At 42.5% G+C, this 57,356-nt stretch carries 60 protein-coding genes (1 of these 60 running past the window's edge); 46 read left to right on the top strand and 14 right to left on the bottom strand.

Features of this window, described 5'->3' with window-relative positions; genetic code table 11:
• From QNM18_RS18590 to QNM18_RS18560, 7 genes are all read left to right on the top strand, one after another.
• Positions 1–505: the 3' end of a serine hydrolase domain-containing protein gene (locus QNM18_RS18590; protein ID WP_284138099.1), read on the top strand. Its footprint begins 707 nt before the window's first position; the window shows 505 of its 1,212 coding nt (coding positions 708–1,212); the start codon falls outside the window, past its left edge; the stop codon is at positions 503–505.
• 191 nt (positions 506–696) lie between these two features.
• Positions 697–918, top strand: coding sequence for a hypothetical protein (locus QNM18_RS18585; RefSeq protein WP_284138098.1), 222 nt, complete (start codon positions 697–699; stop codon positions 916–918).
• Between the two features lie 593 nt (positions 919–1,511).
• Positions 1,512–1,715 carry a hypothetical protein gene (locus tag QNM18_RS18580; protein ID WP_211013027.1) on the top strand — a complete coding sequence of 68 codons (204 nt, stop codon included), beginning with the start codon at positions 1,512–1,514 and terminating at the stop codon, positions 1,713–1,715.
• Between the two features lie 339 nt (positions 1,716–2,054).
• Positions 2,055–3,200 (top strand): cytochrome c oxidase subunit II, encoded by a 1,146-nt coding sequence (gene coxB / locus QNM18_RS18575; RefSeq protein ID WP_211013028.1) that lies wholly within the window; start codon positions 2,055–2,057, stop codon positions 3,198–3,200.
• On the top strand, positions 3,200–4,789 hold the full coding sequence (gene ctaD, locus QNM18_RS18570; protein ID WP_023400691.1) for a cytochrome c oxidase subunit I: 1,590 nt from the start codon (positions 3,200–3,202) through the stop codon (positions 4,787–4,789). The genes coxB and ctaD overlap by 1 nt, the downstream gene beginning before the upstream one ends.
• Positions 4,790–5,389 carry a cytochrome c oxidase assembly protein gene (locus tag QNM18_RS18565; RefSeq protein WP_211013029.1) on the top strand — a complete coding sequence of 200 codons (600 nt, stop codon included), beginning with the start codon at positions 4,790–4,792 and terminating at the stop codon, positions 5,387–5,389.
• Positions 5,382–6,257: a cytochrome c oxidase subunit 3 gene (locus QNM18_RS18560; RefSeq protein ID WP_211013030.1), complete on the top strand. Its 876-nt coding sequence runs from the start codon at positions 5,382–5,384 to the stop codon at positions 6,255–6,257. The genes QNM18_RS18565 and QNM18_RS18560 overlap by 8 nt, the downstream gene beginning before the upstream one ends.
• Here the strand turns inward: QNM18_RS18560 and QNM18_RS18555 are convergent.
• Positions 6,163–6,465: a DUF2909 family protein gene (locus QNM18_RS18555; protein ID WP_284138097.1), complete on the bottom strand. Its 303-nt coding sequence runs from the start codon at positions 6,463–6,465 to the stop codon at positions 6,163–6,165. The two genes, QNM18_RS18560 and QNM18_RS18555, sit on opposite strands and share 95 nt — an antisense overlap.
• Here QNM18_RS18555 and QNM18_RS18550 point away from each other — a divergent pair.
• The 13 genes from QNM18_RS18550 to QNM18_RS18490 all read left to right on the top strand — a co-directional run bounded on the left by QNM18_RS18550 (position 6,458) and on the right by QNM18_RS18490 (position 18,984).
• The gene (locus QNM18_RS18550; RefSeq protein ID WP_284138096.1) at positions 6,458–7,204 is read left to right on the top strand and encodes an SURF1 family protein; all 747 of its coding nucleotides are present in this window, start codon (positions 6,458–6,460) and stop codon (positions 7,202–7,204) included. The genes QNM18_RS18555 and QNM18_RS18550 overlap by 8 nt on opposite strands.
• Positions 7,197–7,670 carry a transmembrane cytochrome oxidase associated protein gene (locus QNM18_RS18545; protein WP_284138095.1) on the top strand — a complete coding sequence of 158 codons (474 nt, stop codon included), beginning with the start codon at positions 7,197–7,199 and terminating at the stop codon, positions 7,668–7,670. Before QNM18_RS18550 ends, QNM18_RS18545 begins: the two co-directional genes overlap by 8 nt.
• A gap of 9 nt (positions 7,671–7,679) precedes the next feature.
• The gene (locus tag QNM18_RS18540) at positions 7,680–8,675 is read left to right on the top strand and encodes a COX15/CtaA family protein (RefSeq protein ID WP_211013034.1); all 996 of its coding nucleotides are present in this window, start codon (positions 7,680–7,682) and stop codon (positions 8,673–8,675) included.
• A complete protein-coding gene (gene cyoE / locus QNM18_RS18535; RefSeq protein ID WP_211013035.1) occupies positions 8,672–9,577 on the top strand; it encodes a heme o synthase in 906 nt (301 codons plus the stop codon). The genes QNM18_RS18540 and cyoE overlap by 4 nt, the downstream gene beginning before the upstream one ends.
• On the top strand, positions 9,577–10,176 hold the full coding sequence (locus tag QNM18_RS18530) for an SCO family protein (protein ID WP_284138094.1): 600 nt from the start codon (positions 9,577–9,579) through the stop codon (positions 10,174–10,176). The genes cyoE and QNM18_RS18530 overlap by 1 nt, the downstream gene beginning before the upstream one ends.
• Before the next feature lie 133 nt (positions 10,177–10,309).
• Complete coding sequence (locus QNM18_RS18525; protein ID WP_023400683.1) at positions 10,310–10,582, top strand: STAS domain-containing protein; 273 nt, start codon at positions 10,310–10,312, stop codon at positions 10,580–10,582.
• A gap of 9 nt (positions 10,583–10,591) precedes the next feature.
• Complete coding sequence (locus QNM18_RS18520) at positions 10,592–10,954, top strand: response regulator (protein ID WP_023400682.1); 363 nt, start codon at positions 10,592–10,594, stop codon at positions 10,952–10,954.
• Between the two features lie 18 nt (positions 10,955–10,972).
• Positions 10,973–13,144 carry a chemotaxis protein CheA gene (locus tag QNM18_RS18515; protein WP_211013037.1) on the top strand — a complete coding sequence of 724 codons (2,172 nt, stop codon included), beginning with the start codon at positions 10,973–10,975 and terminating at the stop codon, positions 13,142–13,144.
• Positions 13,141–13,647 (top strand): chemotaxis protein CheW, encoded by a 507-nt coding sequence (locus QNM18_RS18510; protein ID WP_023400680.1) that lies wholly within the window; start codon positions 13,141–13,143, stop codon positions 13,645–13,647. Before QNM18_RS18515 ends, QNM18_RS18510 begins: the two co-directional genes overlap by 4 nt.
• Positions 13,648–13,659: 12 nt before the next feature.
• Positions 13,660–16,395 (top strand): methyl-accepting chemotaxis protein, encoded by a 2,736-nt coding sequence (locus QNM18_RS18505; protein ID WP_211013038.1) that lies wholly within the window; start codon positions 13,660–13,662, stop codon positions 16,393–16,395.
• A 101-nt stretch (positions 16,396–16,496) separates the two neighbouring features.
• The gene (locus QNM18_RS18500) at positions 16,497–17,321 is read left to right on the top strand and encodes a CheR family methyltransferase (protein ID WP_211013039.1); all 825 of its coding nucleotides are present in this window, start codon (positions 16,497–16,499) and stop codon (positions 17,319–17,321) included.
• Positions 17,318–17,941, top strand: coding sequence for a chemoreceptor glutamine deamidase CheD (cheD, locus tag QNM18_RS18495; RefSeq protein WP_211013040.1), 624 nt, complete (start codon positions 17,318–17,320; stop codon positions 17,939–17,941). Before QNM18_RS18500 ends, cheD begins: the two co-directional genes overlap by 4 nt.
• Positions 17,942–17,952: 11 nt before the next feature.
• Positions 17,953–18,984, top strand: coding sequence for a protein-glutamate methylesterase/protein-glutamine glutaminase (locus tag QNM18_RS18490; RefSeq protein WP_284138093.1), 1,032 nt, complete (start codon positions 17,953–17,955; stop codon positions 18,982–18,984).
• A 4-nt stretch (positions 18,985–18,988) separates the two neighbouring features.
• On the opposite strand, the gene QNM18_RS18485 is transcribed toward QNM18_RS18490, so the two are convergent.
• Complete coding sequence (locus QNM18_RS18485) at positions 18,989–20,014, bottom strand: polysaccharide deacetylase family protein (RefSeq protein ID WP_417714837.1); 1,026 nt, start codon at positions 20,012–20,014, stop codon at positions 18,989–18,991.
• Between QNM18_RS18485 and dinF the strand changes: the two genes are divergently transcribed.
• Entirely contained in the window at positions 20,000–21,331 is a 1,332-nt protein-coding gene (dinF, locus tag QNM18_RS18480; protein ID WP_417714836.1) for an MATE family efflux transporter DinF, read from the top strand. The two genes, QNM18_RS18485 and dinF, sit on opposite strands and share 15 nt — an antisense overlap.
• Here dinF and QNM18_RS18475 read toward each other — a convergent pair.
• Positions 21,276–21,551, bottom strand: coding sequence for a hypothetical protein (locus QNM18_RS18475; RefSeq protein ID WP_211013073.1), 276 nt, complete (start codon positions 21,549–21,551; stop codon positions 21,276–21,278). The two genes, dinF and QNM18_RS18475, sit on opposite strands and share 56 nt — an antisense overlap.
• A 10-nt stretch (positions 21,552–21,561) precedes the next feature.
• Positions 21,562–22,137 carry a Fe-S biogenesis protein NfuA gene (nfuA, locus tag QNM18_RS18470; RefSeq protein WP_211013044.1) on the bottom strand — a complete coding sequence of 192 codons (576 nt, stop codon included), beginning with the start codon at positions 22,135–22,137 and terminating at the stop codon, positions 21,562–21,564.
• 144 nt (positions 22,138–22,281) lie between these two features.
• On the opposite strand from nfuA, the gene QNM18_RS18465 reads away from it, so the two are divergent.
• Positions 22,282–24,816, top strand: coding sequence for a M14 metallopeptidase family protein (locus QNM18_RS18465; RefSeq protein WP_284138091.1), 2,535 nt, complete (start codon positions 22,282–22,284; stop codon positions 24,814–24,816).
• Between the two features lie 4 nt (positions 24,817–24,820).
• Here the strand turns inward: QNM18_RS18465 and QNM18_RS18460 are convergent, their stop codons facing one another.
• Positions 24,821–25,498 (bottom strand): ComF family protein, encoded by a 678-nt coding sequence (locus tag QNM18_RS18460; protein WP_284138090.1) that lies wholly within the window; start codon positions 25,496–25,498, stop codon positions 24,821–24,823.
• Positions 25,499–25,555: 57 nt separating this feature from the next.
• Here QNM18_RS18460 and bioH point away from each other — a divergent pair, with 57 nt between their 5' ends.
• The 3 genes from bioH to QNM18_RS18445 all read left to right on the top strand — a co-directional run bounded on the left by bioH (position 25,556) and on the right by QNM18_RS18445 (position 27,616).
• Positions 25,556–26,293 (top strand): pimeloyl-ACP methyl ester esterase BioH, encoded by a 738-nt coding sequence (gene bioH / locus QNM18_RS18455; protein WP_211013047.1) that lies wholly within the window; start codon positions 25,556–25,558, stop codon positions 26,291–26,293.
• Positions 26,294–26,396: 103 nt separating this feature from the next.
• A complete protein-coding gene (locus QNM18_RS18450; RefSeq protein WP_023400668.1) occupies positions 26,397–26,705 on the top strand; it encodes a hypothetical protein in 309 nt (102 codons plus the stop codon).
• Positions 26,706–26,707: 2 nt separating this feature from the next.
• On the top strand, positions 26,708–27,616 hold the full coding sequence (locus QNM18_RS18445) for a putative metalloprotease CJM1_0395 family protein (RefSeq protein ID WP_211013048.1): 909 nt from the start codon (positions 26,708–26,710) through the stop codon (positions 27,614–27,616).
• A 62-nt stretch (positions 27,617–27,678) separates the two neighbouring features.
• On the opposite strand, the gene QNM18_RS18440 is transcribed toward QNM18_RS18445, so the two are convergent.
• Both QNM18_RS18440 and greB read right to left on the bottom strand, forming a co-directional pair.
• On the bottom strand, positions 27,679–30,012 hold the full coding sequence (locus QNM18_RS18440; RefSeq protein WP_211013049.1) for a Tex family protein: 2,334 nt from the start codon (positions 30,010–30,012) through the stop codon (positions 27,679–27,681).
• An 85-nt stretch (positions 30,013–30,097) separates the two neighbouring features.
• Positions 30,098–30,571: a transcription elongation factor GreB gene (gene greB / locus QNM18_RS18435; protein ID WP_023400665.1), complete on the bottom strand. Its 474-nt coding sequence runs from the start codon at positions 30,569–30,571 to the stop codon at positions 30,098–30,100.
• Between the two features lie 149 nt (positions 30,572–30,720).
• Here greB and ompR point away from each other — a divergent pair, with 149 nt between their 5' ends.
• Complete coding sequence (gene ompR, locus QNM18_RS18430; protein ID WP_023400664.1) at positions 30,721–31,440, top strand: osmolarity response regulator transcription factor OmpR; 720 nt, start codon at positions 30,721–30,723, stop codon at positions 31,438–31,440.
• A complete protein-coding gene (gene envZ / locus QNM18_RS18425; RefSeq protein ID WP_284138089.1) occupies positions 31,440–32,744 on the top strand; it encodes a two-component system sensor histidine kinase EnvZ in 1,305 nt (434 codons plus the stop codon). The genes ompR and envZ overlap by 1 nt, the downstream gene beginning before the upstream one ends.
• A 343-nt stretch (positions 32,745–33,087) precedes the next feature.
• Here envZ and QNM18_RS18420 read toward each other — a convergent pair whose 3' ends face one another.
• The 3 genes from QNM18_RS18420 to hslR form a co-directional block, all read right to left on the bottom strand.
• On the bottom strand, positions 33,088–34,626 hold the full coding sequence (locus QNM18_RS18420) for a phosphoenolpyruvate carboxykinase (RefSeq protein ID WP_284138088.1): 1,539 nt from the start codon (positions 34,624–34,626) through the stop codon (positions 33,088–33,090).
• Between the two features lie 261 nt (positions 34,627–34,887).
• The gene (hslO, locus tag QNM18_RS18415; protein WP_211013052.1) at positions 34,888–35,733 is read right to left on the bottom strand and encodes an Hsp33 family molecular chaperone HslO; all 846 of its coding nucleotides are present in this window, start codon (positions 35,731–35,733) and stop codon (positions 34,888–34,890) included.
• 10 nt (positions 35,734–35,743) lie between these two features.
• A complete protein-coding gene (gene hslR / locus QNM18_RS18410; RefSeq protein ID WP_211013053.1) occupies positions 35,744–36,154 on the bottom strand; it encodes a ribosome-associated heat shock protein Hsp15 in 411 nt (136 codons plus the stop codon).
• A gap of 263 nt (positions 36,155–36,417) precedes the next feature.
• Here hslR and gspC point away from each other — a divergent pair, with 263 nt between their 5' ends.
• The 13 genes from gspC (at position 36,418) to QNM18_RS18345 (ending at position 48,394) form a co-directional block, all read left to right on the top strand.
• Positions 36,418–37,311 (top strand): type II secretion system protein GspC, encoded by an 894-nt coding sequence (gspC, locus tag QNM18_RS18405; protein WP_284138087.1) that lies wholly within the window; start codon positions 36,418–36,420, stop codon positions 37,309–37,311.
• 28 nt (positions 37,312–37,339) lie between these two features.
• Entirely contained in the window at positions 37,340–39,403 is a 2,064-nt protein-coding gene (gene gspD, locus QNM18_RS18400; protein ID WP_211013055.1) for a type II secretion system secretin GspD, read from the top strand.
• Between the two features lie 43 nt (positions 39,404–39,446).
• Entirely contained in the window at positions 39,447–40,955 is a 1,509-nt protein-coding gene (gene gspE / locus QNM18_RS18395) for a type II secretion system ATPase GspE (RefSeq protein ID WP_211013074.1), read from the top strand.
• Positions 40,955–42,181 carry a type II secretion system inner membrane protein GspF gene (gspF, locus tag QNM18_RS18390; RefSeq protein ID WP_211013056.1) on the top strand — a complete coding sequence of 409 codons (1,227 nt, stop codon included), beginning with the start codon at positions 40,955–40,957 and terminating at the stop codon, positions 42,179–42,181. Before gspE ends, gspF begins: the two co-directional genes overlap by 1 nt.
• A 74-nt stretch (positions 42,182–42,255) precedes the next feature.
• Positions 42,256–42,681, top strand: a complete 426-nt coding sequence (gene gspG, locus QNM18_RS18385; protein ID WP_063359140.1) for a type II secretion system major pseudopilin GspG — start codon at positions 42,256–42,258, stop codon at positions 42,679–42,681.
• Entirely contained in the window at positions 42,681–43,283 is a 603-nt protein-coding gene (locus QNM18_RS18380) for a prepilin-type N-terminal cleavage/methylation domain-containing protein (RefSeq protein ID WP_247687551.1), read from the top strand. The genes gspG and QNM18_RS18380 overlap by 1 nt, the downstream gene beginning before the upstream one ends.
• The gene (gspI, locus tag QNM18_RS18375) at positions 43,276–43,662 is read left to right on the top strand and encodes a type II secretion system minor pseudopilin GspI (protein WP_284138086.1); all 387 of its coding nucleotides are present in this window, start codon (positions 43,276–43,278) and stop codon (positions 43,660–43,662) included. Before QNM18_RS18380 ends, gspI begins: the two co-directional genes overlap by 8 nt.
• The gene (gene gspJ, locus QNM18_RS18370) at positions 43,662–44,399 is read left to right on the top strand and encodes a type II secretion system minor pseudopilin GspJ (RefSeq protein WP_211013076.1); all 738 of its coding nucleotides are present in this window, start codon (positions 43,662–43,664) and stop codon (positions 44,397–44,399) included. Before gspI ends, gspJ begins: the two co-directional genes overlap by 1 nt.
• Positions 44,396–45,376, top strand: a complete 981-nt coding sequence (gene gspK / locus QNM18_RS18365; RefSeq protein WP_211013058.1) for a type II secretion system minor pseudopilin GspK — start codon at positions 44,396–44,398, stop codon at positions 45,374–45,376. The genes gspJ and gspK overlap by 4 nt, the downstream gene beginning before the upstream one ends.
• The gene (gspL, locus tag QNM18_RS18360) at positions 45,373–46,581 is read left to right on the top strand and encodes a type II secretion system protein GspL (RefSeq protein ID WP_211013059.1); all 1,209 of its coding nucleotides are present in this window, start codon (positions 45,373–45,375) and stop codon (positions 46,579–46,581) included. The genes gspK and gspL overlap by 4 nt, the downstream gene beginning before the upstream one ends.
• The gene (locus QNM18_RS18355) at positions 46,578–47,054 is read left to right on the top strand and encodes a type II secretion system protein M (RefSeq protein WP_284138085.1); all 477 of its coding nucleotides are present in this window, start codon (positions 46,578–46,580) and stop codon (positions 47,052–47,054) included. The genes gspL and QNM18_RS18355 overlap by 4 nt, the downstream gene beginning before the upstream one ends.
• A 2-nt stretch (positions 47,055–47,056) precedes the next feature.
• Positions 47,057–47,815, top strand: coding sequence for a type II secretion system protein N (locus QNM18_RS18350; RefSeq protein WP_284138084.1), 759 nt, complete (start codon positions 47,057–47,059; stop codon positions 47,813–47,815).
• A 3-nt stretch (positions 47,816–47,818) separates the two neighbouring features.
• Complete coding sequence (locus QNM18_RS18345; RefSeq protein WP_284138083.1) at positions 47,819–48,394, top strand: UPF0149 family protein; 576 nt, start codon at positions 47,819–47,821, stop codon at positions 48,392–48,394.
• A 31-nt stretch (positions 48,395–48,425) separates the two neighbouring features.
• Here the strand turns inward: QNM18_RS18345 and QNM18_RS18340 are convergent, their stop codons facing one another.
• Complete coding sequence (locus tag QNM18_RS18340; protein WP_247687552.1) at positions 48,426–48,632, bottom strand: hypothetical protein; 207 nt, start codon at positions 48,630–48,632, stop codon at positions 48,426–48,428.
• Positions 48,632–48,988: a hypothetical protein gene (locus tag QNM18_RS18335; protein ID WP_284138082.1), complete on the bottom strand. Its 357-nt coding sequence runs from the start codon at positions 48,986–48,988 to the stop codon at positions 48,632–48,634. Before QNM18_RS18335 ends, QNM18_RS18340 begins: the two co-directional genes overlap by 1 nt.
• Before the next feature lie 216 nt (positions 48,989–49,204).
• Between QNM18_RS18335 and ccoG the strand changes: the two genes are divergently transcribed.
• From ccoG to QNM18_RS18315, 4 genes are all read left to right on the top strand, one after another.
• The gene (ccoG, locus tag QNM18_RS18330; protein WP_284138081.1) at positions 49,205–50,626 is read left to right on the top strand and encodes a cytochrome c oxidase accessory protein CcoG; all 1,422 of its coding nucleotides are present in this window, start codon (positions 49,205–49,207) and stop codon (positions 50,624–50,626) included.
• Between the two features lie 151 nt (positions 50,627–50,777).
• Positions 50,778–51,752, top strand: coding sequence for a serine/threonine protein kinase (locus QNM18_RS18325; protein ID WP_284138080.1), 975 nt, complete (start codon positions 50,778–50,780; stop codon positions 51,750–51,752).
• Positions 51,753–51,771: 19 nt separating this feature from the next.
• Positions 51,772–52,395, top strand: coding sequence for a thiol:disulfide interchange protein DsbA/DsbL (locus tag QNM18_RS18320; RefSeq protein WP_211013066.1), 624 nt, complete (start codon positions 51,772–51,774; stop codon positions 52,393–52,395).
• A 15-nt stretch (positions 52,396–52,410) separates the two neighbouring features.
• Complete coding sequence (locus tag QNM18_RS18315; RefSeq protein ID WP_023400641.1) at positions 52,411–53,043, top strand: thiol:disulfide interchange protein DsbA/DsbL; 633 nt, start codon at positions 52,411–52,413, stop codon at positions 53,041–53,043.
• Between the two features lie 63 nt (positions 53,044–53,106).
• Here QNM18_RS18315 and trmA read toward each other — a convergent pair whose 3' ends face one another.
• Positions 53,107–54,204 carry a tRNA (uridine(54)-C5)-methyltransferase TrmA gene (trmA, locus tag QNM18_RS18310; protein ID WP_211013067.1) on the bottom strand — a complete coding sequence of 366 codons (1,098 nt, stop codon included), beginning with the start codon at positions 54,202–54,204 and terminating at the stop codon, positions 53,107–53,109.
• 161 nt (positions 54,205–54,365) lie between these two features.
• On the opposite strand from trmA, the gene QNM18_RS18305 reads away from it, so the two are divergent.
• Both QNM18_RS18305 and murI read left to right on the top strand, forming a co-directional pair.
• Entirely contained in the window at positions 54,366–55,469 is a 1,104-nt protein-coding gene (locus QNM18_RS18305) for a DUF5610 domain-containing protein (RefSeq protein WP_284138079.1), read from the top strand.
• Between the two features lie 76 nt (positions 55,470–55,545).
• Complete coding sequence (gene murI / locus QNM18_RS18300; protein WP_211013069.1) at positions 55,546–56,367, top strand: glutamate racemase; 822 nt, start codon at positions 55,546–55,548, stop codon at positions 56,365–56,367.
• Here the strand turns inward: murI and QNM18_RS18295 are convergent.
• Positions 56,351–56,824, bottom strand: coding sequence for an RNA recognition motif domain-containing protein (locus QNM18_RS18295; protein ID WP_211013070.1), 474 nt, complete (start codon positions 56,822–56,824; stop codon positions 56,351–56,353). The two genes, murI and QNM18_RS18295, sit on opposite strands and share 17 nt — an antisense overlap.
• Between the last annotated feature and the right edge of the window lie 532 nt (positions 56,825–57,356).

Here is a 57,356-nt window from a genome sequence, read left to right as displayed (position 1 = left end):
GCTGGTACTCAACGCGGTGGTGCCCAATGGCGCTAACGCTTTTATCGAAAAGGAGTTGTTTCATCGATTAGGGATCTTCAACTACCGGTGGCGTGAAGGTGACGATGGTTTACCGATAGGTGCATATGGGTCCGAGCTAACCTCAAGGGATATGGTTAAATTGGGGTTGCTAGCGAAGTCAGAGGGAGAGTGGCAAGGGGTGCAATTGATCCCAAAAGCGTATTTGTCTAAGTCATCAAACAAAATTGTGGCACTTAAAGAGAGCGATATATTTTTTACAGGAAAACACGTAAAGAACCCTAGCTATGGTTATTTTTGGTGGCAGGCAGATATGTTAGTTGCCAATATGCGCTATTTTACTCGGTCCGCTCAAGGAGGTGGTGGACAGTATATTGTTGTGATAGATGATTTAGATTTGATAATAGTTACAACAGGTCATGAGCGAAACGAACAAACAATGAAGATCATTGCTACACGGGTGTTGCCTATTTTTATAGCAAGTTAGTGATAGGACTCAATGATCTTTCTTTTTTTAAATGAACTATTTATTTTTAAATTGCCGCTTCCTAAGTGTCTAGATTTGACAGGTTATATTTTATTCAGAAAAAGTTGTGATTTTAATAAGGTATGATCGTTTGTATTTTGTTTTTAAAATAGGTACTTTGAGGTTGCTAATTATAAAAACAGGAATAAAAAATGAATATCAAATTAAAAACAACAAAGTTGAAATCGTTAACTAAAAACCATAACTCGCTTGGGAAAAATATAACACCTCATGTTGCTGGCGGTAGTAGTCGTCCAGGTGGCGGTGGCACGTATGTTCCTACCGCAGAGATCTCATGTGTAGAGTTTGAGTGCCATACATCGCCGGGCCCAGGTAGACCATGTGATATTACAGGCACTGTGGTAGATTACTAATCTAGTTCAGGTATGAGCTCTTAGTTGAGCTCATTTCTAAATCTCCTTGTTGTACCTCAATTTTCACTCCTCACCGGTTTTTATTTAACTTTGAACGCAGTTTAAAATGAAGTTGGTCTTCCACTTAAGTACCACATGATCACAGGTTGAGATTTTGTCAGGTATAAATCGCGTTTATTACCTCCCTGTAAGTCGTATTATTCTTTGAAGCTTAAATAAAAAATAGTGTACTGTTGCAGTAGTCATTACATGTCAGTAATAAAAGCTAAGTATTCTTAATCAATACCGCGTGAAAGGAGAGAGTGAGTTTTAGAATTTGGCTTAGAGTGTCTTTTATTCTATTTTTATGTCGGCGGTAATCAAAGAAATATTTCATTATTAATATTTGGTTCTCTTTTGGTGCTGTGATTAATTTTGGGGTGGATTAAGTTGTTGTTTTTTAGGGTTTGAAGTTTTTGTTGAGGTGCTGTATTACGATATTTATTTTTAATAAAAATATTTATTAATTATCTTTTTTTGATTGTTTTTTGTGGTTTTATTTTCTTTTTTTGATATTTTTAAAGTGTTTAAGTACAACGAAAAAAGGAATAAAAATGAATATTAAGCTCAAGAAAACAAAACTAAAATCACTAACAAAAAACAGCGATTCAATTTCACAGGATATGACACCACAGATCGCCGGCGGCATACAATATAGTCATCACTGCGACTCTTTTGGCTGCAATACGGCAAAACGACCTGCAGGAAGATGTGTAATCACTGGTACAGATCCTGAAACAGGTAGCCAGTTCTGCTAATACCATTAAAGTATTACATTTGTAGGGAGTGTACTTAAAGTACGCTCCCACTTTTCTACTTATAATTGTTATTTTTACCTTATCTATCTGTATTTAAATATAAAGTTATTTTCTTACTCCATTCTGTAGCGCTTTCATCAGCACCTTCTTTGCTGCAATTTAAAATAAAGTAATTACTCAAACGTAGTGGTATTTATCACAAAACAAAACTTGCAAGGTGGTTATTTTTTTACTAATCGTTAAAGAAGTCATGCAGTTTGGGCAATAAAAGGCCTATTGACAGTCATCCAATAATAAAAACCCTTCAAGACTAAAAATATAAGGGCTCGGAGACGTCACATGAATCTTGCTAAATTACAGCTGTTCAATTTTTTAAGCCTTATTCTGGTTAGCTTCAGTTCTGTAGCCAGTGATTACAATATGCGTCAGGGTGTGACTGATGTGAGTAATGAGGTGTATGAACTGCACATGACAATTTTTTTAATTTGTTGTGTGATTGGAGTGATTGTTTTTTCGGTGATGTTTTGGGCTCTAATACATCACCGTAAATCCAAAGGAGCGCAACCAGCTCAGTTTCACGAAAGCACCAAAGTAGAAATAATTTGGACGGCAATTCCGTTTGTCATACTGGTCGTGATGGCCATTCCAGCGACCAAAACGCTGATAGCCATGGAAGATACCAGTAAATCTGATCTAACAATCAAAGTAACGGGCTCTCAATGGAAGTGGCACTATGAATATATGGGGCATGACGTTGATTTTTTCTCAGTCCTCTCTACCCCCAAAGATCAAATTGCAAACCTACAAGCAAAAGATGAGCATTATTTACTGGAAGTTGATAAGCCCTTGGTGATCCCTACAGATCGCAAAGTAAGGTTTTTATTGACCTCTGATGATGTTATCCACTCATGGTGGGTGCCTGATTTTGCGGTGAAAAAAGATGCCAATCCAGGGTTTATAAATGAAGCTTGGACCCGTGTAAACGAGCAAGGTATTTATCGCGGTCAGTGTGCTGAGCTGTGCGGAAAAGATCATGGTTTTATGCCAGTTGTCGTGGAAGCTCGATCCCCGGAAGACTTCGATGTTTGGTTAGCGGATGCCAAGCAAGCAAAAGCTGATGCAATGCAAGCCGAAGCTGCGTCAGTAGGGGCAACCTTGTCTAAAGATGAGCTCATGGCCACCGGTGAAAAGGTTTATATGGCATATTGCGCTGCATGCCATCAACCAACGGGGCTTGGCTTACCCGGCGTGTTCCCTGCCATGAAAGGCAGTGCAGTGGTTAATGGGGAACTCAAAGCTCATATCGACATTTTAGTAAATGGTCGACCTGGTACTGCGATGCAAGCGTTTGGAAAGCAACTTACATTAACTGAGATTGCTGGAGTTATTACCTTTAAACGAAATAGTTGGGGTAATGATACCCAGGAGGTAGTTCAGCCTGGACAAATTCAGGCCTTCATTGATGGTACAAAGGAGAAAGAGTAATGTCGACTACCGCACAAGAACAAGCTGTACCGCATGAACACAATCACGGTGCTCCCTCTGGGCTGAAGCGTTGGATTTTTACAACTAATCATAAAGATATCGGATCTTTGTATTTGCTGTTTTCACTGTTGATGTTTTTAACTGGCGGAGCGATGGCTATGGTTATTCGCGCAGAGTTATTTCAACCAGGAATGCAGCTTGTTGACCCCCACTTTTTTAATCAAATGACCACGGTTCATGGTTTGATAATGGTGTTTGGTGCGGTTATGCCTGCATTTACCGGATTGGCAAACTGGATGATCCCTATGATGATAGGCGCACCAGATATGGCATTGCCCAGAATGAACAACTGGAGTTTTTGGATCCTGCCATTTGCCTTTGCTATTTTACTGGCTTCACTTTTTATGGAAGGCGGCGGCCCGGCATTTGGGTGGACGTTTTATGCTCCACTATCGACAACCTACAGTAATGACAACACTGCTTTATTCGTTTTTGCAGTCCACATTATGGGGATTAGTTCCATTATGGGGGCTATCAATGTCATAGTCACTATTGTTAACTTGCGTGCGCCAGGCATGACGTGGATGAAACTCCCGCTATTCGTATGGACCTGGTTGATAACGGCATTCCTACTTATTGCGGTGATGCCCGTGTTAGCAGGTGCTGTGACTATGGTATTGACCGACAAGTATTTTGGTACCAGCTTTTTTGATGCCGCTGGAGGTGGTGATCCGGTGATGTTTCAACATATTTTTTGGTTTTTTGGTCATCCAGAAGTGTACATCATGATCCTGCCTGCATTTGGTATCATTTCTACCATAGTGCCAACATTTTCTCGTAAAAAGCTCTTCGGCTATGCCTCTATGGTTTACGCGACTTCATCAATCGCATTGCTCTCATTTGTGGTGTGGGCACACCATATGTTTACCACAGGTATGCCCTTGGCAGGCGAGTTATTTTTTATGTATGCAACCATGCTGATCTCTGTGCCTACTGGCGTGAAGGTTTTTAACTGGGTAGCGACTATGTGGCGAGGGGCGATAAGTTTTGAGATCCCCATGATGTTTGCAATTGCTTTTATTGTGTTATTTACGCTGGGTGGCTTTTCAGGCCTGATGTTAGCCATAACGCCTGCTGACTTTCAGTATCACGATACATATTTTGTGGTGGCTCACTTCCACTATGTATTGGTCACAGGCGCGGTGTTCTCGATAATGGCTGCTGCCTATTATTGGTTGCCAAAATGGACTGGCAATATGTATAGCGAGACACTCGCTCAGTGGCACTTTTGGTTATCTCTAGTAAGTGTCAATGTGCTGTTTTTCCCTATGCATTTTGTCGGTTTAGCTGGAATGCCGAGAAGAATTCCCGATTATGCACTGCAGTTTGCTGATTTCAACGCCATCATCAGTATTGGTGGCTTTGCATTTGGACTATCTCAATTGTTGTTTGTGGCCGTCGTATTTAAGTGTATTGCTGGCGGTAAAGCTGTTGCCAACAAAGTGTGGGATGGTGCTGAGGGGCTCGAGTGGCAAGTTGCTTCGCCTGCGCCCTATCATACGTTTTCAACACCGCCGAAGGTAGATTAAATGCACACCGCTCTGTTACGAAAACTGATACTCGCGGTACTTGGGATGTTTGCGTTTGCATTTGCATTAGTGCCGTTATATGACGTTTTTTGTGACATAACTGGATTGAACGGCAAAGTAGATTTGGTTGTCGCTCAACAAAGTGAGACGGTAGATGATTCTCGGCAGGTCGAAGTCAGCTTTACAACTCACTCAAAAAGTAGTGCGCCATTTAGTGTCAAAGCTCAACAATATTCTGTGAGTGTACAGCCCGGCAAGCTGTCTGAAGTGCAATTTGTGGCACACAACCTTAGTGATAAAGCAAGGGTGATGCAGGCAATACCGTCGGTTTCGCCAGGTCAGGCTGCTAAGTACCTTCATAAGTTGGCATGTTTTTGTTTTGATCAGCAGCCACTGGCGGCGAATCAGTCAATGGAATTCACATTGCGATTTTACGTAGATACTGAATTACCAGCGGACGTACAAGAGCTTACCCTTTCTTACACGCTATATGATGTAACAGACACAACAGCGAGCAACTTAAATCAAGTGCCCGGTTTGAAGGTGGAACAGTATATTTCGACTAAGCATAGTATTATGCGAGGACCTCAAAATGGATAAAAGTTACCAAACTTATTATGTGCCAGAGCAAAGCCCATGGCCAATTATAGGTGCCGTTGCCATGTTTTTAATTGCCGTGGGTGCGGGGCTTACAGTGATGCAATTAGAGAAAGAGAGTAGTTCAGGCGCTTGGGTTTTATTTTCCGGAATTGTGGCTTTGATTGCCATGATAGTCGGTTGGTTTAGGCATGTTATTGATGAGTCTATGAGTGGTTTATATTCAGCGCAAATGGATAGATCGTTCCGCCAAGGTATGGGGTGGTTTATTTTTTCCGAAGTCATGTTTTTCGCTGCATTTTTTGGTGCTTTGTTTTATGTCAGAATGTTCGCTGTACCTTGGTTGGGAGGGAGTAGTAATAACCTGATGACCAACGAAGTATTATGGCCCCAATTTGAAGCTGTATGGCCGTTACTAGTAACGCCAAGTGGTGATGTAACACAAGCTATGCCGTGGCACGGGTTGCCGCTGACTAATACCATTATTCTTCTTACCTCATCTGTTACCTTGCATTTCGCACATACAGCAATCGAACGCGATGAACGTCAAAAGCTTAAAGCCTTTCTCGGACTAACCATATTACTCGGGTTAGTCTTTTTAGGCTTTCAAGTTGAAGAGTATGTGCATGCGTATATGGAGCTGGGATTAAAATTAGACTCAGGAATTTACGGAAATACTTTCTTTATGTTAACCGGGTTTCACGGCATGCATGTAACGCTTGGGGCACTCATGCTACTTGTTGTCTGGCTCAGGGTTATGAAAGGACATCTAGATTCTAATCAACATTTTGCGTTTCAGGCTGCTGCTTGGTATTGGCACTTTGTTGATGTTGTGTGGTTGTGTCTATTCGTATTTGTGTATGTGTTGTAGTTATAGGCTGAGGGTTAAAATTGATAAAGCCGATTTGACTCGAAAGTGTGATGCATAAAATTACGATGAGAGAATATAGCACACGTTTCCCAAGCAATTGGGACATGTTTTTAGATTTATCAGCGCCTTGAAGCATAACGATTAAGGCATGAAAAAGATGAAAAAGAACAACTAAAAGTAATGCTGTAATAATCCATTTTATGAGCATGAAGGAGTCTGCCATCAGTGTATTTAATAAAAAGACTAGTACAGTTCTGGTGATTTTGGCAGTGATTGTGGTGATGTTAGTATGCTTCAGGTTGTCATATTGGCAATGGCAAAGAGCCACAAACAAGCAAGCACTCTTAGCACAACTAACAGAGCGGTCTCAAAGCCAGAAGACCCTATTCAGTCAAGATCCCGATTCACTGCAAGGTGTTAAAGCGGTCTTGACGGGAAAGCTAGACCAAAAACACTGGTGGCTACTGGATAATCAAATTGTGAGCGGTCAAGTTGGTTATGACCTAATTGCAATATTTGATGCAGACGATAGTGCCGAACGTTTTGTCATTAACCTAGGGTTTGTACCAGCTGGAAAAAACCGTTCTCACCTGCCGGAAATTGCGCTTCCTAGCGGCAAACTACAGGTCAATGCACAGTTTAAAATCGGTAATTGGTCGGGCTTTACGCTGGCCGAATATCCCAACCAAAGTGCGCACCACAGCAATGTATTACAGTACTTGGAGCACACATTTTTTAGTCGAGAACTAGAGGTTAATATTTCACCACTGCTACTGATCGCGGATCAGGCCGTTATTGAAGGTATCACTCCTCATTACGAGGCGGTTGTGATGAGTCCAGAAAAACACCGAGCTTATGCTCTGCAATGGTTATTGATCGGATTATCTGCGGGAGTCATAGCGCTTTTTGCGTCCAAAAGAGAATCGGGGAAGCTAAAATATGAATAAAACACTGTGGTTATTTATTGGATGTTTTCTGTTGCCTGTAATTATGGCTTTTACAGTACTTAAACTCGATTTTAGGCCCTCTTCAACAACCAATAACGGCAATTTTCTTGAGCATGAAATTTGGTTGCCTATTCAGCAAGACGACAAGCTATGGACCATTGTATTAAATCTGCCAAGTGGTTGTGCATCAGCCTGTGAAGTCCAAAAAAGCAATGCGCAAAATCTGCACGTTGCGCTTGGAAAGAATCGCAGCAAAGTGTCTATTGTCATGGTGGGTACGGACGAACTTGCCATTGAACAAAGTGTGCAAGAGAAGCTAACTCCGGCGTCATTTTATCTTGTAAATAAGCAGGGTCTGGTTGTACTGGAATATCTTTACAAGCCCGATCCAGAAGCGAACAGGTTAGTCCTAAAAGGGCTATTAAAGGATATGAAAAAACTCTTAAATTACGCTCGTTCACAGTAAGGAGGCGGTATGTCTAATGTACTTCAACGTACTATTACATTTGCTTGTATGCTGGCGATTTGTGTGGTTGTGCTAGGCGCATACACTCGTTTGAGTAATGCTGGGTTAGGGTGTCCTGACTGGCCAGGGTGTTATGGCTTTTTAACTGTACCTAACGAGGTGCACGAAATTACAGCTGCCCAACAAAAATATCCTAGCAGTACAATTGAACCGCGCAAAGCTTGGATTGAGATGATACACAGATACTTTGCGGGTTGCCTTGCATTGGTTGTGCTACTGTTGTTCTTTGTAATTGTCCGCTCTAAGCAAAAACATGCACCTAAAATATTGGCGGGTGCATTATTAATGATGATCGCCATTCAAGCGCTGCTTGGTATGTGGACTGTGACAATGAACTTACAACCTTTCGTGGTTATGGGGCATTTGCTCGGTGGCTTTACTGTGTTGTCGCTGTTGACGTTATTATATTTAAGGTGGTCACCGCCAGTGGTTGAGTATGAAAATCACGCAGCACTGTGTTTTAAAGCTGGCATAATATGTACGTGTATCTTGGTGTTGCAAATAGCACTGGGCGGATGGTTGGCGGCAAATTATGCAGCTCCTCATTGCACCGGCCTACCGTTATGTTCAAATAGTGAATTGTTTTCTTGGCAAAGCCTATTGAGACTGCCAGAAAAATCAAGTACCTACGAATATGGAGTTTTGCCTTTTGACACGCGGTTGTCGATACATTTAATGCATCGAATTTGGGCAAGCGTTACTTTATTGTCAATTGTTGCGATGGCAGTACTGGTTCACATTAAAATATCTCAGCCGATAATTCGCAAAGGAGCTAATCAAGTGCTGGCTTTGGTTTTGCTTCAAGTTTTCATTGGTGGCGTGATTGTTTATTTTAAGTTTCCTATCCTTTTAACTCTGTTTCATAACTTTATGGCTGCTTTGTTACTTTTAGCTTTGCTTCGAACGTGCTTTTTGCTTTCTAGAGCCCGGCAGGTGTGGATATGAATATAGGGTTGAGTAAATATACATATGTTTTTGACAGCCTGTCGCGTGCCGGGATGGCTTACCTGAACATTTGTAAGCCAAAAGTGGTGTTAATGCTTGTACTGACTGCATGGGTTGGAATTGTATTGGCTCCAGACTCACAGCGAAGTAGTTGGTTTCAGCTAGGGAGCTTAATTGGTATCGGCTTGGTATCTGCCGCAGCGGCTGCCATAAATCATATTTTGGATCGTGCACGAGATAAAAAGATGGCACGAACTCGGCACCGACCTCTAGTACAAAATCAATTAAGTGTGCAGCAAGCCTATATTTTTGCGTTTACGATTGGCATATTTGGTGTATGCATGTTGCTTTTGTTTAGCAATTGGCTGTGCGCCTTATTAACGGTGATGGCGTTATTTGGGTATGCGGTAGTGTATACCGTGTTCCTCAAGCATTCGACACCACAAAATATCGTGATTGGTGGTTTAGCGGGAGCGATGCCGCCACTGTTGGGATGGGTGAGTGAAACTCAAGTATTAAGTGCCGAACCTTGGTTGTTAGTGATGATTATCTTTACTTGGACACCTCCACACTTTTGGGCTTTGGCGATAGCACGAAAAAACGACTACAAACGTGCAAACGTGCCTATGCTGCCTGTGACTCACGGCACTCAATTTTCCAAACTCTGTATGTGTGTATATGCGGTACTACTTGCATTAGTATGTATTTTACCTTATTTAATCGGTATGTCTGGTGTATTTTACTTGGCTGTAGCGTGTATTTTAAATATACGATTTTTACAAAAAGTGATGATTTTATATTTTGAATCAAACTCAGAGTCAGCAATGCAAGTTTTTCATTTTTCCATCAGTTATTTGTTGCTACTCTTTGGTTCATTATTTATTGATAAGTTAGTAACCTAATGCGCTTAATATTACTGTTTCTTATATCCATTGTATTATTGTCATGTAAACAGCCTGAGAATGTTTCAGATTTTACTGTGCGATACCCTGAACCCAAGCAGTTAAAGCCATTTGAATTAGTTGATCAGAATAATAATATAGTGACAAATGAGGCATTACTTGGACGATGGAACTTCCTGTTTCTTGGTTATACAAGTTGTCCAGATGTCTGTCCAATGACACTCGCAAAGTTGGCACAAATAAACAGTAAGATCAGCAGTATAGAGAAGGCGCAAATCTGGTTTGTTTCAGTTGATCCGCAACGAGATACCCAGCAAAAAAGAAAGGATTATATAGGGTATTTTGATGAGCGGTTTTTAGCAGTAACCAATAAACATAAGCAACTTTTTCCTTTTGTGAGAGACATAGGTTTAATTTATGCTATTAATGACGGAACAGATGAAGATTACTATGTTGACCATAGTGCTTCAATAGCACTCATTAATCCTTTCGGAGAATTAAGCGCTATCTTTAAACCTGAGTTCTTAAAAGGCGAGGTTCCAACCGTAAATACACAACATATCATTGAAGATTTTAAAATTATCTCACAATCCTACTAATAACCCTGCAAAGTGCTGTACCGACGTCTAAGTTAATAATATTTTTATTTCTTTTGCTCAGAATTTTGGCAATTTCATCATCAACGTCTAATCTAATCTTATCTACAATTTTTACAGGGAATGTGCCAAGCGCATGATTAAACTTCCTTCTGAGTTAGCCATCAATAAAGTTGAAGAACTCTATCAGATGTTTGTTCAAGAACTAGAAACAGGGCAACCAATCTGTATCGATATCAATGATGTTTGTAAAGTTGATACCGCTTCAATTCAAATGCTGTGCGCATTGCAAAAACGCTTAATGAATTTTGATCAGCAGATAACTTGGCATGGTGATAGCCCTATTTTGTTTGAGTCTGTAGAACAACTTGGTTTAACCGAAATTTTATCCTTTAGCAGTAAGATTTAAGAGGTCAATATGAAAAAGATTTTAGCTGTGGATGATTCTGCTTCAATGCGACAAATGGTTGGGTTCACTCTTAAAAAAGCAGGGTTTGACGTCACAGAAGCAAAGGACGGTAGCGAGGCATTAAGCTTGGCGAAACAGCAGGGGTTTGACGCTGTAATTTCTGATGTAAACATGCCCGTTATGGATGGGATAACCTTGATTAGGGAATTGCGTAGCTTACCCAACTATAAATTTACGCCGCTTTTAATGCTGACCACCGAATCAGGGCTTGATAAAAAAAGCGAAGGTAAGGCCGCAGGTGCAACAGGCTGGATTGTAAAGCCTTTTAATCCAGATCAATTGTTAGCTGTATTGAAGAAAGTCATCCGCTAGTACCAACGAGGTATAAGCATGAGCATAGATTTAAGCCAGTTTTTTGATGTGTTCTTTGAAGAAAGTTTTGAAGGTCTGGATGCGATGGAGGCTGAGCTTCTAAATCTTGAACCAGGAACTGAAGATTCAGAGACCATTAACACGATATTTAGAGCTGCCCACTCGATCAAAGGCGGCAGTGGCACATTTGGTTTTGTGTCTGTTTCAGACTTTACTCATGTACTGGAAACACTCCTTGACCAAATTCGAGACGGACAGCGTGTCCTTACCGCTGAGCATGTGAACTTACTTTTAAAGTCCGTCGATTGTGTAAGAGGGTTGCTCAGCGCATTGCAAGCGGAAGAAGAGCCAGATTTAAGTGAATCAAATGAGCTCAAGGCACGTTTTGAAGCAATACTGGGTGATGAGTCACCAGAGGTTGTCGAAGCTGAGCATAGCGAAACCGTCAGTGAGGCATTGCAAAGTACAACCTACCAAATTGATTTCAAGCCTGAATCTCATCTGTTTAAAACCGGGAATGAGCCGCTCTATATGTTCTCTGAACTTGCCGAATTAGGCGAGTTAGAGGTCAATGTATTTCACGATGGTCTTCCTGAGTTTTTAGAGTTTGACCCTGAAGATTGTTTTTTGCACTGGCGCTTTTTCCTGACGACAACCAGAGAAGAGCAAGCAATTTCTGAAATCTTCGAGTGGGTCGAAGATGATGCGGAAATAAAAATTGAAGCGTGCGGAGGGTTGTTTGAAGATGAAAGTCCGACTGTGCAACAGGCGTCAGTACCAGAGCCTTCGGTATCTTCTAATGCTGATAACCTAGAAACTGTTCAACAACCTCCTGCACAAAGTGAAAATGCGACCAACAATGAACAAAACCAGCAGGCGGAAGAGAGTCTTGCTGCGGTGCAGAAAAAAGTTGAGTCGGTGAAAAGCAATAAAGCTGAAAGCAGAAAATCCACAGATTCAGCCGCGACTTCTATTCGTGTTGGTATTGATAAAGTAGATTCTTTGATCAACATGGTTGGTGAGCTGGTGATAACGCAAGCGATGCTGAGCCAAATTGGCGATCAGGATATCACTGAATCCAGTATTGCTGCACTTCAGGAAGGACTCACTCAGTTGGCGCACAATACTCGTGACTTGCAAGAAAATGTGATGCGGATCAGGATGCTGCCAATTAGCTTTGTATTTAGTCGCTTCCCAAGACTAGTAAGAGATACGTCTCAAAAGCTAAAGAAACAAGTTGAGCTTAAACTGGTTGGTGAGCAAACAGAGCTCGATAAAACCGTGATGGAAAAACTCTCCGATCCTATGGTTCACCTAGTGAGAAACTCATTAGATCACGGTTTAGAAACACCGGAAGAGCGTATCGCCAATGGTAAAAACCCTGTGGGTACAGTGACGCTAAACGCTTTTCATCAAGGCGGTAATATCGTTATTGAAATAATGGATGATGGCAAAGGGCTGGATACTGAAAAAATCCGCAGTAAGGCAATTGCGAATGGTTTAATTAACGAGTCAGACGAATTAAGTGCTGAAGAAATCAATGAACTTATATTTATGCCAGGGTTTTCAACGGCGGATAGCGTAAGTGATATTTCCGGCCGAGGAGTTGGAATGGATGTTGTGCGACGCAATATTCAAGCGCTCAATGGTTCGGTAGAGGTCACGTCAAAACAAGGCGTTGGCTCGACTTTTACAATAAGGCTGCCACTTACACTCGCTATTCTAGACGGTCAGTTGGTACAAGTTGCAACGCACACTTATATCATTCCACTTATCTCAATAGTTGAATCGCTCCAAATTGACATTACGAAAGTCAGTAAGGTTGGCAAAGGTTTAGAAGTTCTGCGCTTAAGAGATGAATATATTCCGATACTGAGATTGTATGACATTTTTAGCCATCAGGGCGCGCGTGAAGAGCTGGACAAAACGCTATTGGTCGTAGTTGAGAGCGACAATTATAAAATAGGCTTACTGGTTGACGATCTACTTGCACAACAGCAAGTGGTTATCAAAAGCTTAGAGGCGAACTATCAGAAAGTTGACGGCATTTCTGGAGCGACGATATTAGGTGATGGGACAGTATCGCTCATCATTGATATCAGTGGACTCATCAAACTGAGTGGCTTGCGCAGGCCAGGTTCAACTGAGTTATTAGTTGATTTGAAAGGTGAGGAGGCTGAACCAGCATGATTGATCAAGTTGAAGTGAATCAGCAGCTTATGTTTGATGGAGAATCTGACGAAAAGCAGTTTTTAACTTTCATGATGCACGATGAAGAGTACGGTATGGATATTTTAGCCGTGCAAGAAATTCGTGGGTGGGAGCCTGTCACCACCATTCCAAACTCTCCTAATTTTGTCAGAGGCGCGATGAATCTACGCGGCACAATTGTACCAATTATCGACTTGCGGATGCGCTTTGGCATTAATGCAATTGAATATGGGCCGTTGACGGTTGTGATCGTGGTGTCAGTAAAGATTAAGGAACAGCAGAAAATTATGGGACTAGTCGTGGACGCGGTATCAGATGTCTATAGCATTGCAGAGGAAAAGGCCAAAGATGTGCCAGATTTCCAAGATTCAGATAATGCATATTTTGTTCACGGACTAGTGAATGTAGGTCAAAAAATGGTTGTGCTTTTAAATCTAGAAAAAGTTTTAGATTTGAGTGATAAAAGTGGTCTCAAAGGCTAATTGGGGGTCGAAATGAGCGAACAGAGTATCCAAAGCAGTATTAATAACAAGATCTTAGTAACTGGGGTGATTCTGGTTATTAGTGTCATTGTTGGTGCTCAGCTAGGGCAAGCTGAATCAGAGCAAATACGAATGATGTCATTTTTAGTTCCGCTTTTGGGTATTGCGGCTGCTTTAGTATTTTTAAAAAATGGTTTATCTCCCATTACTGGACAGCTGGTGGCTGTTTATGCCGCGATGCCATTGTTGAAGGTGGGTAATCGCGCACAGTTTGAGCAGTTGGACCTGTCAGGTTTCCCCCAATTGCATAGGGTGTTATCGAATGTAGATGTCGATGTGCGAGAAGAGGAGCATGAAGACGATCACACTGAAAGTTTGTTGCTGGCACTGAAAGGCTGTCAGGCAAACATTATGGTTGCAGACAGTGAGCTAAATATTGTCTATATGAATGACTCCGTAACCGTCATGCTGAGACAAAACGAACACCAATTGAGAAAAGAGTTACCTAACTTTAATGTTGCAACCACGATCGGCACAAATATAGACATGTTTCATGCCAATCCCAGTCATCAAAGAAACCTGTTAGCGAGTTTGAGAGATGTGTACAAAACACAAATCACAGTTGCCGGGCTGACATTTGATTTAATTGCAACACCTGTGTTTGATAAAAACAATGAACGTATTGCCACGTTAGTTGAGTGGAAAGACTTGACAGAGCAGCTAGCCATTGAACAGAAACAAAAAAATGAAGCTGCGAAAAATGCACGGATATCTAGTGCTTTAAATGTGTGCCAAGCGAATGTCATGTTAGCAGATGATGACTGCAATATCGTATATGGTAATGAGTCAGTCATGAGTATGTTGAGAAAAAACCAAGCGCAACTACAAACGGCATTGCCACGCTTTAATGTGGATACATTAATGGGGCAAAACATTGACATATTTCATGCCAACCCGAGTCATCAAAGGAATTTGCTGAGTAATTTGACGGACACCTACAAGACAGATATCGAAGTTGCCGGTTTTACCTTTGGCTTAATTGCGACACCAGTACAAGATGAAAATGGCAACCGTCTGGGCACGGTTGTTGAGTGGGAAGACAAGACTGAGAGGTTGGTACAAGAGCGTGAAGCGCAAAAAGCGGCAAACGAAAATCTACGTGTACGTCGCGCATTGGACAACGTTGCAACCAATACCATGATTGCGGATGGTCATTTCAATATTGTATATATGAACGAGTCAGTGACATCCATGATGAAAAATGCTGAGCGCGATATTCGACAAGATCTCCCCAACTTTGATAGTAATAAACTGATGGGCGCCAATATTGATGTCTTCCATAAGAACCCTGCGCATCAGCGCAATATGGTCAGTCACTTAACTGATACCTATAAAACAGAGATCCAAGTAGGCGGGCGTACATTTGGTTTAGTTGCTAACCCTATTTTGGCATCAGATGGTGAGCGTATTGGTACTGTGGTCGAATGGGAAGACCGGACAGATGAAGTGGCGATCGAATCGGAAGTCAATGAGCTAGTCGAATCAGCGCGTGAAGGTAATTTGGCCGTTCGCCTCAATGAAAATGATAAACAAGGGTTCTACCTTCGCTTAGCCCAAGGGCTAAACGGTTTGGTTTCTCTGGTAGATGATGCGGTATCAGACACCGTAAACATGTTAGATGCACTGGCTAACGGGGACTTAACTCAAAGGATCAATGCAGACTATAAAGGCGCGTTTGACAAACTTAAACAAGACGCGAATACGACGGCGGATAAATTAACAGAAGTGTTGAATCGAATCAGTTCTTCTGCCGCTATGGTGGCCAGTGGCGCTGAAGAGATCTCCCAAGGTAATGCGGACTTGAGTCAGCGTACAGAAGAACAAGCGTCATCTCTAGAAGAAACAGCGTCAAGTATGGAAGAAATGACCAGCACGGTAAGACAGAATGCGGATAACGCCAAAGTTGCCAATGAGCTTGCGGCAGAAACAAGTGAAAAAGCGGTAACAGGTGGTGAAGTGGTTAACAGAGCCGTCTCAAGTATGTCAGAGATCAATGAATCTAGTAAAAAGATCGCAGATATTATCAGCGTCATTGACGAAATTGCGTTTCAGACTAATCTACTTGCATTAAACGCCGCGGTGGAGGCTGCAAGAGCGGGGGAGCAAGGGCGAGGGTTTGCAGTTGTAGCAGGTGAAGTTAGGAATCTAGCACAACGTTCAGCAGGTGCTGCGAAGGAAATTAAGGACTTGATTAGAGACAGTGTTGGCAAAGTTGAAGATGGCACCTTATTAGTGAATGAATCAGGCGCAACGTTAAAAGAAATTGTTGCCGCAGTAAAACGTGTGACAGAAATGATATCTGATATTGCTGAAGCATCCGAAGAGCAAAGCTCTGGTATTGAGCAGGTCAATAAAGCCGTTGCCCAAATGGATGAGATGACGCAGCAAAATGCGGCGTTGGTGGAACAGGCTTCTGCAGCTGGGGAGTCAATGGCTGAGCAAGCTAATGATATGAGAAGGCTATTAAACTTCTTTAATGTTGGCGACTCAAATACAGATAGCCTGCCAGCGTCGGTCAGCAGCTTGCCAACCAAGCGGTTGAATACACCTCAACAGCCAGTGAGTAATGCAGGAAGCATGCAGTTGAATAATAGCACGCCTGCGAAAGTCACCTCTAACCTGTCGCAAAGATCTACAGAACCTGCAAACCGCTTTGCAGATGATTCCGAAGAGTGGGAAGAGTTTTAACCACAAGTTTGTAGAGGCCCTCTGAGCTGAGGGCCTCTTCTTACAAAAAGCACCAGCTAACTTTTTGGTTATTAATTGAACTATTTGAGCGTTGAGAGCGTATGAAAGAGTTTCAGTTTACAGACACTGATTTTCAGAAAGTCTCTGAAAAGGTATATAGCGCATGTGGCATTGTGCTCGGGCCACATAAACGAGAGATGGTGTATTCGCGTCTTGCTAGACGGATAAGAGCAAATGGGCTGAAAAATTTTGAGGACTATTTAACATTCTTAGACAACAGTAGTGATCAAGAGTTTAGCCACTTTATTAATGCAATTACGACGAATTTAACCTCGTTTTTTCGAGAATCGCATCATTTTGAATACTTAAAAAGCGACTTAATTCCACGTATTAAGCAGGACAATAGATTGTCTAAAAGAGCACGTTTTTGGTCTGCTGGATGTTCGACAGGTGAGGAGCCATACAGTATTGCAATGACTGTGAAAGATGAGTTTCCAAGTGACTGGGACGTGAAGGTCTTAGCGACTGATTTGGACTCCAATGTTCTCTCAAAAGCGGCGGAAGGCATTTATAGCAGCCAGTCAGTGACGGGCTTAGATGAAAATCACTTGAGAAAGTGGTTTTTGAAAAGCAGTGATGGTAGTCAATACCGTGTTAAAGAACAATTGAAGAGTCTCATTTATTTTAAGCGTCTGAACTTGCTCGAACCTTGGCCAATGAAAGGCCCGTTTGATTTGATATTTTGTCGAAATGTGTTGATTTATTTTGATAAAGAGACAAAAGACAGTCTATTTGATGGATACCATCGCATGTTAGAGCCGTCACATGGACATTTATTTATAGGCCACTCAGAAACAATGAGTAAAGAGCGCAGAGACTTTAAAAATTTGGGCAAAACTATGTATAAGAGGGTGGATGTAACATGAGCCACTTTAGGCCTGTAATAAATGGCTTTGAACATGTAAAACGGTTTTGGGATGCGGGGCGAAGTAAGGTTGTAGCTAAGGTCTTACCGGGCGAATTTTACGTGTCGAAAAATGATGAGTTAATCTCGACGGTATTGGGGTCTTGTATTGCAGCCTGTGTGTACGACGAAAAGCTGGGGATCGGTGGCATGAATCACTTTATGTTGCCGGGTGCTCAGAAGATGACAAATGTGACGAATGTTCATTCAGATGACTTTAATTGCCGCTATGGAAACTGGGCGATGGAGTTTTTGATAAACGAAGTTTTAAAAAATGGTGCCAGTCGTAACAACCTCAAAGTAAAGCTATTTGGTGGTGGAAAAATAATTAGTGCGATGACGGATATCGGAGTGGGCAACATCCGTTTTGCAAGAGCTTATGTTGAAGAAGAGCACTTAGAATTGGTATCACATGATGTGGGGGGGCCTTGGCCCAGAAAGGTGGTATTTCATCCTCAGTCGGGTTCTGCGAAGGTAAAAAAACTGCGGCAGGTACACAATGACACGATTGAAAAACGTGAGGTTAAATACTTACATGATATCGAGGCGCAAGATGCACAAACCGATATCGAGTTATTTTAGAGTAATTAGCAATGATAAAGGTTTTGATAGTAGACGACTCACCTTTGCTTAGAGCTGTTTTGAAAGCGGTATTAGAGGAAGCAGGAGATATTGAGGTTGTGGGGGCAGCTAAAGATCCCTATGAAGCGAGAGATATGATTAAGGCGCTACAGCCTGATGTGCTTACCCTTGATATTGAGATGCCAAAAATGAACGGGTTAAGTTTTTTAAAGAACTTAATGAGGTTGCGACCGATGCCCGTTGTTATGTTATCTACGTTGACCCAAAAAGGGTCGCCAGAGACCCTTGAAGCGTTAGAAGCGGGGGCTGTCGACTTTATTGCCAAACCTATGTCTAATGTCGCGGAGCAATTGGAAGCATATGCAGATGTACTGTACCAAAAAATTCGCACGGCAAGTCGAGCGAGAGTAAGGGCCTTTAAACCTGACAAGCAGCAAAACACAGCGCAAGCGATGCCCAGTGATGCACGTTTTCAAAGTTTGAGTGTTTTGGCAATAGGCGCCTCAACTGGCGGAACTGAAGCGCTGAGAGAAGTACTAACCAAGTTACCGTCAAATAGCCCTCCAGTTGTAATTACACAGCATATTCCACCTGTTTTTAGTACTTCATTTGCGCAACGTATGGACAGGTGCTGCACCGTGAATGTGAAAGAAGCAGAAGAAGGGGATGAGCTCGGTGCGGGCAAGGTATTTATTGCCCCGGGAGATAAACACCTACTGGTCGTACAAAAAGGGTCTAAATTGGTGTGTCAGCTGAGTGATAGCGATAAGGTCAATCGTCATAAACCTGCTGTAGATGTATTATTTGACTCCTTACTACCAGTCGCGAGTTATGTGCATGCAGCGTTGCTAACTGGGATGGGGTCTGACGGCGCACAGGGGCTACTGAGATTAAAAGAGGCTGGGGCAAACACATTTGCTCAAGACGAAGCCTCATGTGTTGTGTGGGGAATGCCTCGCGCAGCGGTTGAACTCAATGCCGCAAATAAAGTGGTGTCTTTAGATGCAATGGCCAAGGCTCTATTACACTCCGCGAGTCGCTAAACGATTAGTTTATCTGTATTACCCAAGGCTGTGAAAACCAGTGAAAGCGGCCTTTATGTGTTTTTGAAGGCGCTGTGCAATTGTATCTAGAACGACCTTTCGGTAAACGCTCTGGACTAGTTACAGCCACTTGGTTTTCTGAGTGCCAGTTTAATTCTGCGCGGCCAACTCCTGATACGAAACAAGCCAATTGATGTTTACTAAAGTCCATATTTTTGAATGTTATTGTAACTGAAGGACGGCGCTCTTTGGTCACTGAATTGTTATAGGCTAATTGGTCAATCTCGAATGGGAGAGAATCAATTTTAACTTTCAGCGTTTTTAAATTACTGTAAATGCCAGAGGCTGGAAAACGAGGAATTCGCGTAAAATCAGTTGTTGGACCAACTGCACCTGAATGCTGGCCAATACCTATTAAGCCAAGTTGTTGCACAAGTGATTGCAGTGCTGAGTCAAACTCGCCATAGGGGTATGCAATGTAGGGGTAATTGTGCCCGATTTCAGCATTAATACGTTGTTGTGACCAAGTTAAATCATGACTTATGCGCTTGGCCCATTGCTCCTCAGATTCACCAGGTTGACGTAAATGCAAATAGTCGTGTTGGGCACTGTGATTTGCTATCAGTGCGCCGCGTTTTGACAGAGTTCTTAATTCATCCCATGTCATGACATAACTTTTGCCTTCATCAATCAATTTAGGGTTGACGAAAATCGTGTAGGGAAAGTTAAATTTTTCGAGAAGCGGGGCAGCCGCTTCTATATTGTTGTCATATCCATCGTCAAAAGTAATTGCAACGGTACCTAGCGGGAGTTGCTTCCCCTGTTTAAGATGATTGAGGAATTCATCTAGCGCAATGACGTTATAATTGCCCTTTTTTAAATGCTCTAAATGAGATTTAAAGGTATCCTCACTGACGCTGGTAACAGGCGGCAGTTTCTCACTGACATGATGATATTGTAAGATAGTCGCACTGTGCGCTTGCACACTTGCTAAACCAACAAATAGAACTAAATTATGAAGCTTTTTCATTACCTGCGTACACCTTATCATATTCCACTACTTACTCTCGCAGCGCCGATGATTTTATCAAATATTTCGGTACCACTGTTAGGATTAGTTGATACTGCTGTGATTGGCCATTTAAGTCATGCTCACTACTTGGCGGGCATCGCGCTTGGCTCGGGCAGTATTGCGTTGTTATTTTGGCTTGCCAGCTTTTTGCGTATGAGTACAACAGGGGAAATAGCACAAGCTTATGGCGAGAAAAATCAAGCTCGTTCATACCAATCTTTGTTGGCAAGTATGGCTATCGCACTGCTATTTGCTATGTCGCTCATTGGATTATCGCCATTTTTACTTGAGGTGATTGAGCGGTTAGCCAACCCTAGCAGCGATGTTATGGAACAAGCCTCGCTCTATTTTTCGATCCGTATATACAGTGCGCCTGCGGCAATGATGAATTTGGTCTTGCTGGGTTTTATGTTGGGTTTGCAGTATGGCAAGGGGCCTTTCTATATTGTGCTGTTTACTAACCTTGTCAACATTGTTTTGGATTTATTGTTTGTTATTGGTTTTGAATGGGGAGTAGCAGGTGCTGCATGGGCGTCTGTTATCGCAGACTATAGCGCATTGGTGCTGGCTGTGTGGTTAACCAGCTCACTACTGAAAAAGAAAGGTTGGGTATTTTTGTGGTTAAGACCGAGCCGCCAACATCTTATTCATTTATTGACGCTGAATAAAGATATCTTTATTCGTTCATTGGTATTGCAATTGTGTTTTAGCTTTATGACATTTTATGGTGCGCGTTTAGGTGATAATACGCTTGCTGCAAACGCGGTATTGCTTAACTTTCTAATGCTGGTGAGCTTTGCAATGGATGGCATTGCATATGCGGTTGAGGCAAAAGTCGGGCAGGCTAAAGGTGAAAAAGATGCCGAAAAATTAAAAGCATGGGTTGCTGTGAGCACATTGTGGGGGAGTGTTTTTGCAGTACTTTATTGTCTTGTGTTTGCTGTTTTTGGACCAGCGATCATTGGCATGCTAACCAGTATTCCAAGTGTTGTAGAGACGGCATTAGTTTACTTACCTTGGCTTGTAGTATTACCTTTAATCGCGATGAGCTGCTTTTTATTCGATGGTGTGTTTGTTGGATTAACAAGGGCAAGAGAAATGCGTAACAGCATGATACTTTCTGCTTCGCTTGGCTTTTTCTTGCCCGTTTATTTGCTGCTGGATCATGGCAATCATGCGCTATGGTTTGCGATGACGTGCTTCATGGCTCTGCGAGGAATTACTTTGATTTACCGTTATCGAAAGCTTGACGTGCAGAACGCCTTGCTGAAATAACTTGTGAAAAGCGGTTTGCAAAAATTCCTAAATAGCCATACCCAGCGATCCCTAATGCTGGAAATAAAACGGCAAGCCCAGCATAGCGCCAACTTGGGTCATGGTAATAGCTCAATGCGAACAATCCCATTGCGAGCACAAATATACCAATACCAGTAAAAAAGAACTTGAGACTGCGCTTGGGGTTGGACCCCAAGCGGTAGATAAACTGCGTTAACATACTGAATAGGTTAGTAGTATGAGTGGTCGCCACGTGCGTGCTCTGTTATATCGCGCACACCTGTGATTTCGTCAAACTTTGCAACCATTTCTTTTTCAATGCCCTCTTTTAAAGTGACATCGATCATTGAGCAACCGTTACAACCGCCACCAAATTGCAATACGGCGATGCCTTCAGCTGTGATCTCTACGAGGCTCACTTGACCGCCGTGATTGGCAAGCTGTGGATTAACATCAGTGACTAACATGTGTTCAACACGCTCTGCCAAGCTTGCGTCATCTTTCAGCTTTTTCGCTTTAGCATTTGGTGCTTTTAATGTGAGTTGACTGCCCATTTTGTCGGTAACAAAATCGATTTCTGCTTCTTCTAGAAAAGGCGCACTTTCTTCATCGACGATGGCGTCAAATCCGTTGAAGTTAAAGCGTATATCGCTTTGCTCAACAGCATCTGCTGGACAGTAAGATACACCACATTCAGCTTGTGCTGTTCCTGGGTTTACAACAAATACGCGGATACTCGTGCCATCAGCTTGATCGCTGAGCAGTTTGGCAAAATGTGTTTGGGCTGATTCTGAAATTGTGATCATAATCTGGCTATACTTGACTAATTTACTCGGTTACTCCCTATGATACTCCCCTCGTCCGGTTGTAGCTAGTGTTGGACGTAAAAATTTGCGGTGAATTGGATCAACTTGTTAGCTTACTAGTGAGCGATTTAAGATGGAATTAGTATGAGAATATTTTTGTTACTGCTGGTTTTTTTTGTATTTGCAAGCCATGCGAAGCCAATCACCTTTTATTTTTCTCCCGATATAAAATTTGACCAAAGTATTACTAAACCTAATGAAGTTTTGGGTTATGAAGTGGGTGAATGGCATGTACGTCATGACCAGTTAGTCCACTATCTCACTTTACTTGCTAAGCAAAGTCCGAGGGTCAGCTTATCGACGATTGGCTACAGTCATGAACAGCGTCCTTTATTGCAACTGGCAATCACCAGCCCTGCACAACAAGAGAAGTTAGAGTCATTGCGCGAAGCGCATCTGGACAGTTTAAAAGAGGGCGTAGCATCATCTGATGCACCGAATATAATATGGATGGGATATAGCGTGCATGGCAATGAGCCGTCTGGTAGTAATGCCGCAATGCTGGTGGCCTACTATTTGGCAGCCGGACAGGGAGAGGAAGTTGAGCATATTTTGAAAAATAATATCATCTTGCTTGATCCTGCGATGAACCCAGATGGATTGGCACGCTTTGCCCATTGGGCGAACAGCCACAGAGGGAAAGCATTGTCGTCAGATCCCGCTCATCGGGAGCATGTTGAATCTTGGCCATCGGCGCGAACGAATCACTATTGGTTTGACTTAAATCGAGATTGGCTGTTGTTACAACACCCTGAATCTATTGCGCGAGTTACACAATTTCATCGTTGGAAGCCCACTGTACTCACCGATTTTCACGAGATGGGAACAAATAGCAGCTACTTTTTTCAGCCGGGGATCCCATCTAGAACCCATCCACTTACGCCAAAAAAGAACCAAACACTAACACACGCCCTAGCAAAGTATCATGCTCAAACATTAGATAAAGAGCGGCAACTATATTTTACTCAAGAGAGCTTTGATGACTTTTACATAGGTAAAGGTTCAACTTACCCAGACGTAAATGGCACGATTGGAATTTTATTTGAGCAAGCGAGTAGTAGGGGCCATTTACAAGAGTCTATTAACGGTGATTTATATTTTCATCGCACAATTAAGAATCAACTACTCACGTCATTGTCTACGTTTACTGGCGCTACAGCACATAAAGAAGCCTTAATGGCTTATCAAAGAAGTTTTTTTGCTGAAGCTGAGCGCCTAGCTAGTAAAGAAAAGTTCAAGGGGTATATTGTTGCAAAAGGAAAAGATACATATCGTTTTGAGCAATTTGCTGCTTTGCTTAAACGTCATCAAATCAATGCCTACCCTATAAATAAAGCCATCACGTTAGCCGACCATGAATATCAAGTTGGTGATTTATATATTCCTTTGCAGCAGCAACAATATCGTTTTATAAAGGCTGCTTTTTCTACGCAGACAGAGTTTGAAGACAACACCTTTTACGACGTGTCGGGGTGGACACTACCCTATGCATATGATTTGAATTTCACTACTGTTACGAGTAGTTGGGGGCTAAAGTATAGCCAATCTCCATGGGAGCCTGCACAGTCTAGTTTTTCCGAAGAGCAATTGTCCAATAGCTACGCTTTTGCCTTTGAGTGGCATCATTATTTAGCACCAAAACTACTCAATTTATTGTTGGCAGAAGGGTTTGAAGTTCGAGGAGCACTAAAATCTTTTACTGCGCAAACACAAACCGGGAAGCAATCTTTTTCCGCAGGCAGCATTGTGATCCCTGCTGGACTTCAAAAACTGTCCAATTGGCAGGCTAAGTTAGTTGATATCGCAAATAAAACACAGATTCAACTATTCGCAATTGACACAGGTTTAACAGCGAGTGGAATAGACTTAGGCTCAAGATTAATGGCTCCAATTAAACAACCAAAAGCTTTGTTGGTTGGCGGCGAGGGCACAAGTCAATATGAAGTTGGAGAGATATGGTATCACTTAGACAGACATGTAAGCTTAGCCCCTACAATTGTCGAACAGCATCGTCTAGGTAAAATAGACCTCTCTCGATATACACATATTATCTTGGCAGACGGCCGTTATGATCGACTCACTAAACAGGCCAAGGCAGCAATATACTCATGGGTAAAAAGTGGTGGCATAATTTGGGGCCAAAAACGCGGCGCAAAGTGGTTAATCGATCAGCAACTGCTGAGCGTTGAAACGGTTTCAAAAACTGAAATGAAAGCATTGTTTAAGACAGATAATTTACCTTATTCGGAACGTGATGCACTGGCGGCAAAGCAGCGTATTGCTGGCGCAATCTTTCAAGCTGAAGTAGATGTAACTCATCCATTGGCATTTGGCTATGAAGATGGCACGCTGCCGCTTTTTAAAAATAGTACTTGGGTTATGAAACATAGCAGTAAGCCCTTTAGTACCGTACTGAAATATAGCAATGCTCCTTTGCTATCGGGATATGCACATGAAAAGAATGTTGCACAAATAGCGAATAGCAGCGCATTGGTTGCAAGGAAATATGGTAAAGGATTGGTGATTGCAATGACCGATAACCCGGTATTTCGCGGCTATTGGTACGGCACAAGTCGACTATTAAACAACGCATTATTTTTTGCAAGCAGTGTTGAATAGGCTTTCATAACTCAGTGATGCAGGTAGCGCATGCCCAGACGGATTGTGCGCCTGCTGACTTGCATAACGAGGCTATGGCATTGACTGTGGCACCGCTGGTGATCACATCATCAATGATTAAAATCCGCTTGTACTCTAACGTTTGTTTTAGATAAAACGCATGTTTGGCATTATTTTGTCGCGCACGTTTAGAGAGCGACACATGCGATGGTCTACTTTTTTTGCCAATGGTACTGAGGATATTAACATTGTACTGTTTTAGCATTGGTGCCCACATTTGATAAACTTGATTGTAGCCACGATAGATTAAACGGCTACTAGGCAAGGGGACGAGAATAACTCCATCAGCACAGATAAGGTTTTGCAAATTGAGCCTGCGCCACTGCGCGTCGATAATTTGTCTGAGTACCATAGTCGCTTGGCGACTGTGCTGGTATTTAACTTGTTTTACCCAAGTTGCAAGCTGTCCATGATACCAACCACAGGCGCTCAAACCGTCACAGTCTGGTAAATTAAACATGCGGTTTATATCGGGGCGCACCAGCAAGTTTTGATCAGCTTGGTCAAACAAAGGGAGTGCTTGATAACAGCTAGTGCATAAGCCGGGGTTTTCTATATAGCGTTGGCAAGATGCGCATTTTGCAGGGAAAAAGCTTTTTGTTAAAGCCTGTAGTAGTGACATTGCATTCATTCCTTGAAACGATATCATAGCGGTAATTTTGGCTCGAGGCGTATTAAAATGCAAAGTGAAATTGTGCTACTGCACGGTTGGGGAATGAATAAAGAAGTGTGGCAGCTTATTGGTGCTGCACTAAGTGACGCATTGGGAAAGCCTGTAAAAGCCCTTAATTTACCCGGTTTTGGCGGAGAGCCGATGCCTGCAGACGCGTATTCATTAGATGTGATAGTAAAGTCATTGTCTAATCGAATTCAGTCAAACAGTATTGTGATTGGCTGGTCTTTGGGTGGTTTAGTGGCAACTAAATTAGCTACCTTATATCCAGAAAAAGTAGCCAGCCTCGTGCTAGTATCCTCAAATGCGCAGTTTTGCGAGAATGATGAATGGCCCGGTATTAAGGCGCAAGTTCTTGAACAGTTTAAAGTACAGCTAGCAAAAAATAGCCGAAAAACAATAGAACGTTTTTTGGCGATACAAGCTATGGGTAGCGAACACGCCAAGGCAGATATCAAGCAACTGAAAGAGTTGTTGTTTTTGGCTCCTGAGCCGAATGATGCTGCACTCAGTGCAGGTTTAGACATTTTGCAAAACGTTGATCTAAGATCTGACTTTGCCAATCTGAAATGCCCGGTTTACGGTATTTTTGGTCGCTTAGATTCGTTAGTTCCTCAAAATGTTGCGGCTGAGCTTTCACTGATAAACCCGCAATTTAGCTATGAGATCTTACCAAAAGCATCTCACGCACCGTTTATTTCTCATCGAGATGATTTTATTAGTTACCTAAAATCAGTCCTTTAAAATATATTCACCCACAAGGCGGCAAAAAATTGCCGCCTACACTTTATTTTGAACATAATATGAGCAATAATTAGGTTAGTGAAAAAGTAATTTGGAGTCTATTATGCCTATTGGAGACGTACTAAACGCAGGCGTTGAAGGTTTTAATCGTGCTCAACAAAATATTGAAAGAGCCTCTGCTGACATAAATCGTGCGACGATTGATCAGCAAAGTGATGAACAGTTGGCTCAGCAAAGGCAGCTTGAAGCAGCAAGACCTGAAGAGGCTGTTACGGCACCTGTTTCTCAACCACCGAGAATTGATGAATCATTAGTCAACTTAAAGGTGGAGGAGTTCAATGCTAAAGCAAATGCGCAGACGATTCAAACTGCTGATGAAGTGCTAGGAACTTTGATTGATATTAAAGTGTAAGTATGAACATCGTCACGCCTCAACCGGCGATTAACCTCAATACCGCAAACGTCTACACGGAAACGGCTAGACGAGATAATCAGCTGCGTGAAGTGATCCCAAAGCCCGCAGCAGTCCCCCCACCTGCGACGGAAAATAAAGCACTCCAAGACAATGACAAGTCTCGCACCGCAGAACATGACTCGCAAGACACATACGATGCAAACGGGCAACTTAAAGACAGCAAATCTATCAATGAACGTGGCGACGAAAAAGGCGATGGGCAGAAAGAGAGCCAAGCTTCAGAAGAGGAACTTTCTGAACGTGAGCAAGCTCAACAGGAGCAGGACGAGCAACAATTAAAAGAGCTCAAAGATAGAGATCGCGAAGTAAAACTTCATGAGCAGGCGCATGCAAGAGTTGGTGGTCAATATGCTGGTGCACCGAGTTACGAATATCAACGAGGTCCAGACGGTAACAATTATGCCGTAGGCGGACAAGTGATGATTGATGTGGCTCCTGTAGAAGGGGACCCACAGCAAACGATAGAAAAAATGCAAACTGTCAGAGCAGCCGCTTTGGCACCTGCTGAGCCTTCGGGAGCCGATAGAGCTATTGCCGCAGATGCAACCTCAAAAATAGCGACTGCACAGGCGGAGTTGGCAAAAAAATCTATCAGTGGCTCAGAAGAAGACAAAGCCTCGAGCGGGGTGCAAAAATTTCAAAATAGACGTTTGACCCAAGAAGGCGCAGCGCAGTCAGAACAGCCGGTATTGGAAAGAGCGAGATTGCAACAAGAAGCCGACCCATTTGCTGTTGCATTACCGATCGAAAGAGATCCTGAAATAGAGTCTAGAGCCCTGAGAATTGAAGGCTTTTATGGACAAATCACCAAACCCAATGAAGACGCACAGCTTTCAGTGACAGTATAAAGTGAGAATGTTTTTAATAGAAAAAGGAAGGGTTAACCCTTCCTTTTTTTGTTGGATAATAGTTACTTTTTCAATTTGGCGAACGCTTCAGCAAATGCATTACCCATAGCTGCATTGCCCTGATCGCGGCGGTTGCCTTTTGAGTTGTCGCGACGTTCAGGTTTACGGTTATGGTTTTGACCTGCTTTTTGCTGTGGCTTATTTTTATGCCCTTCAGCTTGTGACGGAGTGGCATCATTTAAGCGCATGGTAAAGCTAATGCGTTTTCTGTCTACATCTACTTCAATGACTTTTACTTTCACAATGTCGCCGGCTTTGACTACCTCACGAGGATCTGAAATAAACTTGTCGGTGATTGCTGAAATGTGAACAAGACCATCTTGGTGAACACCGACATCAACAAAGGCACCAAAGTTGGCAACGTTAGAGACTACGCCTTCAAGCACCATTCCAACTTTTAAATCAGATATTTTTTCCACACCTGCTTTAAATTGGGCGGTTTTAAACTCAGGTCGAGGATCTCGGCCAGGCTTATCTAGCTCAGCAATAATGTCAGTAACGGTAGGTAAGCCAAACTTTTCATCAACATAATCATTCGGAGTTAACTTTTTGAGTACGTCACTATTGCCTATTAAGCTCTGTAGCTCCAAACCGTTAGATTTAGATATTTGCTTAACCACTGGGTAAGCCTCTGGGTGAACCGCTGAAGCATCAAGTGGATCATCGCCATCTTGAATACGCAAGAAACCAGCTGCTTGTTCAAATGCTTTTGGACCTAAGCGCTCGACTTTTTTCAGCTGTTTTCGGTTGGCAAAAGATCCATTACTGTCTCGGTATTTGACGATATTGCTCGCCAAAGTTTTATTGAGTCCAGATACACGAGTGAGTAGAGGCACAGATGCTGTGTTAACATCAACGCCGACAGAGTTAACACAATCCTCTACTACAGCTGTAAGGGTTTGACCAAGCTGGCTTTGCGATACATCGTGCTGATATTGGCCGACACCGATTGATTTAGGTTCAATTTTAACGAGTTCGGCAAGTGGATCTTGTAATCGTCTAGCGATAGATACAGCACCGCGCAGTGAAACATCGAGCTCAGGGAATTCATTTGCAGCAAACTCTGATGCTGAATAGACAGATGCGCCAGCTTCACTGACCATGATTTTCGTTAAATTTAGATCCGAAGCTGCTTTTTGTACTTCGCCAGCAAGTTTATCGGTTTCTCGTGACGCAGTTCCATTACCAATGGCAATCAGTTGGACTTTGTGTTGGCGAGATAATTGCTCAATTGTGCGAATTGATTTTTCCCAATGGTTTTGGGGCGCATGTGGATAAATCGTGGTTGTAGAAAGTAATTTACCAGTCGAATCTACAATCGCGATCTTACAGCCAGTTCGCAAACCTGGATCAATACCCATGGTTACTTTCGGCCCAGCAGGCGCGGCCATTAACAGGTCTTGCAGGTTTTTAGCGAATACATCTATCGCACCACTTTCTGCTTTTTCTCTCAAAGAACCTAAGAACTCATTTTCAAGGTGTAGAGCTAATTTGATTTTCCAAGCCCATTGTACAACGACCATCAACCAATCACTGGCTTTGGCACCTTGTACTTTCAACCCATAATGATCTGCAATCATTTGAGCACAATATTGTTGATGATCTTGTGCCTCTGGTTCAGGGTTAATGGTTAATTGCAAAATACCTTCGTTTCGCGCTCTGAGCATGGCCAATGCGCGGTGCGAAGGTACTTTTGAAAGTGCTTCGTTATGCTCAAAATAGTCTCTGTATTTATTGCCCGCTTCTTCTTGCCCTTTAACCACGCGACTTTGCAATTGAGCATTGTCAGTGATGTGTTTTCTGAATTTAGCAAGTAACTTGGCATCTTCAGCAAAACGTTCCATTAAAATAAACTTAGCGCCTTCAAGTACGCTTTTTACATCGGTAAATCCGGCATCAGCATTGGTGAAGTCTTCTGCCATTTGCTCTGGCGATAAATTCGGATCCGCAAAAAGTTGATCGGCTAGCGGCTCTAAACCAGCTTCTATCGCAATTTGACCTTTGGTTCTGCGCTTCGGCTTATAGGGTAAATATAGGTCTTCAAGCTCAGTTTTACTGTTGGCTTGTGCAATATCACTGGCGAGTTGTGTTGACAGTTTGCCCTGCTCTTCGATTGTTTTGATGATAAATGAACGTCTTTCTTCTAATTCTCTTAAATATGAAAGGCGTTGCTCCAAAAGGCGCAGTTGAGAGTCATCTAAGCCACCAGTGGCTTCTTTACGATAACGGGCGATAAAGGGAACTGTTGCGCCCTCATCTAACAATGTGGTGGCTGCCAGCACTTGCTGTTCTGAGGCATTTAGCTCTTGGGCTAAACGAGCTGAGATGTTGCTCATGCAAAATCCTTATAAAGTTCAATTAGCTACGCTAAAAAATCTATTAAGCGTTGGGGGTTATCATACCATATTAGTGGTAAATTTATCAGGCCTGATATTCGATTCTATTGATATACCATTGTGCATCACCTTGAGGTGTTTTCACCATGAAATCATCATCGACTGATTTTCCGAGTAAAGCTCTGGCCATTGGCGAATCTATAGAAATATAGTCATTGCGCTCGTAAATTTCATCTGGCCCAACGATCCTGAAAAATTTAGTTTCCCCCTCGTCATTTTCTATTTCGACCCAAGCACCAAAATAGACTTTGCCAGCTTGTTGTGGGTCATATTCAATTACTTTTAAATCAGGTAAGCGTTTGCGTAAATATCTAACACGTCGATCTATCTGCCTAAGCAAGCGTTTGTTAAAGGTATAGTCGGCATTTTCGGAGCGATCTCCGAGACTGGCGGCCCAATTGACAATCTTTGTTATTTCAGGACGCTTTTCAAACCATAGGTGGTCGTGCTCTTGCTGCAGTTTTCGATACCCTTCGGGCGTAATTAAGTTTGTTTTCATAATGCAATATATCGGAAAAACCTATATAAGGTACGCGTGTTTAGATAACTGTAACGTTCAGTAACAATCTTATCAGTATGTTATGGTGTCTAAGGAGCTAAATTTCAATTATATTTAACCAATAGTTCAGTGATAACAAGAAGAATTCGATGGGAAATGAAACAACAAAAGTACTAGTCGTGGACGATGATATGAGATTACGCAGCTTATTGGAGCGTTATCTTGTTGAGCAAGGTTTTATTGTCCGAAGCGCTGCAAATGCCGAGCAGATGGACAGGTTACTGGAAAGAGAAAATTTTCACTTAATGGTTTTAGACCTCATGTTGCCAGGAGAAGATGGACTTTCTATTTGTCGCCGCCTCAGACAAAAAGAGAATGAAATTCCTATAGTCATGTTGACTGCCAAAGGGGATGAAGTAGACCGTATTATCGGCTTAGAGTTGGGCGCTGATGACTATCTACCAAAACCTTTCAACCCGAGAGAATTATTGGCCCGAATCAAGGCAGTTTTACGAAGAAAAACGAAAGAAGTACCCGGTGCACCTGCCGCGGAAGAAAACGAAGTTGAATTTGGCATATTTAAATTGAACTTGGCCACCCGTGAAATGCAAAAAGGGGACGAAACGATTGCGCTTACCAGTGGTGAGTTTGCTGTATTAAAAGCATTGGTCAGTCACCCGAGAGAACCTCTGAGCCGAGACAAGCTAATGAATTTAGCACGTGGTCGTGACTATAGTGCATTGGAGCGGAGTATCGATGTACAAGTCTCCCGACTGCGCAGAATGATAGAAGAAGATGCATCAAACCCAAGGTATATACAAACGGTTTGGGGACTTGGATATGTGTTTGTGCCTGATGGCGAAAAGTAATGAGCATTTTTCCTCGTAGTGCGTTTGGTCAGACTGTATTTTTTGTCGCGGGATTGTTATTAATCAATCAGGTTGTCTCTTATATTACGGTGACACTGTATGTGTTTAAGCCGACTTTTGAGCAAGTGAATTTGATGCTCGCTAAACAGGTCAAAACGGTCTTTATTGACTGGGAGGAAGGCGTTGAAGTCGACACTGCGTTATCGAATAAATTTTTTGAGATAACGGGGATCGATGTCATGACGCAAAAAGAGGCTTATCGAAATGGTTTGGGGCAAGCGCGTGAGTACAGCTTGCTCTCTCGTAGCATGTCAGAACAACTAAATGGTTCAGCACGCGTACGGATCAGTCAAGGAGATCCTATCGTCTATTGGGTTGAAGCTCCTCAGGCTCCTGGGTATTGGGTTCGAGTCCCGTTGACAGGGTTTTCTGAGACCAAGCTAGAGTTTTTGGTGTTCTACTTATCTAGCATTGGTTTTTTAAGTGTTTTAGGTGGGTGGCTTTTTGCTCGGCATTTAAATAGACCCCTGCGAGCACTGCAAACCGCAGCAAGTAGAGTTGGGGTTGGTGATTTTTCGACCCGGCTTGTTGAGCAAGGATCTACTGAGGTTATTGAGGTCACAAAGGCGTTTAACCAAATGTCAAAGGGGATAGCTGAATTAGAAAGTGATAGACGGCTTCTAATGGCGGGTGTCTCTCATGATTTGCGCACACCTTTAACTCGGATCAGATTAGCAACGGAAATGATGTCTGATGAGGATGAATATCTCAAAGAGGGCATTATTGACGATATTGAAGATATGAACGCGATTATTGATCAGTTTATTGAATATCTTCGACACCATAGCAGTGGTGAAATGCACTTAGAAAACGTCAATACTTTGGTGGAAGAGGTGGTCCATGCGGAGCAGCAACATAAGCGGGTGATCAACTTGTGCTTAGCAGAGGGTACTCCTTGGGTTGTGGCTAATCACGTCGCTTTAAAGCGTGTATTAACGAATATGATTGAAAACGCCATCAAGTATTCAGAAGGTGAAATTGACGTCCACACTGAGTTAGACCCCAAAAATAAAGTGATGGTTATCCAAGTGAAAGATAGGGGACCGGGGATCCCTGAGTCTGAGCTAGAATCCGTATTTGAACCGTTTAAGCAGGGCGATCAAGCTAGAGGCTCAGATGGTAGCGGATTAGGTTTGGCAATTATCAAACGAATTGTTGCAACACATGGCGGCAAAGTTTCTTTGAGAAACCGGGCCGAAGGAGGGTTGTCTGCAGAAGTTGCCCTACCACTCGCGAAAAAGTAATTTAATTTTTCTATCATATAGCTTGGTATTTTGCCAAGCTTACCCCCCTTGAATCACACGTATATCAAACAACACAGTCATGCTGAGTGTAAAACTAAGCGCTTTGTAGAGCAGTTCTTCACTGATAGCAATACCGAATGTCAATTTTAACTGCCCCCAAAGGTTTGCAGTAGCGTGGAGTGCTCAACGTCAAAGCATTTAATTACTGAGAGAGGAGAGATGAACGCGACAGTTTCATTACTTAATTCGCTTCTTAATGGTGCAATGCCTTAGCCAATTACCAAGCTGCGGACATAAAAAAACGCCCAACGAGGGGCGCCTTTGATAAAGGAAAAGGTAATGCTTAACCGCGAGGACCAGCTGACTTGATTGCGTCAGATACGTCGTATTTCTCGAAGTTAGCTTTAAAGTCTGCCGCTAGTTTAGCCGCGTACTCTGCATACTTGTCTTTATCTTCCCATGTATTGACAGGGTTAAGTAGTTTTTCATCTACACCTTCAACAGCAACAGGAATATCTAAGTTAAGTGCTTCGATGTGTTGTGTTTCAACACCTTCTAGCGTGTCATTAACGATTGCGTCGATAACTGCACGTGTCGTAGGGATATCAAAACGCTTACCTACACCGTAAGGACCACCAGTCCAGCCAGTATTTACAAGGTATACTTTTGCTCCAAACTCACGAACACGCTTCATCAGAAGCTCGGCATAAACACCTGCTGGACGTGGGAAGAATGGCGCACCAAAACACGTAGAGAATGTAGATTCGATATCAGATGTTGAACCAATTTCTGTTGAACCAACTTTTGCAGTGTAACCACTTAGGAAATGGTAAGCTGCTGCTTCTTCTGACAGGATAGATACTGGAGGCAGTACACCACTTACGTCACAAGTTAGGAAAACAACTGCGCGAGGCTCGCCTGCACGGTTTTCAACTTTACGCTTCTCAACGTGCTCTAATGGGTAAGCTGCACGTGTGTTCTGTGTAAGGCTTGTATCGGCAAAATCAGGTACACGATTTTCATCAAGTACAACGTTTTCCAAAATTGTACCAAACTTAATGGCGTTCCAGATTACAGGTTCATTCTTTTGAGATAGGTCGATACATTTTGCATAACAACCGCCTTCAATATTGAAAACGCTGCCAGGTGCCCAGCCATGCTCATCATCACCGATAAGGAAACGTTTAGGGTCTGCAGAAAGTGTAGTTTTACCAGTACCTGATAAACCAAAGAACAATGTCGTGTCGCCTTGCTCACCAACGTTTGCACTACAGTGCATAGGTAAAACACCTTTTGCTGGTAACAAGAAGTTCTGAACAGAGAACATCGACTTTTTCATTTCACCGGCGTAATGCATACCTGCGATTAGCACTTTGCGCTCTGCAAAGTTGATAATAACTGTACCGTCACTGTTTGTGCCATCACGCTCAGGGTCACATACAAATGAAGGAACATTCATTACCTGCCATTGGGGTAAATCAGCTGCATTGTATTTGCTAGGTTCGATAAACATGTTTTTAGCAAAAATATGATGCCAAGCAGTTTCAGTCGTAACGACTACTGGTAAATAGTGCTCAGGATCTGAACCAACTTCTAAGTGAGAGACAAAGTGGTCGTTGCTGTGTACGTGTGCTTCTACACGAGCCCAAAGAGCATCAAATTTTTCGGCATCGAATGGACGGTTTACGTTACCCCATTGGATGTCATTTTGAGTGCTTGGCTCTTGAACGATAAAGCGATCGTTAGGAGAGCGACCTGTACGGCGGCCTGTTTTTGCTACAAAAGCTCCATTCGCTGCTAAAGTCCCTTCACCACGCGAGATAGCGTGTTCGACAAGTTCAGCTGCAGTTAAATCGACAAAACGAGTAGCGCTTGAAGTCATGTTTATACCTAAATGTGAGAATTGAACGGGATAGCTCTGGTTATTAAGTACCTAAAGCTTGAATTCATACTAACAGAAGCATTTGAGATATTCGAGCCCTAAAGGGGCCAGAAATTGCAATTTTTTGACAAAAAAACTGAATAATTTCAATGATACCGGTGTCATAAAATTTGCCATCTTGATGACACCGGTATCATTTTTTTGCAAACAAAAAGCCGCCAAAATGGCGGCTTTAATTCGAATGCGTAGGATGTACCTTATTTAATTAAAAATAGATTTGATGTCCTGTTCGCTAAAGCGGTAATCAGTTAAGCAATAGTGACAGCTAAGTTTTACTTCACCATGTTGCTCCACATCTTCCAAAAGTGCTTGTTGCCCAACATTAACTAGTGCACTAATGGTCTTTTCTCGGCTACAGCCACAGACAAAATTGACTTCTTGTGGCTCGAATAATTGAGGGTTGTCTTCATGATATAAGCGTGTCAACACAGTTTGTGCGTCTAACGTTAATAATTCATCTTCTTTAATTGTGTCACTTAACGCCTCGAGGTGCTCGAAATCACTTTGAGACTTTTCTTTGTTGACTGGCAAAACTTGCAAAAAGAGACCTGCTGCTTTTACTGAGTCTTGGCTAATTTGTGTTGCAAACCACAGTCGCGTCTTTAATTGCTCAGATTGGACAAAATAATCTTCAAGACATTTTGCTAAGGAATCTGAAGTAAGAGGAACCACGCCTTGGTATCTTTCGCCTTTTTCGGGGGATATCGTAATGATCATGTGACCCTTGCCGATTAGGTCACTAATACCCGAACCGGTGATTTCACCTTCAACGCGTGCGATTCCACGCATATTTTGTTGGTGGTTACCATTGATAACAGCATACTTCACAGGGCCGTCCCCTTGAAGTTGCACTGCAATATCCCCTTCAAACTTAAGTGTTGCAGTCAGTAAACTTGAGGCGACTAATAGCTCACCTAACAAAGTTTGCACTTCTACTGGGTAGTTGTGACCAGCAACAATATCCTTCAGTGTATGCTCGACTTGGACTAATTCACCTCGTACGTCGAGATCATCAAAAATATAGCGATGAAGTAAATCTTGTTTCATCTATGAGACCCTAATTTGATTTTAACTTAAGCAGCTCACGGCGCTGCTTTTTATCTGGCTTGTGCTCCGGGCGCGGTGCGAAGAAACTATTGTTTTTTCTAGCTATGGCATTTTGAGCCCGCTTTTCAATGCTTTCAGCCGACTCTTCGTATAGAGTTTGGGCTATTGGAGCGGCTTGGCGTTTGTCCATTAACTTTAAAACGGTGATGTGTTTTTCATCGTGACCCTGAGCGAGTTCTATGGTGGCACCGACATCGACATGACGGCTTGGTTTGCATCTTTGTCCATTATATCTGACTTTGCCACCTTGGATCATTTCACGGGCTATTGTGCGCGTTTTATAAAAGCGCGCAGCCCAAAGCCATTTGTCCAATCTGACTTTTGAATCATCTTGGTTGTTTTCTGGATTGACTTTTGTCACAATTCTTTAACTACGTTGGCGTCTTGCTCGATGGTGAAATTTATCATATTTTAACCGTCAAAAAAAGCATACCGCCCGATAGGTCAAGGAATGGCATATGAAGAGGAGTTGAACAAATGGTTAATACTGTGTTCATGTTACTCATGTCATATCTTGTACCGATTTAATTTAAAGTTTCACATTTGGGCGCTTGTTGAATCGAAATCTAAACGGTACACTGAGGCGCTTAATAGAATAAGAACAGTCTCATTAAAGAATTTTATATGGAATTACAAATACAACAGTTACAGAAAATATTACAAGGCTTGCCCCACGCTAAGCTTAGTCGTGCAGTGGTGTTCTTAGCTGTTGTATATATTGCATTTTTACTCTCTCAACTATTCTGGTTACTTTTCCCCAAACCTGACAGTGCGCCGTTAGATATTGCGCCTCATCAAGCCCAAAGCAGTGCGCAAACTGTCAGTAGTGCAACCATTCTTGCACAAAACATTTTTGGCAAAGCCAATGAGAAGCCGAAAGAAGCTGAAAAGCCTAAACCCGTTATCTCAAATGCACCTGAAACTCGCTTAAATGTGAAGTTAACGGGGATTGTTGCGATTAGTAAAAATGACAGTGCAGGACTTGCAATTATTGAATCCCAAAGTCGCCAGGAAACTTATTTAGTGCAAGATGTGGTGAAAGGCACTCGAGCTAAGCTCGCTCAGGTGTTACCTGATCGCGTCATTTTAGACGTCAACGGCCGATTTGAAACCTTGATGTTGGACGGGCTGGAGTTCACGCAAAAAGTGGCGATGCCAACAACGACTAAACGCAAGGCAGAACCAAAGAGCCGTATCAGTGATGAAACGCGTTCAGAGCTTGCTCAACGTCGCCAAGAGCTGCTAAATGAGCCTGGTAAGCTATTTGATTACATAAGAATTTCGCCAGAACGTCGCAATGGTCAACTTGTTGGTTATCGTTTGCGTCCTGGTAAAGATCCTCAGCTTTTCGCGAAGATGGGTCTAAAAAATAACGATCTGGCCATTGCGATAAATGGTTATCAACTCACGGATATGAAACAGGCTATGTCGGCAATGAACGAACTCAGAGAGAGTACGGATGCCAACATAACTATCGAACGCGATGGCCGCACTTTAGATGTGCAATTCAGCCTGTAAAAGACACTAATTTTGGAGTTAAAGAATAATGGGTAGAAAGCTACACCTCACAAGAATCAGAAAAGGGTTAGCTAAATATGCAGCTCTGTTGTTTGCGGCTGGATTGTCATTGTCAGTGTCTGCGGTTGAGTATGCGGCCAACTTTAAAGGGACTGATATCAATGAGTTTATTCTCATTGTTGGTAAAACGCTTAATAAAACCATCATCATAGATCCAAACGTGCGCGGTAATATCAATGTGCGTAGCTTTGAATTGATGGATGAAGAGTTGTATTACCAGTTCTTCTTAAGTGTACTAGAAGTATATGGCTATTCAGTGGTAGAAATGCCAAACGGTATTATGAAGGTTGTGCGAAGCTCTGATGCTAAAAAGTCCAACGTACCACTGGTAAATGATAGCAGTGAAGGCGACGGTGATGTGATGATCACGCGTGTCGTTGAAGTGAAAAACGTATCGGTACAGGAACTTGGTCCGCTTATTCGCCAATTTAGTGACCAAAAAGACGGTGGTCATGTTACTAACTTTAACTCAGCAAACGTAATGATGTTGACCGGTCATGCTGCATCGGTAAATCGATTGGTTAACATTATCAAATCGGTCGACCAAGCGGGTGATCAGCGCGTAGACATTGTTAGATTGAAACACGCCACGGCCGATGATGTGGTTCAAGTTGTAGAGAAAATCTATAAGGACACGGGTAAAGGTCGTGTTCCTGAATTTCTAATCCCGAAAATTGTTGCTGATGGACGAACCAATAGCGTCGTTGTCAGTGGTGAAAGTCAAGCACGTACTAAAGCCATTGAGTTGATCAAGCGTCTTGATGATGAGCTAGAGAATCATGGTAACACACAAGTATTTTATCTTGACTACGCCAAAGCTGAAGACCTAGTTAAAGTGCTGCAAGGTGTTAGTAAAACACTACAAGAAGAAGCGCAAGGTGGCGGTAAATCCAATCGTTCTCGTAGCAGTAATCGAAATGAAACCAGTATTGAAGCGCATGATGACTCAAACTCGCTAGTTATTACCGCACAGCCGGATACCATGCGTTCTCTGGCAAACGTTATCGAAAAACTAGATGTACGCCGTGCACAAGTTTTGGTTGAAGCAATTGTCGTTGAAGTACTTGAAGGCGATGGTATCAACTTTGGCTTACAGTGGATCACTGAGCAAGGTGGTATGCTGCAATTTAATAATGGCACAACAGTACCTGTTGGCGCATTGGCTGTAGCAGCAGAACAGGCCCGTGACAAGACAATTAAACGTACAGTACAGGCTGATCAAACCGCAGAGCTTCGTGATTATGAAGAAACCGTTGAAGGTGATTTAAATGCACTGGGCCAGTTGTTAGGTGGCGTAAACGGTCTAGCAGCAGGTGTGGTTAAAAACGACTGGGGTGCGATTATTCAAGCGGTGTCGACAGATACCAACTCTAATATTCTTGCAACGCCTTCTGTAACCACCATGGATAATGAAGAAGCATCTATGATTGTGGGTCAAGAAGTTCCAATTATTACTGGTTCAGCAGCAGGTGATAATAACTCTAACCCATTCCAAACAGTTGACCGTCAAGAAGTTGGTATCAAGTTAAAAGTCACACCGCAAATCAATGATGGTACAGCGGTACAATTAACGATTGAGCAAGAAGTATCAAGTGTCAGTGGCGCAACGTCGGTCGATATTTCAGTGAACAAGCGTGCGATTAATACCACGGTTATTGCTGATGATGGCGGCATGGTTATTCTTGGCGGCCTAATAGATGAAGATGTTCAAGAAAGTGTGTCTAAAGTACCACTACTTGGTGATATTCCTATCTTAGGTCACTTGTTCAAATCGACCAATACAAGCAAGCGTAAACGTAACCTACTGGTATTTATTCGCCCAACTATTGTTCGTGATAGCCGCAGTATGAACGAGTTAAGTCATGCTAAATATAAGTTTATTCGCAACGAGCAGATCAAAAAACAAGATGATGGCATTCAATTGATGCCACTTGAAGATGCACCAGTTCTGCCTGAGTGGAATGATGCGATGGTGTTGCCACCAACATATGAACAATACTTAGATCAGCAAAACGAGAAGAACGATGACTGAAGCAAGTATGAGTGTTGTTGAGGCTCCTATTGAAACAGAGTCTATGGCGGTGACTGATGAGGCGACGTTAGAAGAGCAACAAGTTCAACTGCGTCTACCTTTCTCTTTTGCTCGCCGAGAGGGTGTGTTACTCAGTGACGACCCCAAAGGCTTGAAGGTATTTCACAAAGGTGATGTTTCACTTGAAGCGTTGTTGGAAGTACGTCGCGTAGCCGGTGGTGGTTTTACCATTGAAGTCATCGACGAAGAAAAGTTTGAGCTATTGCTCGAAGCGTCTTACCAGCGAGACAGCTCTGAAACTCAGCAAATGATGGAAGACATCGGTAATGAAGTCGATTTATTCTCACTTGCTGAGGAGATGCCACAAACAGAAGATCTGTTAGCGGCAGACGATGATGCGCCGATCATTAAGTTGATCAACGCCATGCTAAGTGAAGCAATCAAAGAAGGGGCGTCGGATATTCACATTGAAACCTTTGAAGCAGATCTGGTTATCCGCTTCAGGGTTGACGGTGTACTTAAAGAAGTACTCAAGCCAAACCGTAAATTATCCTCGCTGTTAGTGTCTCGTATTAAGGTTATGGCGAAACTAGATATAGCTGAAAAACGCGTACCGCAAGATGGCCGGATCAGCTTAAGAATTGCTGGGCGTGCTGTAGATGTGCGTGTATCGACTATGCCATCTAGTTTTGGCGAGCGTGTTGTATTACGTCTACTCGATAAAAATAACGCACGACTTAACCTAGAAGATTTGGGGATGACTGAGCGCAATCGTGAATTGTTCTCTGAAATCATTGCTAAGCCACACGGTATTATCTTGGTAACAGGTCCAACGGGTTCTGGTAAAAGTACCACTTTGTATGCGGGCATGACGCAAATAAATTCAAAAGATCGAAATATTTTGACCGTTGAAGACCCTATTGAATATGAAATACCTGGGATCGGACAAACGCAAGTTAACCCGAAAGTGGACATGACGTTTGCACGTGGATTACGAGCGATTCTGCGTCAGGATCCTGATGTGGTTATGGTTGGTGAGATCCGAGATCTCGAAACAGGTCAAATCGCTGTGCAAGCATCATTAACGGGTCACTTAGTGATGTCGACGCTGCACACCAACACGGCATCAGGCGCGATCACACGGATGGAAGATATGGGGGTTGAACCATTCCTATTATCTTCATCATTACTGGGTGTATTGTCACAGCGACTAGTACGTACGCTTTGCCCAAGCTGTAAAGAGCCACACCTTGCCGATGAGAGAGAGTGTGAGTTGCTTGGCCTAGAGAAAGATTCGCAAACCACCATCTATCGTGCTGTTGGCTGTGAAGAGTGTAACTTTAATGGTTATAAAGGGCGAACAGGTATTCATGAACTATTGGTTGTTGATGAGCATATCCGCGAGCTTATTCACAACGGTAAAGGTGAACAGGCCGTTGAAAAGTATATCCGTAAAAATAGCCCAAGCATTCGTCAAGATGGTTGTTCACGAGTTCTGGCAGGACAAACCACGCTAGAAGAAGTAATGCGAGTGACGCGTGAGGAAGGATAATGGCGGCGTTTGAATATCGTGCCTTGGATGCAAAAGGCAAGGAAAAGAAAGGCATTTTAGAAGCCGATACAGCCAAGCAGGTCAGGCAAATGCTGCGCGAAAAGGCAATGATGCCTTTAGAAGTCGAGCCCGCAGCTGAAAAAGAAAAGTCGCAAGCTCAAGGTGGCTTTACGCTATCGCGGGGGTACAAGCCTTCGGTGAGCGACATTGCACTTATTACGCGACAACTTGCCACCTTGATCCAATCTTCTTTGCCTGTTGAAGCCGCTGTAATGGCAGTTGCCGAGCAGTGTGAAAAGCCGCGTTTAAAGCGTATGTTAATGGCTGTACGTTCAAAAGTAGTAGAGGGTTATACGCTAGCTGACGGCATGTCTGATTTTCCACACGTATTTGATAACTTGTACCGGTCAATGGTTGCTGCGGGTGAAAAGTCTGGTCACCTTGATGAAGTACTAAATCGCCTAGCTGATTATACTGAGCAGCGACAGCATATGCGTAGCCAAATTACTCAAGCAATGGTATATCCAACAATTTTGGTTATTTTTGCTATAGCCATTGTCTCTGTGCTACTGGGAACAGTTGTACCTGAAATTCTAAAAACATTTGAAAAGTCTAATCAAGTGCTGCCTTGGACGACTGAATGGGTACTCGCTGCCAGCCACTTTGTACAAGACTTTTGGATGCAGGCTACTGTGGCATTGGGTGGATTGATCGTTGCTGTTCAGCAAACGTTAAAGCGCCCTAAAGCACGCTTTTGGTATGATACTAAGTTGTTGCAATTACCGGGCATTGGCAAGATTAGTCGAGGTATCAACACCGCGCGTTTTGCAAGAACATTAAGTATTTTGTCATCGAGTGCCGTGCCTTTGCTTGAAGGGATGAAAATATCCGGGCAGGTACTTGAAAATGAAAAAATAAAAGCAGCGGTTGCTGAAGCTGCAACCCACGTAAGTGAAGGTGCAAGCCTCAAAGCGGCACTGCATCAAACGAAACTATTTCCGCCAATGATGCTACATATGATTGCCAGTGGTGAAAAGTCTGGAGAATTGGAGCAAATGCTAGAACGTGCTGCCAATAACCAAGACAGGGAGTTTGAAAGTATGGTGAGTGTTTCACTCAAATTACTTGAGCCGGCGATGATTGCCAGTATGGCATTAATTGTACTCTTTATCGTCATGGCAATACTCCAACCTATTATGGCAATGAACAAAGCAATTGGTTTGTAGTCAACATATTTAAAGATAAACACACTGGACTACACACATCGTGTAGCCAATGCAACAGCATAGAGGTATAAATTGTGAAGAAACAGTCAGGTTTTTCATTACTAGAAGTAATGGTCGTACTGGTTATCATCGGTATGATCATGTCAATCGTGGCACCAAATATCATGGGTAACCAAGAACAAGCTGCAATTGACAAAGCGAATCTTGATATCACGCAAATTGAAAGTGCGATGAAAATCTACAAGTTACAAAATAAGCGCTACCCAACTACTGAACAGGGCTTAGAAGCATTAGTTGAGAAAACGACCATAGATCCAGTACCAAAGCGTTTTCCTGACGGTGGTTTTTTAAATGAGCTTCCGTTAGATCCATGGGATAACCCTTATCAACTAGTGAGCCCAGGTGAAATCGGTAAAATCGATATTTTCTCAATGGGCCCGGATGGTGAAGTGGGTACCGAAGATGATATCGGTAACTGGAGAGATGAAGAAGACCGCTAATGTCTCAACCTATGAATTACTCAACTCAAATGCCAACAAGGTCTCGTGGATTTAGTCTACTTGAGATCTTGGTGGTTATCTTGATAATTGGCTTCTCTATTCAGCTCGTGACTTTCACTGTGGGAGAAAGTGACGAAGACCTGCTGGAGAAAGAAGCCTTAAAACTGCATGGCATAGTCAATATGGCTTCGGAGTTTGCCGTTTTGAATCAGGTTGAGTTGGGTCTTCATTTGGACAAGCGGACACTAGAGTTCTTGGTCTTCGACGGTGAGCAGTGGACTACTTTCGAAGCCGAAGAGCTTTATAAGCCTATCGAATATGGTGAAGAGTATAAGGTTGAATTGGTGTTAGAGGATTTATCTTGGGCGCAGGATAATTTACTAGAGCAATCCAATTGGCAGGAGATCATGGGGACCGGCGAAGATGATAATTTGTTGGAACTTCAAAAGAAAAAAATCCCGCAAGTACTGATTTTATCATCTGGAGAAGTGAGTGCGTTTCAAGTCACGCTTGAGTTGGCGCAGGAGCCTGAACCTGTTTATTACATTGAAGGTGAGTTTATGGCACCGGTAAAACTGCGACGGGAGCCTGAATATGATTAAGTCAAAGCAATCGGGGTTCACCTTACTGGAAGTGATGGTCGCGATGGGGATCTGCGCAGTTGCTGGTATTGCAGCATTGCAAGCGACAGGTGCCCACATTAATCATATGAGCACTATTGAGCAGCAAACCTATGCGGCTTGGGTTGCTGAAAACCAGATGGTAATGGCGCGAGCAAAAGCCAGTGGTGGCAAATGGAATGGCAAAAATTCAGACAATGGCGACGAAGAGTTTGCAGGACATACGTGGTATTGGAGCCAAAAAGTCGAAAAAACCGCGGATGCTGAGTTTGTTAAATTGACAATAGAAGTGTTTGAAGATGAGAGGCGAGAAAACTCTGTCTATGACTTAACCACTTTTATGCATAAGGGCAAAAAGTGATGTTGTCAATTAAGCGCACACAATCTGGTTTCACCCTCATTGAAGTCATGGTTGCACTGGTAATCTTGGCGTTTATCGTGACAGCTTCTCACCAGATTTTGGATACTTCTATCATGGCCAAAGAAGCATCGGATGAAACGATTGCTGAGCTTGAAGGGTTGCAAACCACCTTTCGCTTGATGGACCAAGACTTCAATCAAATGACCAAACGGGAAGTACGTAACGAAGCGGGGGACTTTAGCCCTACTTACGTTGTTCACGGCCGTTACTCATTGGAAAGCCAATATGATGGGATTGCGTTTGTACGCGATGGCTGGACGAACCCGGTGAGTTTATTACCACGCTCTGAACTGCAAGCTGTGGGCTACCGCGTAAAAGATGATAACCTTGAACGAATTTATCGCGTATATATTGACGAGTTAGATGGAGCTGAGCCACGCGCTCAGGTGCTATTAGAAAACGTTGAAGAACTTAAATTTGAGTTTTTAGACGACAAACATAAATGGCAGGATAATTGGCAGTTAAAAGCGCTGCCACTAGCAGTCGCCGTTACCATTCAAAGACAAGATTCAGAGCCCTTGCGACGTATATTTCTAACCCCAGGAGATGGCAAAGTTACACAAGCAAAAGCGGCTAGGGGCGACGGTAGCAATATCTCCAATGGGCTCGATGATAACCAAAATCGAGATAATAATGCTGGCGGCAATAATAATAACCAGCGAGGAGGCAGGCCATGAGAAAACAGCAAGGCGCTGCACTGATCATCGTATTGTTTATTGTTGCACTGGCCGCGAGCCTTGCAGCTGAGATGTCGTCTTCTTTGATGGTGCAAGTGCAAAAGGCCGCGAATATTCAAACTCATCAGCAAGCTAAATGGTATAGCTACGGCACAGAAGAATTGGTAAAAAAAGTGCTTTTAGAAAGCCGCAAAGATGATCCAGATAAAGTACATTTAGGTCAGCCGTGGGCAATTGACGAAGTTCCATACCCGGTAGATCACGGCACATTAAGCGGAAAAATAACTGATTTACAGGCGTGTTTAAACTTAAATGCGCTGAGAGCACCAAAAGAGCAAAATGCCAAGAGCAATGATACAAACCCAGCGCACAAAGCACTTTTAGAGCTTTTGAAAAACATTGAAGATCTGCCAGCTCAAGAAAGTGAAGAGGCAATGGCAGACAGTGTCTATGACTGGTTAGACGAAGACAGTATTACGTACCGTTCAGGTGCTGAAGAAGATGAGTATATGTCTCGCCAGATGCCCTACATGACTGCCAATAATTTAATGGCGTCAGAAAGCGAATTAAGAGTAATTAAAGGCTTCAACCCATTGGTAATGGAAAAGTTGTTGCCTTATGTGTGTGTTATCCCAGGCAGTACAGATTTAGCCATCAATGTAAACACGGTACTGCCTGAGCAAGCTTTATTATTAAGTGCATTACTTGATGGGTTGAGCTTATCAGGGGCTGAGGCTGTGATTGCCGCGCGCCCGGAAGAAGGATTTGATAACTTGCAAGATTTCTTTACCGAAGCAAAAAATCAAGGTGCTCAGGATACTAAAAAAGCTGAGAAAATTTTCACAATAACAAGCAATTATTTTAAGTTGCGTGCCAAGGCATCATTTGATGAGCGGTTGTTTAAAATGACCTCAATACTCGAAATAAAAGATGGTCGAGCAACTGTATTAGCACGCAAGTTTGGAGGCGTTCAGTGACAGAAAAATTATTGGTCCGTGTCGGCCAGTCACAACAGGAACCTGTCAGTTGGTTAATATGGTCTGATTCAGATTCACAGATCATTGCCAGTGGTGAGTTGGAGCACAGTGGGTTACTTGGAGAGTTAACGGAAAAAGCGTCGGGTCGCAGTGTTGCATTGCTGCTACCAGCATCAAGTGTGCAACTTAAACAAGTTGCCTTACCAACAAAGTGGAATCGCAAGTTGGAAAGGGCGCTACCCTTTATGCTAGAAGAACAGGTCGCCAGTGATATCGATGAGGTGTTCATCGCACTCGGTGAGCCGGCTACAATTGAAGAGCAGCACTATATCAACATCGCTTTGTGTGATTTAGGGTGGCTGCAAAGCTGGATGTCTGTATTTGGTGATTTTGATATTGAACCAACGGTGATAGTCCCAGATGCGTTATTGTTACCAACACCTGAAGAGGGTGCGCTGAGCGCGATTCAATTGCAGCAGCAATGGTTGTTTAAAGGTGCCCATTGGCATATCGGTGCGGTAGAACTTGATTGGGTGAATGATTACTTAATGCTCTCACCCGAGTCAGAAGTTGTACACTATAGCCCCGCTGATAGTTTAGCGACGACCAAGAGTTTAAGCGCCAAAGAAGCTGAATATGATTTACCTTTAGCGATTTGTGCACAGGGCTTAAACGCGCTACCAATAAACTTACGTCAGGGCCCATTTGCCGCGAAGAAAAAACAGCCTCAATGGTGGCGTGATTGGAAGTCTGGTGTGATTGCGGCAAGTGTTGCTTTGTTGGCATTTGTGTCAGTTAAATCTGCACAATTGTTTATGCTGCAAAGCGAAGCGGACATGTATAAAACCCAAGCTATGAGCGTATACAAACAAGCATTTCCAAATAAAGTGGTTAGGCCTCATCTGTTACGAAAACAAATTCAAGGTGAACTTGATGCGCTCAGTGGTGGCGAGCAAGGCGGCTTTTTAGAGTTGACTAACCACTTTGTATCGATTTATTCGCAAGTGGATGATTTTAGCCCAGAGACTTTCCGTTACGACCGTAAACGCAATGAGCTTAGGATCCGAGCAAAAGCGAAAGGATTTCAGATATTCAGCCAAGTGAAGTCTATTCTCGAGCAGAGAGGCATTGAAGTACAACAAGGTGCTCTGAACAATGACGGCGATTATGTCATTGGTGAAATAAGAATTAGAGGTGCAGCATGAAGCAGCAAGTGATTAATTATTGGCAATCGCTTAAAGAGCAGGAGCAAAAGTTACTCATTGTAGCGGGTGTGGTGTTTGTTGTTTTTGTGCTGGTGATGGGCGTGATAAAGCCTCTCAATGCCGGAGTCGAAAAAGCGCAAGCCGATCTGCAAAAGCAGGAAAACTTTCATGCATGGGTTTCAAAAAGTGTTGCACAATTAAAAGCCAGTGGCGCGAACCGTGCCACATCAAGTAATCAGAATTTAACTCAGTTAGTGAACCGTACTCGAGGCAGACATGGCATTCAGATAAGTAAAATGCAGCCTAGAGACAATACGCTAAGAATTAATATCGACAACGTCGAGTTTAACAAATTGGTCAGCTGGCTGGATGTACTTACGAACCAACACGGTGTAAAAGTTGCCAATCTTGATTTAGGTGAGGAGCCACAACAAGGCTATGTGCGTGTTAGTCGATTGGTGTTAGAGAATTAAATATGAAAAATGCAGTTAGTGTAGTATTGGCTTTCTTATTAGCGTTTATTGTTTTTACGGTCGTAAGCATTCCGGCACCTGTTGCTTTACAATTAGTGCAATCACATATCCCAAATAATGTGCGTTTAGGGGCGGTGACAGGCACGCTATGGCAAGGCCAAATTAGTGGTGTTAGATATCAGAATTTACAGTTTAACGATGTGAAGTGGCAGCTCAATGGCTGGGGTATATTGACGGGTCAGCTTCAGGGGAAGTTGAACTTTGGCAACCCGCGCCAAGCATCTGAAATATCTGGTCGCAGTACATTTGGAGTATCATTGTTTGGCAATGATATTGAGTTGAGTCAAACAACCTTAAGGTTTAGCGTAGAGCAAGCAATGCATCAAGTTAATCTACCCCTTCCTGTTGATGCTAAAGGTCGCATCATATTAGAGCTTGAAGAGTTTAACAGTGGTCAGCCTTATTGCGAAAACCTCAAAGGCGATATCAGCAGTCCTGAAATTCAAGTCAAAGGTATGTCAGGTTGGTTTAGCATTGGAGATTTAAGCGGTTTATTAAGCTGTAAATCAGGCGACATCGCTATTGTTGTAGAGCCTGAAAACCTACTTGGGCTTCGCGCAGATGCGACACTTGCAGAGAATATGCAATTTAAAGTTGCAGGAAACGTAAAACCTGACGCTTCACTACCTAAAGAAATTCATGAGGCGGTTAAGTATTTAGGTCGTCCGGATGCTGAAGGTCGATATCCGGTGAGTATGTAATTGATGATGGATTTTAATTACCAGCCTGCACATGAAGCGTTGCTCTCTCAATATTTGGAGCAGCGCCCAGAGGCGCTTAACTTACGTGCGCTTGAAGGTTTTTTGTTTGCCATTATTTGTAGCCCTGATGGTGTTGAACCAGAATTGTGGTTAAGTGAAGTAACCGCTGCGGATGAGCATATTTCCGAAGACGTGGTGTTTGCATTATTGGCCCTGCACCATCAAATTAGTGAACAGGTCTTTACACAGGGCTTTTCACTGCCATTCAACTTGTCATCGTCGTGGCAGGATAAACAACAATGGAGCGTTGGCTTTTTGCATGGCTGCCAAGGGTATTTGAATAAATTGAGTCACTGTGAGCAGCTCTCAGAGGAGTTGCAACAGGCGTTGGTAACCAGTACTGAGTTGTTAGGCTTTTTTAGTCTAGGAAATGAGCAAGTAGAAGCTTACTGTCAATCGATAGAAGCTGACATCAACGTATTTGTGGAGCAACAATACCAACTCGCTGCTGAAATAGCCCCCGCTTACGCTGAGCTAATAGAGCAAGTTGCTGTAAATAGTGGCTTATACGACGAGTAAAATGAAGTGTTAGTAGCTTAAGCAGGAATGCTTAAGCTACATCTAGCTCGATATGTGTGCACCCTTTGGCACATTGTGCGACAGCTTTCTCACCCTCTTTAACTGCAATATTTAAACTAATGGTGTCACCACATGTTTGGCACAATACAGTTTGCCCTTTTGATAATTTTTTGAGCAAGGCTCGCTGTTCATTAAAAGAGCGTGCTCTTAGCTTATTAAATTGTGCTATATCTATCATTAGAATTCCGCTTTATTTATAGCCTTTTTAGCTGCGTCACATATCGTTTTTAATTTAGGTCCGTAAAAGTACAAGTTCAGTTCATGCTCTTGACAATAACGCACATGAAAGACTTTTACTTTTTCGTTTGTAGCGAGTGCTGTCAGCAGGTATGCTGCTTCAGATTCAGTTAATTCAATCTCGCTGGCAATATGCTGCCTAGCTTGCTTCGCTGCAAGACTATATTGTGTTTCGCTGGTCTCTCCAAGGGTATCTACACCTTGCTTTAGCAATTTATCTCTGGGCTCTTTGATCAAAGGGTGATCAATGGTGAATAGTGCTAATACAATCAGTACAAGTAACAGATATTTTTTCATAAAGCTCGCTAATTTGATCTATTCGACTCAATCAAAGTCACAGTGTAATAAAATGCAAGAATCAAAAGCAAGCGAATTACTCAGGAATTATTCGTAGTTTTTGTCACCGTCGTGCGATTTATGGCTACGCGAAAAGCGAGCTGTTGCATATAATATCCTTAGTAAAAGTAAGGTCACTGTAGCAAGTAACCTGTCCAAGGCGCTTAAGGAGCTTGTATGGACAATAAGATCAAAATTAAAAATATTCCCGTTGAGGTCCACACGCCAGAAAACCTTCAACCTGATCGATTTAACCCTCGAAATCGAATTTATGTCCGAGCTGTTAAAGGCATGCATCAACTATTACGCCAGAAAATTGGCTTTTTAGGGATGCTAGCCTTTATGCTTCTTCCTTGGATCAATTTTAATGGACAGCAAGCCGTGTTGTTTGACCTATTTGAACAGAAGTTCAATATTTTTGGTTTGACGTTATGGCCACAAGATTTGACTATTTTGGCATTCATTTTGATGATTGCTGCATTTGCCCTATTTTTAGTAACGACCTTTTATGGTCGAGTGTGGTGTGGTTACACTTGCCCGCAAACAGTTTGGACCTTTATTTTTATCTGGTTCGAAGAAAAATGTGAGGGTTCCGCAAACCAGCGTAAAAAGTTAGATCAACGGCCAATGGATTTTGATAAGTTTCTTAGGAAAGGTGCTAAACATTTTTTCTGGGGCGCTTTTTCACTGTATACGGCTGTCACGTTTGTTGGCTATTTTACGCCGATCAGAACCTTATTACCGGACTTAATGATGCTTTCTGCAAGTGGCTATGCCACTTTGAGTGTGGTCGTATTTGCCGTTTGTACATATGGTAATGCGGGTTGGATGAGGGAGATCATGTGTTTACATATTTGCCCTTATTCGCGTTTTCAATCGGCGATGTTTGATAAAGACACCTTTACGGTCAGTTATGACAACAAGCGTGGCGAAGTGCGAGGACCGAGAGGTCGGAAACAAGATCCGAAAGAGCTTGGTCTAGGTGACTGTATAGATTGCAAGCTCTGTGTTCAGGTCTGCCCCACAGGCATAGATATACGAAATGGTCTGCAGTATGAGTGTATTAACTGTGGTGCCTGTATCGATGCTTGTGATGGTGTAATGGACAAGATGAATTACGCCAAAGGTCTCATCTCATATACCACTGAGCGCAACTTGGAACATGCAAAAAAAGTGACTAAGCCAGTGCGCACAAAACTCATTGGCTATGTACTTATTTTACTGGTGTTGACAGGTGCGCTTGCAATGAATATCGCGATGCGAAAAACTTTTGAATTGGATATTATTCGGGATAGAAATCAGCTATACCGGGTTAACTTTGACGGCATGGTTGAAAACACCTATACACTTAAATTGATCAACAAAGCACAAACTTCGCAAACGTTTTCGATCTCTGTAAGTGGATTGTCTCATTTCGAATTATTAGGAAAGCAAGCGGTTACAGTTGCAGCTGGCTCTACTTTAGATGTGCCTGTATCTGTTGTCATGGACCCCTTCGACTTAAATAAGCCAGTCACAGAGTTCCATTTTGTGCTGTCAAGCGATGGACTCTCTCAGTCACAAATATCCCAACCAACAAACTTTTTTAAAGGCCGTTGAGCCGGTGGCTTCAGGGCTTCACACTTAGTGTGTCCCTGAGGCCATAATATATTTTGCTTCCTATCATACTTCGCTTTATCCTAGTGCGCTGTGACCCACAGGCTTTATTTGCCAATACCAGAACTTTTTACTTTATAAATGGACAGCAGCAATGAGTGACTTTAGTTATCAAAACCTCACGCCAGATTTAATTTTGGATGCAATAGAGAGTATTGGTATTTATCCTGAGTCGGGGCTACTCCCTCTGAACAGTTACGAAAATCGTGTTTATCAGTTTCGCAGCGACGATGCTAAGCGTTATGTGGCTAAATTTTATAGGCCAAACCGTTGGTCTGATGAGCAAATAAAAGAAGAGCATGCGTTTTCATTTGAGTTGGCTGATTCAGAAGTGCCGGTGGTTAGCCCTATCACACGAGATGGTGAAAGTTTGTTTGAACATCAAGGCTATCGATTTGCTTTATTTCCTAGTGTGGGGGGGCGACAATTTGAAATGGATAGTTTGGATCAGCTCGAAGTACTTGGCCGTTACATTGGACGCTTGCACAGTGTCGCAAAACAATACGATTTCACCCATCGTCCAAGTATAAATACCGATAGTTATTTGACACAGGCAAGCCAAGACATTTTAAACAGTGAATGTCTGCCGCATTCGCTGCAATTGGCTTTTTCGACCGTGCTAGAGCAAGTTGTTAAAAAAACGGAAGAAAAATTTGTAGTTAATGATACGATCAGATTGCATGGAGACTGCCATGCTGGCAATATTCTGTGGTCTCAAGAACAATTGATGATCGTAGATTTAGATGACTGCCGTCAGGGACCCGCTATTCAAGATCTCTGGATGATGTTAAATGGCGATCGCCAAAATCAAGTATTGCAACTAGACACTTTGCTAGGTGGTTATGAAGAGTTTAGTGATTTAGATATGGCTCAGTTACAGCTGATTGAACCGTTAAGAGCAATGCGTATGATCCATTATATGGGGTGGTTGGCAAAACGTTGGCAAGATCCTGCCTTTCCAAGGAACTTTTCTTGGTTTGCGACAGACAAATATTGGGAACAGCAGATCTTGGCACTAAAAGAACAATTGGCCGCGCTAGATGAGCCGGCACTAACAGTTTATCCATAAAATTTAAGAGAGAAAGTACATGTTAAAATCTATTAAAGTGGCATTATTGGCGCTATGCATGCCACTTGCTGCATTCGCTGCTGAATTCAAAGAAAGTGTGCACTATGAAACACTGACTTTAGAAAAGAGCAAAACGCCCAGAGTAATTGAGTTCTTTTCTTTTTATTGTCCTCATTGTTATAAATTTGAGGGACCAGCGCGCGCTTTACAAGCGAGCTTGCCCATAACTGTGCCATTCGAAAAAATCCACGTGAACTTTATGGGGGGTATTCCGCCTGAAGCACAGTCATTTTTAAGCTATGGCTACATCATTGCGAAGCAGTTTGGTGTTGATTCTCAGGTAGTTGAACAAATCTTTAAGACCATACATGAGCAAAATGGTCGTTTTGCAAGCATGAAAGACGTTCAGAAATTATTAGAAGCGCACGGCGTATCAGCTGAGAAGTTCGACTCTGCATTGGCAAGTATGCCTGTTATCTCTGCAGAGAAAGCAATGCAAGATGAGCAAAAGAGATTCAGCGAAGCTGGTGCATTGAAAGGCGTACCTACTTTTATTGTTAACGATAAATATCGTGTTATAACGCATTCATTAAGAAGCCAAGCCGAGTTCAACGAATTAGTTAAACACTTACTAGAAAAATAATTGTCGGAGAATATCATGTTGAAATCAATTAAAGCTGCCTTGTTGGCACTTATGTTGCCATTGGCGGCCAACGCAATGACTTTTGAAGCAGGTAAACACTATGAAGTGATTGCTGAGCGTGGCACTAAAAAGCCAGAAGTGACGGAGTACTTTTCATTTTATTGCCCAGCATGTAATAACTTTGAAGGCCTAATAGATCAATTTAAGCCTAAGTTAGACTCTGGTGTTAAGTTCAAAAAAAGCCACGTTGACTTTGTTGGTGTCCGTGATCCTGAACATCAAAAAATGATTGCTACAGCATTGGCGACAGCAGAGGTATTACCTCAGAAAAAACAAATTGTATCGGCAATTTTTAGTCACATTCATACTAAGCGTGGAAAGTTTAATGAGCTTGCAGACATTAAAGATGTGTTTGTTGCTCAAGGTGTAGATGGCGCGAAATTTGACAAGATGTACAAGAGTTTTTCTGTACGTACTAAAGCCTCAAAAATGGCGAGACAGCAAAAACAACTTCAAGATAAAGGTGCTTTATCAAGTGTACCTACATTTATCGTTAATGGTAAATATAAACTGGTATTAGGTAGAAGTTCTGGTATTACAAGCCCGGATGATATCGCTAAACTAATTAACTACTTGGCGAGTAAATAACAAAACGTTTGGCATACAAAAAACCCCGCATGTGCGGGGTTTTTTGTTCTAGGGCAAAGTGACTTACTTACGAGTTAAAAATACACCTGATTCGACATGGTGCGTATAAGGGAACTGATCAAATATAGCTATTCGCGAGATAGTATGCGTCTCAGTTAATATCTCGAGGTCCCGCTCCAGTGTATCTGGGTTGCAAGAAATGTAGATAATATTGTCGTAGTTACTCACTAAGCGACAGGTTAGTTCATCCATGCCTGCACGAGGTGGATCAACTAAAATTGTCTGACAGTTGTAGGATTGTAAATCTATTCCGTTGAGTCGAGAAAAGGTGCGTTTGCCTTGCATTGCGTCAGTAAACTCTTCACTCGACATGCGAATAATATCGAGGTTACCGACTTGGTTCGCTGCAATATTGTACTGTGCAGAATGGACTGATGATTTTGATATTTCAGTTGCAAGAACGCGGTCGAAGTGCTCAGCTAAGGCGATAGAAAAGTTACCATTACCGCAATAGAGCTCCAGCAAATCATTTGATAGTGGGACCGCGATGGATTTTGCCCATGACAACATTTTTTCATTCACTTTGGCGTTAGGCTGTGTAAAGCTATTTTCTACCTGTTGGTAAATATACTCTTTACCATCTACATTGAGCCTTTCAGTCACAAAGTCATCACCAAAAACGACTTTTTGCTTTCGCGCGCGGCCAATAAAATCAATTTTATATGTTTCTTGTAGCTCAGCTCTAAGCGCAGTCATCGCTTGTTGCCAGTCATCATCCAACTTTTTGTGGTAAAGCAAACTAACTAATATCTCACCACTGAGTGTTGAGAGGTAGTCGATTTGAAATAGCTTACGTCTCAGAATTTCATTGTGACGTAATTTATTCATCATCACTTGCATAAGCTCATTGACCAATGGAGCACCAGGATCAAATTGGTCAACGCGTATTTTCTCTTTGCTTTGTTGATCAAACATTATGTGATACAAGTCTTCACCATCGTGCCATACTCGAAATTCACAGCGTTGCCTGTAGTGACTTTTTTCAGAGTCATAAACCTCTAATTCAGGTGCGTTAAAGCGTGCAAATTGCGTGCTGATGCGCTGTTTTTTTTCTGATAGCTGTTGGCTATACAAAGAAGTATCAATATTGATCACGGCCATGCTGAGATTACCTTTATGTATTGCAAGGAGGCGCTATTTTAGGTGGCGAGGAACATTTGTCCAGTGCTTACCATTAAAATTGCACTTTTATTGAACAAAATAGCTTTAGCTTTGGCGTATATGGCCGATAATTAACTGATAGGGTATAGCGGAGAGCAATCATGAAGATCGGACAGTTGAATCAGCTGTTAAACCCAGCGATGCAGCACAATGCTGCGAAAGCTAAACCGACCATTCCTAATATCTCAATAAACTCCGATGTTTATCAAGGTAATAAGTCTCAGGTCGCAGCGAAAGTGCTCGATGATAAGTTGGCGCAAGCGCTTGGCATTGAAAAAAAAGAAGAGCAAGAAAAACCGCTCTTTGATTTCGAAGAGATTGTCAAAAATGTCCTTGGCTTTGTGCAAGGTGCAATTAACAAAGCAAAAGCTGATGGCAAAGATGATGACACATTAAAAGGTATGTTTGAGCAAGCCCGCAAAGGGGTGCAAATGGGGATTGATGAAGCGACCGATGAATTAACCGAATCTGGTTTATTGAATGATGACATCACAGAGGGAATTGAAAAGTCCAAAGAGGGCATCTTTAAAGGCTTGGATGAATTTGAAAAAGAGCTATTTGATCCAAGCCCTCAACATTTGTCAGTGAGTGCGGCTCAATTTGCGAGTTTATCTAATAAAGCTGAGTACGCATTTACTACCGCAGAAGGCGATGAAGTAGTTATTTCATTTAGCGATGCTTATAGCCAGTCACGTGCAGCTAGCTACGAGCGGGATGGAAACAATGTCGGTTTTGCCTATGGGGAGAGTCAATCTCAAGAAGTGAGCTTCTCTATAAGTGTCAATGGTGAGCTTAATGAAAAAGAACAAGAAGCCATTAATGCGATGATGGAAGATATTCGAGATGTCAGTGATTCGTTTTTTGCGGGTGAATATGATGAAGCGTTTGAACTTGCTCAAGGGTTAAGTCTTAACAGTGAACAAATATCAAATTTCACGATGGATTTAAGGCAGAGTAAAACATCAGCGGCTATTGCACAGTATCAACAAAGTAACCCAATGAAAGAGTTGGAGCAGGCGTTTGCACCACTTGATAAGAGGCTCGAAGGAATTAACGCCGATGCGGAGTCTTTGGGAATACAAGCACAATTGCCAGATATTATGGCCTGGATGAATGAAGGGCAGCAAAGGCTCAATCAGTTTTTAGATTATGCACAATCCTATTTTGGAGCGTTAAATAATAAAGCTGAAACGCAAAATAGCTAGATAGCTTGCGCGGCGCAGTTTATTTTATGTGTATAGCATGGCAAACTTCAGTCCTCGTTTTTTGGGGGATTGAAGTTTGCCGCATATATTAGTTTTTGATTCAGGAATTGGTGGGACAAGTGTTTTATCAGAGCTTCAGCAAAGGCTTCCTGAGGCACGATACAGCTATGTAATGGATAATGCGCTTTTACCCTACGGACTCCAGTCACAAGAAACAATTACCAATAGGTTAAAATCACTGTTGTTTTGGATACACCAAAATGACCTGAACGTTGATATTATTGTTATTGCGTGTAATACAGCTTCTACCTACGCGTTAGAGACTGCCAGAAAGCACACTGAAATCCCAATCGTTGGTGTGGTGCCTGCCATTAAGCCTGCAGCTCATAGTAGCGTCAATAAACACATTGGGCTCCTTGCAACGCCCGCGACTTCTAAAAATGCATACACAGCTAATTTGATTTCAAATTTTGCACAAGAATGTAGAGTAGATATTTACCATTCGACAGAATTGGTCAATATTGCTGAGTCTTATTACTGGCATAGAGAATTACCCTATGAGCGGTTGAAAGAGGAACTGAAACGCTTAAAAGTAAATCCTTGCCTCGATAGACTCGTCTTAGGTTGTACTCATTTCCCAATCATTAAAGAGGCACTGAAAGAGCTTTTGCATAATGAAGTTGAATTGGTGGATTCAGGTTACGCAATTGCAAAGCGGGTAGAGTATCTATTAATGCAAACAAGTAGATTCTCGATGGTAAGTAGCGTAAGTAGCCAAACAGCTGTTGAAGCAGAAGAGATAGCGCCACCTCAAATTGACATGACGCATTGGTACGCGACACACACAAATGGCGCCGCACAGTTTTCAAAGCTGCAGTTAATTAAGCTAGAGAATTAGGCTCCGATTCTTCTTGCTTTTGCTTTGCTTCGCGGACTTTTAAAGTACGCTGTTGAAATTCCATTTCATTGAGTTCTTTAATTGCCTTGTTTGCATCGCTTTCAGACATTTCAACAAAACCAAAGCCTCTTCTTTTCCCAGTATTTTTATCTTTTAATAAACGAACAGAGAAAACTTGCCCTTTTTCTTCAAAAAGCTCTCTAACTGCTTGTTCATTTGCTCTATAGGGTAAATTACCTACATAAAGCGTTTTAGTTGGAATTGTGTTGCTATTGTCCGGCTGCGCAATAGTTGTTTTATTAATTGTTAGTGCTACCAGACCACCTACCACAATACCAAGTGCAAATAAAATCGCGGAGTCGATTTGGTTATTTGCGAATAAAAACGTCACTATCGCATACCCAAGAATTGCGAGTATAAAAATAGTAACGAGTGTTTTACGACCTGAAGAATTCATAACGATCTACCAATAAACAGTGAATACACATTAATTTAACAAAGAAAGGTTGCTATCTTAACGACTTAATTAAACATCGCAATAATAAAATATAGATGTTGTGTAAAATTATGCCGATTTATTGAGCTTTAGGCGCCTTAAGGTGTGGTTTTGTTTGGATTTTGAGCGTTTGAATGTTTTTTTAAAAGTTTAATAAAAAAACGCTTGCGCGTTTTAAAAATCCCCCTATAATGCGCACCCACTGACACGGAACAACACGCTGAAAAGCAAGAAGCAAAGTGAAGGTGAAAGTTAAATGGAAAGCTTAATTAAGAAAAATTAAATTTTCTAGTTGACTTTAAAAGTGAAGCGGTTAATATGGCGCTCCACTTCGCAGCAACGCTGCGGTAACTAACCAAAGGTTAGTTACATTGTTCTTTAAAAATATGAAGCAATCATCTGTGTGGGCACTCGTACAGATTGAGTTCTAACAGCTCTTGATTCAGGAGCAAAAGAATTAGAGTCTCAATTTCTTATGAGTGACTATATAGTC

It is taken from the genome of Pseudoalteromonas obscura, assembly GCF_030135505.1.
Taxonomy (GTDB): domain Bacteria; phylum Pseudomonadota; class Gammaproteobacteria; order Enterobacterales; family Alteromonadaceae; genus Pseudoalteromonas; species Pseudoalteromonas obscura.
Note: the sequence above shows the minus strand (reverse complement) of the source record. Positions and strands in the feature narration are given on the sequence as shown.

Coding starts and splice junctions, on each gene's coding strand:
- QNM18_RS18295 (WP_211013070.1), bottom strand. CDS start 56,824: ATGAATTCTTCAGGTCGTAAAACACTCGTTACTATTTTTATACTCGCA.
- QNM18_RS18320 (WP_211013066.1), top strand. CDS start 51,772: ATGTTAAAATCTATTAAAGTGGCATTATTGGCGCTATGCATGCCACTT.
- QNM18_RS18450 (WP_023400668.1), top strand. CDS start 26,397: ATGCCTATTGGAGACGTACTAAACGCAGGCGTTGAAGGTTTTAATCGT.
- trmA (WP_211013067.1), bottom strand. CDS start 54,204: ATGGCCGTGATCAATATTGATACTTCTTTGTATAGCCAACAGCTATCA.
- QNM18_RS18525 (WP_023400683.1), top strand. CDS start 10,310: ATGATTAAACTTCCTTCTGAGTTAGCCATCAATAAAGTTGAAGAACTC.
- gspD (WP_211013055.1), top strand. CDS start 37,340: ATGGGTAGAAAGCTACACCTCACAAGAATCAGAAAAGGGTTAGCTAAA.
- QNM18_RS18565 (WP_211013029.1), top strand. CDS start 4,790: ATGCACACCGCTCTGTTACGAAAACTGATACTCGCGGTACTTGGGATG.
- QNM18_RS18550 (WP_284138096.1), top strand. CDS start 6,458: ATGAGCATGAAGGAGTCTGCCATCAGTGTATTTAATAAAAAGACTAGT.
- QNM18_RS18345 (WP_284138083.1), top strand. CDS start 47,819: ATGATGGATTTTAATTACCAGCCTGCACATGAAGCGTTGCTCTCTCAA.
- QNM18_RS18350 (WP_284138084.1), top strand. CDS start 47,057: ATGAAAAATGCAGTTAGTGTAGTATTGGCTTTCTTATTAGCGTTTATT.
- QNM18_RS18305 (WP_284138079.1), top strand. CDS start 54,366: ATGAAGATCGGACAGTTGAATCAGCTGTTAAACCCAGCGATGCAGCAC.
- QNM18_RS18475 (WP_211013073.1), bottom strand. CDS start 21,551: ATGTTAACGCAGTTTATCTACCGCTTGGGGTCCAACCCCAAGCGCAGT.
- QNM18_RS18505 (WP_211013038.1), top strand. CDS start 13,660: ATGAGCGAACAGAGTATCCAAAGCAGTATTAATAACAAGATCTTAGTA.
- ccoG (WP_284138081.1), top strand. CDS start 49,205: ATGGACAATAAGATCAAAATTAAAAATATTCCCGTTGAGGTCCACACG.
- QNM18_RS18465 (WP_284138091.1), top strand. CDS start 22,282: ATGAGAATATTTTTGTTACTGCTGGTTTTTTTTGTATTTGCAAGCCAT.
- greB (WP_023400665.1), bottom strand. CDS start 30,571: ATGAAAACAAACTTAATTACGCCCGAAGGGTATCGAAAACTGCAGCAA.
- QNM18_RS18540 (WP_211013034.1), top strand. CDS start 7,680: ATGTCTAATGTACTTCAACGTACTATTACATTTGCTTGTATGCTGGCG.
- QNM18_RS18545 (WP_284138095.1), top strand. CDS start 7,197: ATGAATAAAACACTGTGGTTATTTATTGGATGTTTTCTGTTGCCTGTA.
- cyoE (WP_211013035.1), top strand. CDS start 8,672: ATGAATATAGGGTTGAGTAAATATACATATGTTTTTGACAGCCTGTCG.
- QNM18_RS18500 (WP_211013039.1), top strand. CDS start 16,497: ATGAAAGAGTTTCAGTTTACAGACACTGATTTTCAGAAAGTCTCTGAA.
- nfuA (WP_211013044.1), bottom strand. CDS start 22,137: ATGATCACAATTTCAGAATCAGCCCAAACACATTTTGCCAAACTGCTC.
- gspK (WP_211013058.1), top strand. CDS start 44,396: ATGAGAAAACAGCAAGGCGCTGCACTGATCATCGTATTGTTTATTGTT.
- gspC (WP_284138087.1), top strand. CDS start 36,418: ATGGAATTACAAATACAACAGTTACAGAAAATATTACAAGGCTTGCCC.
- QNM18_RS18340 (WP_247687552.1), bottom strand. CDS start 48,632: ATGATAGATATAGCACAATTTAATAAGCTAAGAGCACGCTCTTTTAAT.
- QNM18_RS18335 (WP_284138082.1), bottom strand. CDS start 48,988: ATGAAAAAATATCTGTTACTTGTACTGATTGTATTAGCACTATTCACC.
- QNM18_RS18560 (WP_211013030.1), top strand. CDS start 5,382: ATGGATAAAAGTTACCAAACTTATTATGTGCCAGAGCAAAGCCCATGG.
- QNM18_RS18380 (WP_247687551.1), top strand. CDS start 42,681: ATGTCTCAACCTATGAATTACTCAACTCAAATGCCAACAAGGTCTCGT.
- QNM18_RS18315 (WP_023400641.1), top strand. CDS start 52,411: ATGTTGAAATCAATTAAAGCTGCCTTGTTGGCACTTATGTTGCCATTG.
- bioH (WP_211013047.1), top strand. CDS start 25,556: ATGCAAAGTGAAATTGTGCTACTGCACGGTTGGGGAATGAATAAAGAA.
- QNM18_RS18485 (WP_417714837.1), bottom strand. CDS start 20,014: ATGAAAAAGCTTCATAATTTAGTTCTATTTGTTGGTTTAGCAAGTGTG.
- ompR (WP_023400664.1), top strand. CDS start 30,721: ATGGGAAATGAAACAACAAAAGTACTAGTCGTGGACGATGATATGAGA.
- gspF (WP_211013056.1), top strand. CDS start 40,955: ATGGCGGCGTTTGAATATCGTGCCTTGGATGCAAAAGGCAAGGAAAAG.
- QNM18_RS18530 (WP_284138094.1), top strand. CDS start 9,577: ATGCGCTTAATATTACTGTTTCTTATATCCATTGTATTATTGTCATGT.
- QNM18_RS18580 (WP_211013027.1), top strand. CDS start 1,512: ATGAATATTAAGCTCAAGAAAACAAAACTAAAATCACTAACAAAAAAC.
- dinF (WP_417714836.1), top strand. CDS start 20,000: ATGAAGCTTTTTCATTACCTGCGTACACCTTATCATATTCCACTACTT.
- QNM18_RS18445 (WP_211013048.1), top strand. CDS start 26,708: ATGAACATCGTCACGCCTCAACCGGCGATTAACCTCAATACCGCAAAC.
- QNM18_RS18440 (WP_211013049.1), bottom strand. CDS start 30,012: ATGAGCAACATCTCAGCTCGTTTAGCCCAAGAGCTAAATGCCTCAGAA.
- QNM18_RS18460 (WP_284138090.1), bottom strand. CDS start 25,498: ATGTCACTACTACAGGCTTTAACAAAAAGCTTTTTCCCTGCAAAATGC.
- QNM18_RS18515 (WP_211013037.1), top strand. CDS start 10,973: ATGAGCATAGATTTAAGCCAGTTTTTTGATGTGTTCTTTGAAGAAAGT.
- QNM18_RS18355 (WP_284138085.1), top strand. CDS start 46,578: ATGAAGCAGCAAGTGATTAATTATTGGCAATCGCTTAAAGAGCAGGAG.
- gspI (WP_284138086.1), top strand. CDS start 43,276: ATGATTAAGTCAAAGCAATCGGGGTTCACCTTACTGGAAGTGATGGTC.
- QNM18_RS18510 (WP_023400680.1), top strand. CDS start 13,141: ATGATTGATCAAGTTGAAGTGAATCAGCAGCTTATGTTTGATGGAGAA.
- coxB (WP_211013028.1), top strand. CDS start 2,055: ATGAATCTTGCTAAATTACAGCTGTTCAATTTTTTAAGCCTTATTCTG.
- envZ (WP_284138089.1), top strand. CDS start 31,440: ATGAGCATTTTTCCTCGTAGTGCGTTTGGTCAGACTGTATTTTTTGTC.
- QNM18_RS18325 (WP_284138080.1), top strand. CDS start 50,778: ATGAGTGACTTTAGTTATCAAAACCTCACGCCAGATTTAATTTTGGAT.
- QNM18_RS18585 (WP_284138098.1), top strand. CDS start 697: ATGAATATCAAATTAAAAACAACAAAGTTGAAATCGTTAACTAAAAAC.
- gspE (WP_211013074.1), top strand. CDS start 39,447: ATGGCGGTGACTGATGAGGCGACGTTAGAAGAGCAACAAGTTCAACTG.
- QNM18_RS18555 (WP_284138097.1), bottom strand. CDS start 6,465: ATGCTCATAAAATGGATTATTACAGCATTACTTTTAGTTGTTCTTTTT.
- hslO (WP_211013052.1), bottom strand. CDS start 35,733: ATGAAACAAGATTTACTTCATCGCTATATTTTTGATGATCTCGACGTA.
- cheD (WP_211013040.1), top strand. CDS start 17,318: ATGAGCCACTTTAGGCCTGTAATAAATGGCTTTGAACATGTAAAACGG.
- QNM18_RS18490 (WP_284138093.1), top strand. CDS start 17,953: ATGATAAAGGTTTTGATAGTAGACGACTCACCTTTGCTTAGAGCTGTT.
- ctaD (WP_023400691.1), top strand. CDS start 3,200: ATGTCGACTACCGCACAAGAACAAGCTGTACCGCATGAACACAATCAC.
- gspJ (WP_211013076.1), top strand. CDS start 43,662: ATGTTGTCAATTAAGCGCACACAATCTGGTTTCACCCTCATTGAAGTC.
- QNM18_RS18420 (WP_284138088.1), bottom strand. CDS start 34,626: ATGACTTCAAGCGCTACTCGTTTTGTCGATTTAACTGCAGCTGAACTT.
- QNM18_RS18520 (WP_023400682.1), top strand. CDS start 10,592: ATGAAAAAGATTTTAGCTGTGGATGATTCTGCTTCAATGCGACAAATG.